The organism is Propioniciclava sp. LT432, from assembly GCF_059515965.1.
Genome location: NZ_JCAKNE010000032.1, coordinates 1 through 49386 on the forward strand (window position 1 = coordinate 1; position 49386 = coordinate 49386).

The 49386-nt window shown below is 66.7% G+C and carries 35 protein-coding genes; 12 read left to right on the forward strand and 23 right to left on the reverse strand.

The window, feature by feature from the left end; genetic code table 11:
• Window positions 1–91: 91 nt before the first annotated feature.
• Genes AC5YDV_RS16440 through AC5YDV_RS16450 form a run of 3 tightly spaced genes read right to left on the reverse strand, consistent with a single transcriptional unit; the run spans window position 92 to window position 3288 of the window.
• Window positions 92–1081, reverse strand: coding sequence for a tyrosine-type recombinase/integrase (locus tag AC5YDV_RS16440; protein WP_496184455.1), 990 nt, complete (start codon window positions 1079–1081; stop codon window positions 92–94).
• Window positions 1082–1087: 6 nt separating this feature from the next.
• On the reverse strand, window positions 1088–2041 hold the full coding sequence (locus tag AC5YDV_RS16445) for a tyrosine-type recombinase/integrase (RefSeq protein WP_496184456.1): 954 nt from the start codon (window positions 2039–2041) through the stop codon (window positions 1088–1090).
• Window positions 2038–3288, reverse strand: a complete 1251-nt coding sequence (locus tag AC5YDV_RS16450; protein WP_496184457.1) for a tyrosine-type recombinase/integrase — start codon at window positions 3286–3288, stop codon at window positions 2038–2040. The genes AC5YDV_RS16445 and AC5YDV_RS16450 overlap by 4 nt, the downstream gene beginning before the upstream one ends.
• 635 nt (window positions 3289–3923) lie before the next feature.
• Here AC5YDV_RS16450 and AC5YDV_RS16455 point away from each other — a divergent pair.
• The gene (locus AC5YDV_RS16455; protein WP_496184642.1) at window positions 3924–4154 is read left to right on the forward strand and encodes a FitA-like ribbon-helix-helix domain-containing protein; all 231 of its coding nucleotides are present in this window, start codon (window positions 3924–3926) and stop codon (window positions 4152–4154) included.
• Window positions 4141–4542 (forward strand): type II toxin-antitoxin system VapC family toxin, encoded by a 402-nt coding sequence (locus AC5YDV_RS16460; RefSeq protein ID WP_496184641.1) that lies wholly within the window; start codon window positions 4141–4143, stop codon window positions 4540–4542. The genes AC5YDV_RS16455 and AC5YDV_RS16460 overlap by 14 nt, the downstream gene beginning before the upstream one ends.
• A 1390-nt stretch (window positions 4543–5932) precedes the next feature.
• Here the strand turns inward: AC5YDV_RS16460 and AC5YDV_RS16465 are convergent.
• Together AC5YDV_RS16465 and AC5YDV_RS16470 are read right to left on the reverse strand one after the other, a co-directional pair.
• Entirely contained in the window at window positions 5933–7000 is a 1068-nt protein-coding gene (locus tag AC5YDV_RS16465; RefSeq protein WP_496184640.1) for an ArdC-like ssDNA-binding domain-containing protein, read from the reverse strand.
• Window positions 7000–7152 carry a hypothetical protein gene (locus AC5YDV_RS16470; RefSeq protein ID WP_496184639.1) on the reverse strand — a complete coding sequence of 51 codons (153 nt, stop codon included), beginning with the start codon at window positions 7150–7152 and terminating at the stop codon, window positions 7000–7002. The genes AC5YDV_RS16465 and AC5YDV_RS16470 overlap by 1 nt, the downstream gene beginning before the upstream one ends.
• A 719-nt stretch (window positions 7153–7871) precedes the next feature.
• Between AC5YDV_RS16470 and AC5YDV_RS16475 the strand changes: the two genes are divergently transcribed.
• A complete protein-coding gene (locus AC5YDV_RS16475; RefSeq protein WP_496192533.1) occupies window positions 7872–8150 on the forward strand; it encodes a DUF5663 domain-containing protein in 279 nt (92 codons plus the stop codon).
• 61 nt (window positions 8151–8211) lie between these two features.
• Here the strand turns inward: AC5YDV_RS16475 and AC5YDV_RS16480 are convergent, their stop codons facing one another.
• The 5 genes from AC5YDV_RS16480 to AC5YDV_RS16500 form a co-directional block, all read right to left on the reverse strand.
• Complete coding sequence (locus AC5YDV_RS16480) at window positions 8212–10191, reverse strand: hypothetical protein (protein ID WP_496184637.1); 1980 nt, start codon at window positions 10189–10191, stop codon at window positions 8212–8214.
• A gap of 570 nt (window positions 10192–10761) precedes the next feature.
• A complete protein-coding gene (locus AC5YDV_RS16485) occupies window positions 10762–12591 on the reverse strand; it encodes an RNA polymerase sigma factor (protein WP_496184636.1) in 1830 nt (609 codons plus the stop codon).
• A gap of 6 nt (window positions 12592–12597) precedes the next feature.
• Window positions 12598–12939, reverse strand: coding sequence for a hypothetical protein (locus tag AC5YDV_RS16490; RefSeq protein WP_496184635.1), 342 nt, complete (start codon window positions 12937–12939; stop codon window positions 12598–12600).
• On the reverse strand, window positions 12936–13850 hold the full coding sequence (locus AC5YDV_RS16495) for a hypothetical protein (protein ID WP_496184634.1): 915 nt from the start codon (window positions 13848–13850) through the stop codon (window positions 12936–12938). Before AC5YDV_RS16495 ends, AC5YDV_RS16490 begins: the two co-directional genes overlap by 4 nt.
• 34 nt (window positions 13851–13884) lie before the next feature.
• Entirely contained in the window at window positions 13885–14223 is a 339-nt protein-coding gene (locus tag AC5YDV_RS16500; protein ID WP_496184633.1) for a hypothetical protein, read from the reverse strand.
• 430 nt (window positions 14224–14653) lie between these two features.
• Between AC5YDV_RS16500 and mobF the strand changes: the two genes are divergently transcribed.
• The 4 genes from mobF (at window position 14654) to AC5YDV_RS16520 (ending at window position 21935) form a co-directional block, all read left to right on the forward strand.
• Entirely contained in the window at window positions 14654–20317 is a 5664-nt protein-coding gene (gene mobF, locus AC5YDV_RS16505) for a MobF family relaxase (RefSeq protein WP_496184632.1), read from the forward strand.
• 98 nt (window positions 20318–20415) lie between these two features.
• Window positions 20416–20733 (forward strand): GntR family transcriptional regulator, encoded by a 318-nt coding sequence (locus AC5YDV_RS16510; RefSeq protein ID WP_496184631.1) that lies wholly within the window; start codon window positions 20416–20418, stop codon window positions 20731–20733.
• The gene (locus AC5YDV_RS16515; protein WP_496184630.1) at window positions 20726–21136 is read left to right on the forward strand and encodes a hypothetical protein; all 411 of its coding nucleotides are present in this window, start codon (window positions 20726–20728) and stop codon (window positions 21134–21136) included. The genes AC5YDV_RS16510 and AC5YDV_RS16515 overlap by 8 nt, the downstream gene beginning before the upstream one ends.
• A gap of 154 nt (window positions 21137–21290) precedes the next feature.
• Window positions 21291–21935, forward strand: a complete 645-nt coding sequence (locus AC5YDV_RS16520; protein WP_496184629.1) for a prepilin peptidase — start codon at window positions 21291–21293, stop codon at window positions 21933–21935.
• 20 nt (window positions 21936–21955) lie between these two features.
• Here the strand turns inward: AC5YDV_RS16520 and AC5YDV_RS16525 are convergent, their stop codons facing one another.
• From AC5YDV_RS16525 to AC5YDV_RS16550, 6 genes are all read right to left on the reverse strand, one after another.
• On the reverse strand, window positions 21956–25048 hold the full coding sequence (locus AC5YDV_RS16525) for a Z1 domain-containing protein (protein ID WP_496184628.1): 3093 nt from the start codon (window positions 25046–25048) through the stop codon (window positions 21956–21958).
• Between the two features lies 1 nt (window position 25049).
• Window positions 25050–26033 carry a PD-(D/E)XK motif protein gene (locus tag AC5YDV_RS16530; protein WP_496184627.1) on the reverse strand — a complete coding sequence of 328 codons (984 nt, stop codon included), beginning with the start codon at window positions 26031–26033 and terminating at the stop codon, window positions 25050–25052.
• A gap of 5 nt (window positions 26034–26038) precedes the next feature.
• Window positions 26039–27553: an ATP-binding protein gene (locus AC5YDV_RS16535; protein WP_496184626.1), complete on the reverse strand. Its 1515-nt coding sequence runs from the start codon at window positions 27551–27553 to the stop codon at window positions 26039–26041.
• Entirely contained in the window at window positions 27553–30948 is a 3396-nt protein-coding gene (locus tag AC5YDV_RS16540) for a DUF499 family protein (RefSeq protein ID WP_496184625.1), read from the reverse strand. The genes AC5YDV_RS16535 and AC5YDV_RS16540 overlap by 1 nt, the downstream gene beginning before the upstream one ends.
• The gene (locus tag AC5YDV_RS16545) at window positions 30948–33788 is read right to left on the reverse strand and encodes a DUF1156 domain-containing protein (RefSeq protein ID WP_496184624.1); all 2841 of its coding nucleotides are present in this window, start codon (window positions 33786–33788) and stop codon (window positions 30948–30950) included. The genes AC5YDV_RS16540 and AC5YDV_RS16545 overlap by 1 nt, the downstream gene beginning before the upstream one ends.
• A 145-nt stretch (window positions 33789–33933) precedes the next feature.
• Entirely contained in the window at window positions 33934–34374 is a 441-nt protein-coding gene (locus tag AC5YDV_RS16550) for a very short patch repair endonuclease (RefSeq protein ID WP_496192532.1), read from the reverse strand.
• A 120-nt stretch (window positions 34375–34494) separates the two neighbouring features.
• On the opposite strand from AC5YDV_RS16550, the gene AC5YDV_RS16555 reads away from it, so the two are divergent.
• Window positions 34495–35646, forward strand: a complete 1152-nt coding sequence (locus AC5YDV_RS16555; protein ID WP_496184622.1) for a DNA cytosine methyltransferase — start codon at window positions 34495–34497, stop codon at window positions 35644–35646.
• 178 nt (window positions 35647–35824) lie between these two features.
• Here AC5YDV_RS16555 and AC5YDV_RS16560 read toward each other — a convergent pair whose 3' ends face one another.
• From AC5YDV_RS16560 to AC5YDV_RS16570, 3 genes are read right to left on the reverse strand one after another with little or no spacing between them, the layout of a single operon-like run.
• The gene (locus tag AC5YDV_RS16560; RefSeq protein ID WP_496184621.1) at window positions 35825–36472 is read right to left on the reverse strand and encodes a hypothetical protein; all 648 of its coding nucleotides are present in this window, start codon (window positions 36470–36472) and stop codon (window positions 35825–35827) included.
• Window positions 36462–37928, reverse strand: a complete 1467-nt coding sequence (locus AC5YDV_RS16565) for a type IV secretory system conjugative DNA transfer family protein (RefSeq protein ID WP_496184620.1) — start codon at window positions 37926–37928, stop codon at window positions 36462–36464. The genes AC5YDV_RS16560 and AC5YDV_RS16565 overlap by 11 nt, the downstream gene beginning before the upstream one ends.
• Complete coding sequence (locus AC5YDV_RS16570) at window positions 37925–38383, reverse strand: hypothetical protein (protein ID WP_496184619.1); 459 nt, start codon at window positions 38381–38383, stop codon at window positions 37925–37927. Before AC5YDV_RS16570 ends, AC5YDV_RS16565 begins: the two co-directional genes overlap by 4 nt.
• A 291-nt stretch (window positions 38384–38674) precedes the next feature.
• Here AC5YDV_RS16570 and AC5YDV_RS16575 point away from each other — a divergent pair, with 291 nt between their 5' ends.
• Genes AC5YDV_RS16575 through AC5YDV_RS16585 form a run of 3 tightly spaced genes read left to right on the forward strand, consistent with a single transcriptional unit; the run spans window position 38675 to window position 41572 of the window.
• Entirely contained in the window at window positions 38675–39760 is a 1086-nt protein-coding gene (locus AC5YDV_RS16575; RefSeq protein ID WP_496184618.1) for a DUF262 domain-containing protein, read from the forward strand.
• Window positions 39747–40496, forward strand: coding sequence for an MAE_28990/MAE_18760 family HEPN-like nuclease (locus tag AC5YDV_RS16580; RefSeq protein WP_496184617.1), 750 nt, complete (start codon window positions 39747–39749; stop codon window positions 40494–40496). The genes AC5YDV_RS16575 and AC5YDV_RS16580 overlap by 14 nt, the downstream gene beginning before the upstream one ends.
• The gene (locus AC5YDV_RS16585) at window positions 40493–41572 is read left to right on the forward strand and encodes a DNA cytosine methyltransferase (RefSeq protein ID WP_496184616.1); all 1080 of its coding nucleotides are present in this window, start codon (window positions 40493–40495) and stop codon (window positions 41570–41572) included. Before AC5YDV_RS16580 ends, AC5YDV_RS16585 begins: the two co-directional genes overlap by 4 nt.
• Window positions 41573–41689: 117 nt before the next feature.
• On the opposite strand, the gene AC5YDV_RS16590 is transcribed toward AC5YDV_RS16585, so the two are convergent.
• From AC5YDV_RS16590 to AC5YDV_RS16605, 4 genes are all read right to left on the reverse strand, one after another.
• Entirely contained in the window at window positions 41690–42760 is a 1071-nt protein-coding gene (locus tag AC5YDV_RS16590) for a C40 family peptidase (RefSeq protein WP_496184615.1), read from the reverse strand.
• Between the two features lie 33 nt (window positions 42761–42793).
• On the reverse strand, window positions 42794–44302 hold the full coding sequence (locus tag AC5YDV_RS16595) for a putative type IV secretion/conjugal transfer ATPase (RefSeq protein ID WP_496184614.1): 1509 nt from the start codon (window positions 44300–44302) through the stop codon (window positions 42794–42796).
• The gene (locus AC5YDV_RS16600; RefSeq protein WP_496184613.1) at window positions 44299–45807 is read right to left on the reverse strand and encodes an SCO6880 family protein; all 1509 of its coding nucleotides are present in this window, start codon (window positions 45805–45807) and stop codon (window positions 44299–44301) included. The genes AC5YDV_RS16595 and AC5YDV_RS16600 overlap by 4 nt, the downstream gene beginning before the upstream one ends.
• 550 nt (window positions 45808–46357) lie before the next feature.
• Window positions 46358–47731: a hypothetical protein gene (locus AC5YDV_RS16605; RefSeq protein ID WP_496184612.1), complete on the reverse strand. Its 1374-nt coding sequence runs from the start codon at window positions 47729–47731 to the stop codon at window positions 46358–46360.
• 296 nt (window positions 47732–48027) lie between these two features.
• Here AC5YDV_RS16605 and AC5YDV_RS16610 point away from each other — a divergent pair.
• Window positions 48028–49386, forward strand: a 1359-nt coding sequence (locus AC5YDV_RS16610; protein ID WP_496184895.1) for an IS1380 family transposase, incomplete at its 3' end; no start/stop codon positions are given.

Consider the following 49386-nt stretch of genomic DNA (forward strand, 5'->3'; position numbering starts at 1 on the left):
TTGATGCTTTATGCCGACGTCTGGGTTATGCCGACCTTGGTGGCGTGTGACCTTGTGAATCCCGGTTTGTCCGGGGCGGTTGTCGGCATAATCAGAGGGTTTCGAGCCACGCGAGGATGTCGGCTCGCGGGGTGTACATGCCCGGGGTGACGTGGGGTGGTCTGGTCTTGTCGAGGGCGTCCTCCTTGAGTCGGGTGTCGGCGTGGAGGTACACGTCGGTGGTGGAGGTCTGCTCGTGGCCGAGCCACAAGGCGATGACGATGATGTCGACGCCGGCGTGGAGGAGGTTCATGGCGGTGGTGTGCCGCAGGGTGTGGACCGTGATGTGTTTGCCGGCCATGCTCGGGCAGGACGTGGTGGCGGTGTGTACGTGGGCGGCGAGTCGGTGTTCGATCGCGTCACGGGATAGCGGGGTGCCGTGGGGGCCGGGGAACAGGGCGGTCCCGGGCCGGGTGCTCCGCTCTTGAAGGTAGGCGCGCAGTTGGTCGCCGATCGTCGCGCTGAGCGGGGTGGATCGGTGTTTGCGGCCCTTGCCTTCGCATTCGACGTACGGGCTGGTCCCGGTGTGGATGCTGCTGGTGGTCAGGGTGATCAGTTCACTGATCCGCAGCCCGGTGCTGATCGCCAACGCCAGCATCATCTGGTCACGTCGGCCGGTCCAGGTCGTGGTGTCCGGCGCGGCGAGCAGGGCTTCGGTTTCGGCCTCGGTCAGGTAGCTGAGTAGGGGTTTCGTGGTCTTGGCGGGTGGGATGGCGAGGATCTGACGGATGGAATCGGCGTGTTCTGGGTGGTCGGGCAGCGTGTGGGCGAGGAGGACGCGGATCGCGCTGAGCCGGGCGTTCCTGGTCGCTGCGGTGTTGGAACGGTGGGTGGTGAGGTGGTCGAGAAAGCCGGTGACGGTGCCGCGGTCGAGGTCTTCGAGCCGGAGCTGGTCGGCGCTGGTCCCGGTCGTGACGCTCAGGTGCTTGATCAGGAGGCGCCAGGTGTCGCGGTAGGACGCGATGGTGTTCGCGGCCAGGCCGCGCTGGGTGTGGACGTAGTCGGTGAAGAACGCCTGCAGGACGGTGGCGAGGTAGGTCATCGTGAGTCACTCCGTCGTGTTCGTGGTGTCGACGCGGTGGGCGGCCAGGGCCAGCAGTTCCGGGACGGCCTGGACGTACCAGTACGTGTGGGACGGATCGGAGTGGCCCAGCCAGAGGGCCAGCAGACCGAGCGTCGCAGCCGGGTTACCGGCATCAGTGGTGTAGGCGCGGATCATCTGCCGGGTCGCGAAGGTGTGCCGCAGGTCTACCAAGCAGGGGGCGTGCCCTTCCCAAGTGATGCCGGTCGCGGCCCGGATCCGCTGGAAGTGGTCCTCCACGGTCGCCCGCTGGTAGGCCTTGCCCCGGGTGGTGACGAACAGGGTTCCCTCCAGCGGAGGTGTCGCGGCTTGGCGGTGCGGGCTGGCCAGGTAGCCGGCCAGGGCGTCGAGGGTGGTGGGGTGCAGCGGGATGAGCCGGTCGGGACCGTGCTTGTTGGCCCGGATCAGCAGGGTGGCGTCCTCGACGTTGATGTCGCCGAGGCGGAGTCGCACGACTTCGCCCGGCCTCATCCCGGTCACGGCCAGTAGGGCGATGACGGCGGCCATCGTGGCCTGCACCAACGGATGGGTGAACGCGTGCGGGCAGGCATCGATCAGTGCGTCGACCTCGCCCTGGGTGTAGATGTGGGGCCGGCGCCGGTCCCTGGTGGTAGGCAGCACGTTGGCTGGCGGCACCTGGACGTCCAGGCCGATCGCATGGCAGTAGCGGGCCAGGCCGCGGACCGCGCTGAGGCGTTGGCACTGGTAGGAGTTCTTCAACGAGCCGTCCCCTTGCGCCCAACTCAACGCCTGCGCCACGCTAAAGGACGTACCCGCGTGGCCATGGGCCTGCAGCCATTCGAGGAAACGTCGGGCGTGGCGTTCTTCCTCGACGAGCCGGAATCCCAGCGCCCGCCGCTGGGTGAGGTACACCTCCAGTACCGTCCACAGGCCAACATCGACCGAAGGGGTGGTGGTCATGGCAGGCTGCCCCAGGAGGGCGCCAGCGGACGCAGCGGTGTCATGTCGGCGCGGGCGTAGGTCATCGCCGAGGCCGGGTCGGCGTGGCCGAGGAGTTCTTGGACCTGCCGGAGGGTTCCGCCCCCGGTCAGGACTTGGCTGGCGACTGTGTGTCGAAGACGGTGGGCGTACACGCCGTCCAGGCCGGCACGTCGGCCGTACCTGAGGACGACATCCCCCACGCCGGCCCGATGCAGCGCCGTCAACGGCGGCAGGCAGCGGAGGAACACCGCCCGTTCACCGCGATCGGCGCGACGGACCCGGAGGTAGTCCACCAGCGCCTCGCCCACGTCGACGGGCATCGGAAGGACCAGAACCCGGCCGCCCTTACCAACCACCCGCAACGAGGGTTCGCGCCAGTTGAGGTCGTCCAGCCTCAGCCCGGCGACCTCACCGACACGCACGCCTAGGCGGGCCAGCATGACGATGATCGCCCAGTCCCGCTTGCCCGCCACAGTGTCCCGATCGACGGCATTCTTCAACGCGGCGACTTGGCTGTCGGTAAGGCCTTTCGGCAGGCCGGCCCGGATACGACGCGGCGACAGGACCCCGTCAACGATCCCGTCCCGTATCCACCCGTTGGCTGCGGCCCAGGTGAGCAGACCACGGAGCAGAGCCGCCCTGCTCTGCGCGGTGGAGGAGGAGTAGCCGGCCACCACACGCACCAGGAACTCGTTGACCATGACGACGTCAACACGTTCCCAGTGGAGGTCCCCGTCCTCGTCTTCGACCAGCGGCAGGAAGCGTTCCCCGATCTGGCGGGCCTTGTAGAGCCAACTGGCACCCTGTCCCTCTTCGACCTCCAGGAACCGCAACCACGCGGCAAGACAGGCTTCTGCCGGTCGCAGCGGCGCCGTGTCGACAGGCGACGGTTTGAGGCGTCCGGTTTCCTGCAGGAACCTAACGACGGCCGAGACGTTCTCGTTGGCGGATCGATGCTCCGGGTGGCGTTCGTTGTCCCCTGAGACAAGGCCGAACACGCACGCAGCGTCAACGTCCGCAAGCTCAACACCAGCAGCGGCCAGCCATGCACCGAGCCGAGCCGCCGCCCGCACCAGGTTGCGCTGTGTCGTCGGTGCGTACCCCTCCGTGACCAGCCAGTCGATCAACTCGGCCATCACCGCGGCGAGCGGACCAGCATCACGACGAGGCCAGATCCTCATCTGCCCACCAGCAGCCGCAGGCCCCTCACGTACCAGATCACCCATGACCCGTCCTCCTCCCATCAGGAGAAGGTTGGACCTACAGGATTATGCCGACAACCGCCCCGGACAAACCGGGATTCACAAGGCCACACGCCACGAAGGTCGGCATAACCCAGACGTCGGCATAAGCACTCAATGGCCTGATCGAACTAGCCCGCCGCGTCGCACGAGGGTTCCGCGACCCCGACAACTACCGCCTCAGAATGCTCCTCATCGGCGGCGGACTCCGACTATGACCCCACGCTCAGGTCCGAAGAGCCCCCAAAACCCGAACGCGGTCCTCCTCGAAGCCGAACCCGGCGCCGCGGCGTCCGGTCTCGCGCTGCATCGCGGCCTCCTGCCAAGAATCAGACAAGTCCGTCACACCGCCCATAACGGCGTCCGAGCTCAGCCGGTGGACGCCGCCAGACACCACGGCTCAACGCGACGTCCGTGTCCGCTCCTCGTCGCCCCCGCCCCGAGTCGGACCACCGCAGGCGACACGAACGACGCCGATACGACAGGGCTCCCAGTTGAGCCACGTGCTCATGGTCGTGGCATCGCACTCAAGCAGCCCAGAGTCGGTCGTCAGCCTTCGTGGATGTCAGGGTCCAGCAGGTGCGCTTCCATTTTCGCGCTTGTGGCGCCATAATGGCTCCATGCCGAACATCCAGATCAAGGACGTGCCCGAGGACACTCATGCAGTCCTCCGGCAGCGGGCGAGCGCGGCGCACCAGTCGTTGCAGGAGTACCTGCGGTCCAGACTGATCGCCGAGGCGGCCCAACCAACCGTGGATGAGGTGCTCGCCCGTGCGGGCGGTCGGGCCGGCGGATCGTTGTCGCTGGCTGACGCGGTGAGCGCGTTGCGGTTCGACCGTGCTCGTCATTGACGCCAGCGTCCTGGCCGTCGCCCTGCTGGACGACGCCCCCGACGGTGACGCGACACGGAATCGGCTGCACGGGGAACAACTCGCCGCCCCGGCGTTGATCGATCTCGAGGTGGCCTCGGTGTGGCGCGGACTGGCCCGCGGCGGGCACCTGGACCCCCGTCGAGTCGGGTTCGCCCTGGAAGACCTGCGAGAACTCCCGATGAAACGCGTGGCCCATGCGCCGCTGCTGGCCCGCTGTTGGGAACTGCGGGACAACCTAACGATCTACGACGCCGCCTATGTCGCGCTCGCCGAAGCCCTGCAGGCTACCCTGCTCACCGGGGATCGCCGCCTCGCCAGATCCACCGGCCCACAGTGCGCCATCGAGGTCATCAAGACCACCTCCTGACACGCCGAACGCCCACACGGTCTGGCCAGGCGACGGGCGTGAGATCACGGACATGCGGATGAGCGAGCAAGCGGAGCAGGGCCTAAGTGGAGGCGAAACGGACCACGCGGACAGGTGCGCCTCGAAGACACCGGGACACCGGGACACCGGGGCTAGGATCTCTCCGTCCGCCGAAAATGGTAGCCGGACGTCCTCGCCTTGCGGACTGGATCCGTGACCACGCGCCGCTGGCGTTCAGCGAGCGGGGCCTGGCCGAACCGTCCGTATCGCTGCGGGACATGCTCGCCGGGACCCGCCCTGCGATCACCGGGACCTCCCCCATCGACCTGCCCGGCTACACCGACGAGATCCTCCGCTCAGGGTCCCCGGGATCCGCGACCTACCCGAACGGGCCCGCCAGGTCCAACTCGACAGCTCAGAACGATTGTGGGAGCCGCCGGCGTAACGGTCCTCTCATCGTTCGTACTCTTCCCATGCAACGCGGTTCCGCCGAGCCGAACAAGCTCACGTTGGTGGTAGTACTGCCAGTACCCCCCAGACTCGTCGCAAGTCCGCCCAGTCGGATCGAGGCGTCGGGCGTCCCCAACGAGGCCAGCGACGCGTAGAGCCAGGTATGCCCCTCGCCGGCGCTGACCTCCCCGGCCAGCCCCATGCCGCCACCACCAGCGGCCGGCCGACTCCACCTGAATTCCTGGATGTCGTCCACACGAAACCCGCACGCCGCCGGACAACCCTCGTCGGGGTCACGTGCAATACGGCCGGCTGGGCCATTCCGTGGGGAACACGTGGGGAATGCGTGGGGAACACGACTCACGCGTGGGGAACGAACGCGCCGGCCGAGGCGCCGCCGCTCACCTCAGCAACGCATTCCCCCTTGCCAGCACCACGTCACAACATCGGGACATGAGAAAGGCGGGAGGTTTTCGCCACCCGCCTTTTCCCTATATAACCCCTAGTCAGGGGTGTTTTCTGTGCGCGAGAGAGGAGTTGAAGCTCTCTGCTATCCAGCGATAATGGCCCCCTGACAAGGAATTTTGATGGGCCTCAGCCATGCCGTCACCTTGCCGTGGGGAATACGTGGGGAATCGCTTCGAACCCGAGATCCGCGCGGATCTCGCGTCCATCGCTGCCCTTTAGCATAGGCGGACCCCACCCCAGGATCACTGGCGAGACGGTGGTTAAGGACGCGCGCGGGCACAGGCTGACGGGCTTCATCGGCGGCGGCCGCGAAGTCCGGCTCGTCCCCCCTGCAAGTCCGAACCGACCCCTCGCAGCAGTAAGGGGACGCCGAGGGCACCATCGCCCTTGAGGTCGGGCAGGGGTCGCGTCGATGACGGAGAGCTGTCGCGGTGGCTTGGCGCAGCGAGTTCGTCGATCGCGATCGTCATGGTCAGCGGGCCAGTGAGGGGACGAGCGCCGGCGCTTGCACGGTCAGCGGGTCCGGGAGGGTGACCTCGCCTCCAGAGACTGCCTCCCAGCGCGTGGGGTCCGTCTGAAGTCGGATGTCACTTTCCAGGGCATCGAGCGCGCTATCGGTGATGGTCGGAGCCGGCTGGGTGGTCTGCAGAATGAGGTCTGCAGCGCCGATGACACGCTGGCCCGTGCTGCGGAGGATTTCGGCGAGGTCACGCTGCTCGGTCGCCGCGTTGAGGGCCCAGCCGGCGACGTAGTTGAAGGTGTACTGGCTGGAGTCGAGGCCGTGGGCACTCGTGACCATGTACGCGACCGATTCGGCTTCCACTTCGACGATCCCGCGGCAGTCGCGGCTGCCCTGGTCCAGGTGGAGGAGCACGTGCCCGGTTTCGTGGGCCAGGGTCTTGACGGCCTGGGCGTCATCGACGTCGTCACGGACCATGACGAGCCGCTGGCCGAAGTCTGTGTACCCGTTCGGGCCGCCGAGGTCCGCACCGCGACGTACGTCGAATCCTCGTTCCTCAAGGAGGCCCTGGAGGCGGTCCCACAGCCCGGCTGGGGCGTGCCCGGTGAGGAGGGCAGCCGCGCCGATCTTGGGGTCGGGCAAGGGCGGTCCGTCGGTCTGACGGACGTCGAACACCGTGACGGGCTTGGTCGCGACCACCTGGGTCCGGTTCACGACGCGTCCGTGCTCGTCGCGCACCGGTTGGCCGGCGTCGTCGAGGCGGGGCTCGCGGCGCGTGATCGGCGCGAGGACCTTGATGCCCGTCTCGCCGCGGCGCACTTGGCGGCCCATGGCCTTGAACGCCTGGTAGCCGGCGACCTGAGTGGCCCTCGGGTCCTGAAGCATGATCAGAAGTGAGTTCCCGAAGGAGTAGCGGTGGAACTGGCTGGAGAACTTCAGCCAGGCCTGCCAGGCCTGCGGGTCGTTGAGGGCGAGGATGCCATCGCTCAGCTGGGTGTGGAGCTTGTCCAGCGTCGCCTGCCGAGCCTCTGCAGCCGCCGTCCGTAATGCCTCGCTGGCGGGTCTGCGGTGCCCGGCCATCAGCCGCGGCCTTCCCGCAAGACAGCAACGTGGTCGAAGATCTCCTCGACCACGACGGCCGCTGCGCCTGCGTCTGAAAGCCGCCTGGCCTGCATGAGGATGTCCTCGACGATGAGCGGGACGTCTGGGAGCGGGAGTTCTGGTTGGCTCATGGCCGGGATCCCGTGATCGGGAAGTCCTGCATCTGTCCGCCCTCTTGATAGCCGCGACGGATTCGCGATGACTCGCTCGCCGCCGACCTTGGGCGCACGACGTCACGGGCCGACTCGCCCTTCAAGATCGACGACCTGGACGACATTGCCATGGCGGCCGAGTCCGCCGCGCTGGCGTGCACTCGCGTCCTCGATGGACACCACCCACGCTCTTTACGCTGTTCGTGGGTGGCGGCGGTCGCACCGGTCGCATCGGCCGGCGGGGCTCCCGCGCTGGCAACCTCGGGCTGCAGCAACCCTGTGCGCCCCTGTCGAACGGCTTGCCCGCGTCGTCGCGGACACTCGTCAACAGGCTCTTGGGTCCGCAGCCTCGCTAGTTTGGTGAACCAGCGGGGTTCCACGTTCATGTTAGCCTCCAATTGACGACTCGACTCGACCTCACTCCACATAACGGGTCGTGGCCATCTTCGGTGGACACGACCATCCGGGTGACCCGCGTCGACGCCGACCGCCAGTCGGCGAACATGGGAGCGCTGGCTCGATTGGCCTGGCATGTTGGCTTGGGGCATTCATCACGAAGATGGGTCCGAGGCACACTCTGTCCGAGCCCGGGGCAACCTCTATCGGCCCCGCGCCACGCGCATGCCTACAGCCGCTACTCCACCAGCTGCAAACACCGCTATAATCGCGCTGTGACGAGCATAGAAATCACCGAGCAGATGCTTAGGGAGATTGGCATTCAGTGCAACCAGAGGCGCATGAACGAACTGCTCGTCATGTTCAATAATGAGCTATCCGAGCGAATCACCCTAGAGGTTTTCGGTGCCCTTTCGCTGGAGCAAGCAGATGAGCTCGCTCAGATGACTCGCGAAGGGGCACCCGGAGGCGCGATGGCGGAGTGGATGGCCGCGCACGTGCCTGACCTAGACGCTATCGTCCAAGACGAATTCGGCATCTTGATGGGTGACATTGCCGAAAACGTTCAGGCCTATTGGTAAAACAGCTAACTGTTGATGAATAGGCCCCGAAGTGAGAGCTTGACAACGGCTGCTATTTGTATCAGTCGCGCATGCGGAGGGCTCCCGTGAGCCCCGCCAGGAACACTGCCGTCAACAGCCACCCCGCTGCCCTGAATGAAGTCAGCAGGCCAACCAGCCATCCTGTGGTAGGAGCCCATGAATCGGCCGTGACCGCAGAGGCAGGGGTTATCGTCGTCAACGCGTATAGAAGCGGAATGAACTGAGGCTGTGTCGGCGGAAGCAACGCGGGGGCAGTTGTTCCGTTCACGTGCAACGTCGCACCACTCACCGAAACAGTTGCGTTCTCGATGGTCGTTGGGGCAAAGTCGGCAGCAAAAGTTGAGCCGAGTATAGACGTTGCGCTCACGAGTGCGATTATCCACAGCAACGTAATCATCGGATAGTACCCAAAACCCATGACTGCGCGATATGGCATATGGCCGATGCGCGAAGCCAAGGGTCGGTGTCGCACGCTTCGCTTCGATGCTTCATACCTAAGCCGGCGCCCGATATGCGGCTGACCAGCCCTGTCGAATGCCCCTGCGAGTTCAAACCACGGTTGCGCCACAAAGACGCCGGAGGTGTCAAGCCATCGCACGAGGCCGCGATAGTCGGTGAAGAACAGTCCCTCTATCTGACCCACAGACCAGCCATTCAACCGGACGGGCGCTCCATCAAATGGTAGGGCACTCACACGCCCTTCGACCAAGAAATGGCCAATACTTGAGGACTCGAAGGACACCGATCCGATTACGCGGCCCCCATCTAGGAAGAGGCTCCCGACCCTGGCATGCCGGATCTCTACAGCTGCCGAGTGCGTTCCAACAACCCTGATTTCAGTCAGTTCGAGTTGCCCAGAGATTTCGATTCCGTTAGCGTGCAGGGTTCCCTCCGCCCGCAGTGACCCCAAGAGTAAGTTGGACGCTTGGACATCCTCCAACGTCAACGCACGTCCTCCCGGGTTCGATATCGAGGAACCAGAAAGATCAAGGTCGCCCGAGACCGTTGCCCGGACAGCGTGCACCTCTCCGACCACTTCAAGATTCTGCGCGTTAAGGGTTCCGATTTCCGCCCCGTCCATGGAGATCGCGCCGGCTTTGTTGACGAAATGGCTGTCACTGAGGTCCACCTGACCAGCTATCACCCCCTCGAGCATACGAAATTCGCCGGTACAGGTTGCCTTCCCGACATAGAGCCCGCCGCCGATGTGAGACCTATCCAAAGCAACACTGACACCCCCGCTGTTCTCCAACTCAGCCCTATTGAGTTGAACCTGGCCATCGACGCGAGCATTCACCACCCGCACTTCCCCTACGATGACCATCTCGTTCCCCACGAGGCTGCCACGTATATATGCTCCATCCAGATGGAGCGCACTCCCACTCGGACTGCCAGTGATGCGGGACTGGTGGAACCGGACCTGACCGCCGACCTTCAGGCCAGCTGCGCTAATGCTGCCGGTACAGACGATGCGCGGAGCAAGTAGGGGCCCATGGATGTCCGTTCCCGTCATTTCTAGGGCTGTTCCTGCGGGATTGCTGAGTAAGGCTCCACCAATAAGGAAGCTCCCAGCCACGCTTAGACGCGAGCAGGCCATCATCCCAAATACCTGGATTCTGGTTGCGCAGAACTCGCCATCAATCTGTGCATCTACGAGGTCGAGCGCCACTCCATCTGGCTCCCGGAACGTCGTGCCGCTCAGATCGAGATCTGGTATTCGCGCTCCCCTGAATGTCGCAGCATGCATCTTGCTAGACCGAATCGACAATCTACATGGAAGTTGTGCGTACGCGAGGTCAAGTACGCCTTCGATCTCACCGCCCTCCAACTGCAATCCACGCGGATCGGCTTTCAGGCCATCGAGTAGCAACGCCTTCCTTATTGCCTCTGCGGGCAACGGGCCGACGGGACTCTGCCCAGGGGAGGCTCCGCCCGCAGCCTGCGGGGCGCCGAGTGCAATCGGCTGTCCTGACCGAGCTGCGTCGACGAGTCGCTCCACCCAGCTGTCTATCGTCACCATTCCAATATCCAATCAGATGGGAGCTCTCACCTGCCGAGCTTCCTAGCGGCACCATGCCTCTTCGGGCGCCTGGGGTCGCTGCTGACGTGATTGTTGCCGGTTCGTGTCACATGGGCGGCGTGTCGCTGGCTGTTGCGGGCCCGCTTCCAGGCCGAGTGCACCCTCGGCCTGTGGACCAAGTGGGGTCGAGGGTGGCAAGTTCTGCATCCGGGTGACCGCGGCGAAGGTCAGGCCAGGAGCCGAGGCGGTAACCCGCACTTGTACCGACCTGCGATTCTGGGCGAGAAGCCAGCATTTCTCAACCAGCGGCGACGCTCAATTGAAGTTGGTGCTCGCTCTCGCAGGAAGCGTTCCCCTGGAGTCCGATCAGAGGCTCTTCGCAATGTCGCCTATCCCCTCCCTGTCATGAGCGGGAGACGCGCTGCTGCTCGGTCGACCACGTCGCGGGGTCGACTGGGGGCCAGCAATGCACTGGTACTTGCTGCCACAGGCAGTATTCAGCAACTCCGGGCCCCTCCTTTGGCCCGTGGTGGCGCAACCCTGATGAACGGTGCGCACGGACGGCACGGCTCACCACTCGTGACTTCGGCGCGTATCCATGTCGATCGACACTGAAGGGTCCTTTGCGAATAGGCGCTGCGCGCGCTCCAGCACCGGATCGGTCCCCGTGTCGAAGGGCACCCAGAGGCGGTCATCTGCGTGCGAGGCGAGGTCATACCTGATGTGCTCACGCGCTTCCTTGATGCGTCGGTGGGCGGTGCTCTCGGAGTAGCCGAGGTCCTCGGCGATCTCCCTGAGCGGGTGTCCTTGCATCGACGCCCTCAGCGGCTCTCTCAGTGACGGGGGCAGTTGCCCGAGAGCCTGCGTGATTGACGCGACGGCGTGCCGATCTTCAACGACGTCGCCCGGGTCGGGCGTGCTGCTCGCAGGGTCTCTCTCACCGAGGGCCACCGTGATCGGTCGAGGACCGACGGTGCGCTTGTGGACCACGCCAGCGTCGTCGACCCCTCGCCAGCGGGTGTGCTTGATCGTCATCCAGGCGTAGCTGGCCCAACCTTCGGGGCTGGTTCGCTGGGGGTCGAATCGGTGGGCGGCGCCCATGAGTTCGACGAACATCTGACCGCGGGTGTCCGCGGCGTTTGGCGTTCGTCTGGTCTGGGCGTAGACCATCGGGATGACCGAGCCGACCAAGTCGGTCACGGCCTGCCGCCCCTCGGCGACCAGCTGCGGCCAGCGCGACGCGTCGACCCCCCGGAGGATCTCGGGCGGGTTCAACGGATCGCTGGTCGCAGCGGCGACGCCAAGGTCACGGGCCTGGCAGAGCGCCAGGATGGATGGGCCGTCCAGGACCGTCCCGGGGCTGATCGTCGGGTCCATGGGTGCGATCCGGGCCGACGCTCGGGGTTCCCGCACGGCTTCGGCTTTGGGCTCCACCGGCGCGGACGGCGTCGGGGCTTCCGGCACGTGGAAGTCGCGGAGCATCGGGGGGTTGGTCAGGTACTCCAGTGAGAGTCGGCTGATCCTCGCAGCAGCGGGCTGGGCCGACGGTTCGCCGACGAGGTTGGCGACCAGAACCGCCTGGCCGAGACCCGAGCGCAGCAGCACGTCCAGACGGACGTGGGAAGGCTCGGTGAGCTCCGGGCGTCCAGTGAGTTGCCGCACGGCGGTGCCGACTTGGAGCATGACCGCTTGGTCGACGCGGGTAGCGCCGAGCCGTCGGCCGTCGATCTGACTCAGCGTGGTCTGATGGGCTCGGGCGAGCTCGCGGATGTTGCCGAGGAGGGCATCAGCGTACGGCCCGGGCAGCGCCCCGGCGTTCCTGGCATCGTCCACCAGGGCGTGGGTGTCGCGCAGGATCGCCAGGTGCCCGAGCGCCACGCTGCGGCGCACGATCGGGGCGTTCTGGACGGGCTGCACGGCTGCGAGCGCGTCCTGCCAGGCCGCCAGGCCGACGCCGGCTGCAGAGCGGCTGGTCGGGGCGTGGATCGCGCCGTCGAGTGCCGTCTCACCGGCCAGCAGCCATGTCTTCGCGCGGTCGTCCGGCGTCCGGACGCGTACCCAGTGCACGAGTTCGTAGGCGACGTGGTTGAGCGTCGCCGCGTCGCGCTGCCGGTCGAGGTCGGTGCGCGACGCGATGTCCTGGCCGACGTCGGCGAGCGCCGCGCTCACAGCGCCCAGCGACGGAGCCAGGATCGGTTTCACGTCAGCAGTTCGCGCTGCGCCAGTCGTTACGGTGGCCAGCAGTGCGAGGGGGTCGGCTGTGGAGAGCGGGCCGAGCGCTCGGCGGATCGCCACCAGACTGGACACGGTCTGGGTCCACTCGGCCATCAGATCGAGGGTGAGGGGCGGCTCGACGTCCCACTCGAGCCGGGCGAGTTCCCGCCGGACGGCCTGCCACATGGGCCGTTACCCTCGCCGTCCGACAGTGCTGTCCAACTCCTTGCGGACGTCGGCCAACAGCACCCGCAGCCGGGCCAAGTCGGGCAGGTTTGCGGCGAGGGCCAGGTCCCAGGTATGAACCTCGAGCAAAGCGTTCTGGACGCACTCGAGCGCCGTCAGTCGTGTCAGTCCCGGGACATCCACGGGCTGGCTCGACGGATGAGCCGCCGCCATCAACAACGAGATCCCCATCGCCTCGTGGATCATCGCGGCCAGGTCGTCCCAGCGGTCAGCGGTCAGCATCGTCGCCTGCCCCAGCAGGAGGTCGACCTTGGCGATCGACACGGTGGGCATCGGCACTCCGGTCATGATCGTGATCCCTTCCTTCCAGTTGTCCTCGGATCATGGGCGCGCCCACCAGTGCCTTCGCCCGTACAAGTCACCAGCCGTGCGGGCGAGCGCCACTGTCCACAGGGCTCAAGGCCACGCCGCCGCGCAGAGGTGCAGGATCGGCGTCCGGCGTGGGTCGCGGTGGGCCGGACGGGCAGCACAACCGGATGCCGCGTCGCCGGCGGGGCGTCCTTGCCCGATCGCCGTTCGAGGTCCGCGAGCGCCTGCGACACCAGGCGCTCATAGCGGGCGCGCGTCCACGGCAACAGGTACGTCAGTCCGATCACCACGACGATCCCCACAGTGGCTGCGTGCTGGCCGGCGACGACGGTTTGCCCGACCGCAATGCCGACGACAACCAAGCGCATCCGCCAAGCGAACCCAATCAGCGGCAGCCGGGTCATGCCGTGGGCGAACCCGGCGGCAGAAGCGGCGAGCAGCTGCCACGGCCAGGTGAACCACTGGTAGGCGACGTCGAACCGTCCCGCCGACACCAGCTGACGCTGCCGCGCACGGGTGAGCAGCGCGGGTAGGTCAGTCCGTCCGATCCAGGTCGCCGGCACGATGAGGTGGCGGGATCCGGCCTGCCCGATGCCGGCGATCCGTCGACCGGCGACCAGGACGCGGACGCGCGGGTCGCCGGGCATCGTGAGTGGGGTCGAGGGGTGCCGCGCCCACCACATGAGGCGGACGATCACCTGTTCGGCGACGACCCCGGCGGCCGTCCCGACGACAACTACAGCCAGTACGCCCCACGCCGCGATACCGGGCAGGGCTTCGATGACCAGCAGCCACACCATCGCGGCGATCACCACCCGCGGCAGCTTCATGAGCACGCCCGCCCCGCGGAGCTGGCCGGTTCGGAACGGGTAGTCCGTTGACGTCGTCATGATGGTCCTCCTCGACCTCCCGATACTCCGGAAGCTACCGGTCACCACTGACGGTTTCCCTCGCCGTCAGCCCGCCCTCCGGAGTGGTCGGCTGGGCGGCGAGCTTCACCAGCCGTGCGGCTTCCTTGTCGACGAGGTCGCACCATTGGGCTGCCTGCGCCAGGCTCAGGCCACTGGACGCCAACTCCTTGAGGGCCGCGCCCGCCCGTCGTTCGGCGTCCGCGGTCACTGCGTCGCGTTCGGCCAGCGCAGTCATGACGGTGGCCGACAGCTCCTCCTGCTTCTTGACCAGGTCCGCCCGCTGCTGCCGCAACCGGGCGACCCGTTCCGCGGCGCTCTTGCGTGCCTGCTGCCGGATCTCGTTCATCGCCATCGCTCTCGCCCCTCCCGCGCCGTCGGCCGGCTCTTTCTCGCTCACCCTCCTAACGGAAGGCCGTCGAGCCTCGTGGACACCGAGCGACCCCCAGCGAGGAGCCGGCACCGGGATGACTCGAAGCACCCGAACCTCGCAATCACGCTCGACGCCGTCGACCCTCCGAACCGGTCCCTCAGGACTGCCGCCGAGCCGCCGTCTCCAACCGAGCGCGCCACAGCGTCCGATCACCATCCCCGCAGCCACTCGCCGACGACGACAAGCCCGTCCGACCCCCCTCGTAACCCCTCAACTTCGAGACCGTCACACCTGTTGCATCCAAGGTTTGCGCTAGTCAAGTGCCAATCGCACCAGCTGTGACACGAGCCGGGACGAAGGGGTCAGCGGGCGCTGTCCGCCGAGGCGTCGACGCCCCCGTTAGGCGGGCGTGATGAGTCTGCACAAGCTGACCGCCGGGGACGGGTACGATTACCTGACCCGGCAGGTGGCCGCGATGGACTCCACCGAGAAGGGCCACACTGGGCTGGCGTCCTACTACACGAAGAAGGGCGAGACCCCCGGCGTGTGGGTCGGCTCCGGGATGACCGGCATCGAGGGCCTGGACCCCGGCGACCCGGTCACCGCCGAGCAGATGCGGTTCCTGTTCGGATCGGGTCACCACCCCCTCGCGCGACAGCGCGGCGAGGCCCTCCCGCCGGACGCCACCGCCGCCCAGGCCCGGGACGCGATCCGGCTCGGCCAGCCGTTCAAGGTCTACGCCCACGACATGCCCGAGTTCCGGGTCGAGGTCGCCAAACGCTTCGCCGCGTACAACGCCCAGGTCGGCGCGCCGCACGATGCGCCGGTCCCCGCACAGGTGCGTGCTGCGATCCGCACTCAGGTCGGACGCGAGACGTTCCGGGTCACGTTCGGACGTGACCCCGTCGACGCCCGCGAACTCGCCGGGCTGATCGCCACGGCGTCCCGCCCGCAGACCACCGCCGTCGCCGGCTACGACCTCACCTTCTCCCCGGTCAAGAGCGTCTCGACCCTGTGGGCGCTCGCCGAACCCTCCACCGCGGCCACCATCGAACGCGCCCACCTCGCCGCGATCGGCGACGCGCTGCGGTTCATCGAGACCCATGCCCTACACACGCGCACCGGCCACAACGGCGTCCGCCAGGTCGACGTGACCGGGCTGGTCGCCGCCCGGTTCACCCACCGCGACAGCCGCGCCGGCGACCCCGACCTGCACAGCCACGTCCCCGTCGCAAACAAGGTCCAGACCCTCGACGGCCGCTGGCTCTCCATCGACGGGCGTCTGCTGTTCAAGGCCATCGTCGCCGCCTCCGAGGTCTACAACACCGCCCTGGAACGCCGCCTCTCCGAAGCCCTACCGGTCCGGTTCGCCGAACGGCCCTCCACCGACCCCGGCAAACGCCCGGTCCGCGAGCTCGTCGGCGTCGACCCGGTGTTGAACGCGCGCTGGTCGCAGCGTCGGGCGTCCATCGAGCACCGCCAGACCGAACTGGCGGCCGCATTCCAGCGCGAGCACCACCGGCCCCCGACCATGGTTGAGGCCCGCGCGCTGGCGCAGCAGGCCAACCTCGAGACCCGGCAGGCCAAGCACGAACCCCGCACCCTCGCCGAACAACGCGCCACCTGGCGCGCAGAAGCCGAAGCCGTGCTGGGTGGCACCGACGGCGTCCGCTCGATGCTCAGCGCGACCCTCACCGCCCGGACGCTGCGGCGTCCGGTCTTCGTCACCCGCAGCTGGGTGCGCACCCAGTCCGCTCAGATCGTCGCGACCATGGAAGGCTCGCGCTCCACGTGGCAGGACTGGCACGTCCGCGCCGAAGCACTCCGGATCGTCCGGGCCGCCGACGTGCCCCGCCGTCGCGTCGACGAGGTCGTCGCCCGGCTCACCCACGAGGCCCTCACCCGCCACTCCGTCGCCCTGCAGGCACCCGTCGACGGCATTACCGAACCCGCCGCGCTGCGCCGCACCGACGGCGACAGCGTCTACACCGTTGCCCGCTCCACCTGGCACACCTCCCGCCGGATCGTCGCCGCCGAGCGCCGCCTCGTCGACGCAGCCGGACGCCGCGGCGGCCACCAAGTGCCCACCCCGGCCGTCGAGGTCGCCCTCATCGAGGCGGTCGCGAACCGCACCCCGCTCAACCCGGGCCAGGTCGCGCTCGTCCGCGAGATGGCCACCAGCGGAGCCCGCCTCCAGCTCGCCATCGCGCCCGCCGGCTCCGGCAAGACCACGGCGATGCGGGCCCTGGCCACCGCTTGGCGAAACGGCGGCGGCACCGTCGTCGGGCTCGCCCCGTCAGCCGCAGCAGCCGCGCAACTGGGAGCCCAGATCGACACCCACGCCGACACGATGGCCCTCCTCACCCACGCCCTCAACCACCGGCGACCGCTCCCGGCGTGGGCCGAACGCATCGGGCCGACGAGCCTGGTCATCATCGACGAGGCCGGCATGGCCGACACCCTCTCCCTTGATCAGGTCGTCGAGTTCGTCCTCGACCGCGGCGGATCGGTGCGCCTCATCGGCGACGACCAGCAACTCGCCGCGATCGGCGCCGGCGGCGTCCTCCGCGACATCCAAGCCACCCACGGCGCGGTCCAGCTCAACGAGCTCGTCCGGTTCGCGGACCCCGCCGAAGGCGCCGCCAGCCTCGCCCTCCGCGCCGGCGACCCCGAAGCGCTCGGCTTCTACCTCGACAACCACCGCGTCCACGTCGGCGACCTCGCCACCTGCGCCGACCAGGTCTTCGACTCCTGGCTCACCGCCCGCCACACCGGCGCCGACGCCCTCATGGTCGCCCCCACCCGCGCCCTGGTGGCCGAACTCAACGCTCGCGCCCAGGCCCACCTCCACGACGGCAATCACTCCACGCGCACCGTGGCCCTCGCTGACGGCAGCCACGCCAGCGTGGGTGACGTCATCATCACCCGGCAGAACGACCGCCGGCTGCACACCACGGGCACCGACTGGGTCCGCAACGGCGACCGCTGGACTATCACTGCAATCGCCACCAACGGCGACCTCCGCGCGATCCACCAGACCAACCGGCAGACAGTGATCCTGCCCGCCGCCTACGTCAACGAGTCCGTCGAACTCGGCTACGCGTGCACCATCCACGGCGCCCAGGGCGTCACCGCCGACGTCCTGCACGGCATCGCCACCGGCGCCGAAACGCGCCAGCAGCTGTACACGATGCTGACCCGCGGCCGGTACGCCAACCACGTCCACCTCGAAGTCGTCGGCGACGGCGACGCCCACTCCCTCATCCGGCCCGAGGCGATCATCCCGCCGACCGCCACCGACCTCCTCGAACGCATCCTCGCCCGCGACGAGGACAACACCTCCGCCACCACGACCGCACGCACCCTTGCCGACCCGGCCAACCGACTCGCGGACGCCGTCGCCCGCTACAGCGACGCCCTCGGCTACGCCGCCGAACAGACCGCAGGCGCCGACCTCGTCCAGCGCCTCGAACAGGCCTCCGACGACCTCGTCGACGGACTCGCCGACGCCCCCGCGTGGCCCACCCTTCGGGCCCACCTGCTGTTGATCGCCGCATCCGGAACCGACCCCGTCCGGGCGCTCACCGAGGCGGTGCAGGCCCGCGAACTGGGCAGCGCCGCCGACCCGGCCGCGGCCCTCGACTGGCGCCTGGAACCCATCACCGGACGCGACACCCAGCCCGCACCCCTGCCCTGGCTGCCCGGCCTGCCCGTCACCCTCGCCCGGCACAACGACTGGGGCGACTACCTGCAACGCCGCCACCAACTCGTCGTCAACCTCGCCGACCAGGTGCGCAACCAGGCGCTGGCGTCCACCCAGCTCCCGGCGTGGGCGCCGGCGGGCAGTTTCCGTCCGGACGCTGCCACCGTCGCCGACCTCACCGTGTGGCGCGCCGCGCACCGGACTCCCCCCACCGACACGCGACCCACCGGCGAACGGCAATACGCAGCTGTGGAAGCCCGCTGGCAGGCCCGCCTCGACCGGCGCATCATCGACCACCTCGCCCCCGCCGTCGCCGAATGGACGCCGCTGCTCCACCAGCTGGCGCCCGCAGCCGACCGGGACCCCTACCTCCCCGTGCTGGCGCATCGGCTTGCGCAAGTCTCCGGCGTCGGTCTGGACGCCCACCGGCTCCTCCAGGCCGCCACCAACGACGGCCAGCTGCCCGACGACCACGCGGCGTCAGCCCTGTGGTGGCGGATCTGCCGGCACCTCACCCCCGCCGTCGCCACCCAGCTCGCCGACCAGCACAACACCGTCACCACCAGCTGGATGGCGGATCTCGAGCAGAACGTCGGCCCCGAACGATCCGACGCTCTGCAGTCCTCCCCGTGGTGGCCGGCGCTCGTCGTCTCGGTCGAGCAGGCGCTCGCCCGCGGCTGGCAGCTCACCGACCTGATCAGCACGCCCGAGGGTGCAGTCGACATCGACGACTGCCAGGGCCTCGTGTGGCGAACCAGCGTCCTACTCGACCCCCTCCCCGATCTCGACGACGTGCCCCCCGACCCCGCCGATGCCGCCCCGGACGAGCACTGGACCGCGCACGCCGATCGAGATCACGCAGTGGGCGCGACAACGGAGGACAACCAGATCGACGAGGTCGAACCGAACCTGGCCTTCACGTTCGAAGCCATCGAACGCCGGGTGATGACGCCGCCTGAGATCTCTTCCGCGGACTTGAACGCGCAACTCGACCGCGCCGACGCCTGGCGCGCCAGCACCCACACCCCCGAGCGCCTTGCGGCCGTCAACGAGCTCGCGCTGGAGTTCTACCAAGACCTCTACCGCGGCTCGTGGGCCCAGACCTACCTGGCCGAGCGCTTCGGCTCCGACATCGCCGACGACCAGGACGTCCGCCCGGGCTATGCCCCCGTCGGCTGGACCAGCTTGGTCACTCACCTCCACCGCCAGGGAGTCACCGACGACGAGTTGCTGGCCGCCGGGCTTGTGGTCACCGCCTCGACCGGACGCCTCATCGACCGGTTCCGCGACCGGGCCGTGTTCCCCATCGTCCACGACCAGAATGTCGTCGGGTTCGTCGGACGCCGCCACCCCCACGCGACCGACGTCGATCACGCCGGCCCGAAGTACCTCAACACCGCCGAGACGCTGCTGTTCCACAAGCGAGCCCAGCTGTTCGTCGCCGGAGCACGCCATCTGGACGCCGGCGGCATCCCCGTCGTCGTCGAGGGACCCGCCGACGCTATTGCCGTCACGCTCGCCAGCGAGGGCCGCTACGTCGGCGTCGCGCCGCTCGGCACCCACCTGACCAGCGAACAAGCCACCCAACTCCGCGGCTACGGCGTCGACCCGATCATCGCCACGGACGCCGACGTGGCTGGCCAGGTCGCCGCCCAGCGCGACTATTGGATCCTCACCCCGCACCTCCTCCAACCGCGCTGTGCCGCCCTGCCTGACGGCTCCGATCCTGCCGAACTCGTGGCCACCGGCAGCTCCCCGCACCTGGTCGATGCCCTCGACCAGGCTCGACCGCTGGCCGATGTCCTCATCGACGAGCGCCTTGCGAACCTGCCCCCCGTCGAAGCGGCCCTCGCCGCGGCGCCCGTCATCGCCGCCCAGCCCGTCGACGCCTGGGAGCGCGCCGTCCACACCGTGGCAGAGAGGATCAACGTCGACGTCGACGTCATCCGCTCCAGCGTCGCGGCGTTCATCCGGGCCTGGAACAACGACCAAGCCCGCGTCGCCGACCAGCAACTCGGACTCACCACACAGGTCCGGGACCGGCTCACGGCAGCCGCGAACGCCCATCGTTGGGAGACCCTCGCCAGCCGAATCGACCCCCGCCTCGTGGCGGACCCCCACTGGCGCACACTCGCCTCAACGCTGCACGACGCGCATTCCCGCCGCGTGGACGTGCCCGACGCAATCACCGTCACCCTCGAGGAGGGCCCCCTCAACCCGGACGCACCCGCCGCCGACCTCGCCCGTCGGATCGCGCGCATCTCCTACCCCGAACCGTTCAGTCAAGGCCCGGCCGATCAGCTCTCGGGACCTCTGGAGGACCCCCAAGTCAACAACAGCCCGAACCGCGACCGGAGTCCCATCACCCGGTGACCTGGTCTCGAGCTCAAGGGCAGACGGTCCCACGGGGAACGAGTTGCTTAGTCTGCAAGACCTCTCAGACCTCTTGACGTGTGTGATAAGCTAGAGACGTGGAAACGGTCAGGTATCGCGCCATCGCAGACGAGTTGCGTGCGCGCATCGACACGGGCGTGTATCAGGTGGGATCGAAACTTCCATCGATCGCGGCGCTGATGAACGAGTTCGACGTCAAAGGGCTCAACACCATCCGCGACGCCCAGCAGATGCTCGTCAACGAGGGCCTTTTGCGATCGGAGCAGGGCGTAGGGGTGTGGGTCATCGCCAAGACAGCCGAGCCCACGACGACCCTGCAGATCCTCGATGACCTACGCCACGCTCAGTCCGCACTTGGACGAGCCATCGCTCACCTGGAGGCGAACCATGCCTGACACTTCTGGCGCCCGCCACGGACTGCGCCTTGTCGAGGACGTGGTCGAGGTGTGCCTCGACTCGGCAGAGGAGAACATGGTCAGCGCAATGTCACTGCGGGCCAGCGCCCTCTTGGACGCCCGATGGAACGGCTGGGCACGTCCGCTGGCAACCGCGTCCGCGATGAGGGACTTCCTGAACCGTTGGCGATTGAATGACCCGAACGGCACGTGGGGCGACGCGACCGAAGAGGAAGGGCGGTTGGTCTACTCGAGCTTGGACAGCGACGAGCCGGACCTCTTCCCCCGGGCGGGCATGACGCCCTCAGGGGAACCGCTCTACGATCTCACCGGTTGGATGTGGGTCCCGATCAAGAGCGCCGAGTCGGGCGCCCCACCCGCGAGCGGATCGTCGCTCGCATGACGACAGGCCGACCCGGTGGTCACAAGCTCGGCGGACCGCGCGTCGGCACAGCGCTGGCGGCGCGAGGTTGCGGCCTCGCGACCGTCAAAACCGCGCACTGGGCTCAGCCGAACAGACCTCCGCGAGCATGGCGCCAACAGCTCGGCAGCCTGCGATGACGGACAACGACTTGCTCCTCATCACCTCCCTCACTGCGGTGGGGGTGCTGATCGGCTGCGTCGTCCGGTGGCGGCTCTCGGCCCTCGCCTACCGGCACGAGGACGAGGCCGGCCAATCCCATCCCGGCCCCCGCTGGTGGATCCCCGTGGCGACAGCGGCGGCCAGCGGACTCCTCGCCTGGCGCTTCGGTGTTGACCGTTGGCCACTGCTCTTGCCCACCCTGCCCCTCGCCTGGTTCGGCCCTTGGCTGTCCGCAATCGACCTCGATGTCCGCAGACTGCCGAACCGGCTGCTCGGCGTCCACGCTGCCCTCGTCGCTGCGGGAGTGGGCGCCGCTGCGATCATCACCAACGGCGCTGGGATCGCGATCCAGGCCGGACTTGGCGGTGCCGTTGCGTTTGCCGTGTTCTGGGTCCTCGACCGGCTCCGCCCCGGTGGCTTCGGCTGGGGAGATGGCAAGTACATCGCGATCCTCGGTGCCGCAACCGGCGCCGTCAGCCTGACCGTCGCGTGGTGGGGGTTCCTGATCGCGTGCGCCGCCGCAGTCGCAGCGACTCCCCTTCGTCGCCGGCGAACTGACTTCCCCTTCGGCCCCTGGCTCGCCGGTGGCGCGATTGCTGCGCCAATCTTGTTCGGATGACCCTCTGGGCGCACCCTGGATCAGCCGGCGGCGTCGGCGTCCACGATGGGATCCTCAGGACGGTCCGGGCGGCGCACCGTGAAGGCGATTCGACCGGCCGGCGCCGAGGCAAGCGGGAGCGCGTAGGAGAACAGAGTCGCGATGTCTTTCGGGTTCGTCGGATCAGGCAACATCTTGGGGTCAGTGACGCCCTTGGCGTCGTGGAACCGTGCCGACGTACTGTCACCCGCGAAGGTCAGCAGGAACGCCCCACGCGTCGGCACCTTCAGCGCCTTGACGTGCGCATATTCCGGCAGATCGAGGGCGGAGGCGACATAGCCGTCCGTGTCGATCGTGTCGGCGTCGATCCCGCCGGAGATGGCCAGCAGGGCGTCGCGCTGACGGGTCGAGGAGCCGGAGAACTGCCAGGGGCGGTCTGAGCGCCGGTAACGGCGCATGAGCTTCAGATTGCGGCCTTCGACTATTCGCGTTGGCAGCGAGTCGATCTCAGGAACGATGACCGCCCAGTCCTTGAGAGTTCCCTCGGCGATGGCCTTGTGCATGAATGCGATGTAGGGAGCAACCTTGAAGTTGTTCGCCCACCTGAACTGGCTGATGACGTCGATGAGGCCGTCGGCGTCCACGACCCCGTAACGAGCGCGCCAAGGCTTGGGGGCGCCCGCTTCGTTGATGTAGAAGAAGTCGCCGACGGTGGTGGCCGCATCGAGCAGCGTCTGTACAGCACTGAAGTGCTTCTTGTTCACGGCGTCGTCGTGCTCGCCCTGCTGGTTGAAGTCGACGACCTTCCCACCCTCACCCTGCTCGGTCAGCTCCGCGTTATACATCTTGTTGGTGCTGGTCGGCTTGAGGTAGGGAAGGCTCTGGTAGACGAGCGGTGGCACGTCCATCGGGCGGACGCGGGGGCGTCCGTCCTCCTCGAAGCCTTGGAACTTCCTCAACTCGTCGCGGAAATCCTCTTCGTCGCGGACGATGGCCTCGAACGACTTGTAGAGGTCAATGACTTCGTTCCTGGGCGCCGGCACGTTGCGACCGATGTAGAGCCGGACGAGGTCGCGGTAGCGCGGACGGTAGCCGAACCAGCGGCCCATCTGCATGAGGGTGTCGGCGGCGATGGTTCGGCGCGTGTAGTACGAGATCGTCAGGCCTTCAACGGTGAATCCGCGGGAGAGCTTGGCGCCGCCGACGAGGATCTTCCACACGTCGCCGGCCTGGAAGTTGATGTCGGCCTGGAGATAGTCCTTCTCGGCCACGCCGTTGACGATGACGACGGGGTTGACGCCCTGCTGGATCTTGTCGACTGCGTGCCCGATGTGATCCCGCAGAGCGTGGAAGTTGACGACGGTCGGAGCCTCTGGGGCTCGGGCCTCGGACACCGGACGGAAGTCGTGGGTCCACAGGTCGTTCAGTCGCTTGAGCCCTGCCGGCAGGTCGTAACCTGCCGAGTTCCAGACTCGCCGTATGTCTGCGGCAAGGGCCTCATGCTCTGCGGTCTTCACAGACTCATGCACGAGCATCGTGTGGTGGCGGAAGAGCTTCGGATTGCCGAGCGTCGCCGCGCGGAGCAGCTTGAGGGCGCCGGACAGGACGTAGGCGTCGAGCGCGGCAAGCATCTCCTTGTCCCGACCTGCAAAGTCGTCCGGCGCCGCGACGAGAGACCGGACGAATGCCTTCTCGTTGGAGTTCGCGACTGTCAGTTCGACAGGCCCGTCGTTGTCATCCTCGTCCTCGGCCGAGCGATCGAGGTCGTGGAAATCGCGACCGCCCATGTAGTCGTCGGGCGGGTCGAGGCTGACGATGAAGTCCTTGGGGAAGATGTCCTGGGCGTCCTCCGGGTCGACGAACACGTTCGCGAAGGGGGTCGCGGTATATCCGACGTACTGGGCGCGCTTGAGTTCGTCGAGCAACTGGGCGATGAGGCGGTTGATCGCGGTGCGTTCCTTCGCCTCTGCGGCGTCTTTCTTCGGACGTGTGGTGTTGATCGATGCCTGGTCTGCCTCGTCGTCGATGATCAGTGCCGGGATCTCCCCCAGATCGGTCTTCGTCGACTGCAGGTCCCGCACGAGCTTCTTCAGCACAGCGGAGTTCTTCTTGACGACGGCGATGCGAATGTCGGGCGTGTGGATGTTCTGCTCGTGGTAAAGCGGCCGCGCCGGATCGACGAGGTGATCGGTTTGCCGGAAGTCGAGGTACCCGAGGCCGGCCTTGAGGAGCTTGTAGTCGTCCTTGGAGCCGGTCAAGCGACGGATGCCAGGGAACCCGAGCTCCTTCGGATCCTTCCCGTAGGAGACGAACCTGCCCTCCTGCCAGTCGACGTCGCCATCTCCGATGTAGTCGACCGTCGCGATGAGCTCATGGTTGTCTCGGGCAACCCCGCCGAGGATGTTCTCCTCTCCGATGAGCTCCATGTCCAGACGGCGCTGCGTCTGTCCGCGCAGCAGCTCGATCGTGCCGGTGAGGACGATGACGAGCTTGTAGCCGGCGTCGATCGCCTTGGCGATCACACCCGTGAAGTTGGCGGTCTTCCCGGACTGGACATGGCCGACGACCAGGCCTTTGGACTGGTACGGGTCGCTCCTCGTGGGGTTGGCCAGGCGCTTGACCACTTCATCGGTAGTGCGGTCGAGCTCGCCGACGGCGTTGGCGCTCCAGCCCTTCCCTTCGAGGACGCCGCGGTAACCGTCCCAATAGAAGGTTCTCTTGGCGACCGCGTCGCTCGTGTACCAAGGGTCCCAGTCGGCAGGCTTGCCCGAAATCACCACGGCACCGGTCATGTTGACTGGAAAGGCGTGGTCGATCCCTTCGTGTGACTCGGGGGAGAACCCGAGGGCGTTCAGGATCGCCTTGCGGCGGTCGGTGGTGTTCGGTGCAGAGTCCGTCGACCAGGACGGGTCGTTCGCGGAGTCCCACTTGGTGAGCTGGATGTGAAACTCGTATCGGGCGGGCTCGTTCACGTCCGCCGAGGTGAGCTTCGCGACAAGGTCCGACTCAGTGAACTCGGCCGTGACACCGGCGTCCTCGAGCTCGAACTGGACTCGCTTGAGCATGGGCTTGGGGCTGGCCTTGCTCATGCTTCGCACAGCGGCGACCACGGCCTCGGTATATGGATCGGTCACGTCAGGCTTCCTGGGCAGTGGGAACGGCGACGAAGGTGTCGAGCGGCTGGCCGGGCGAGCCGGCGGTCCGGCCGGACACGTTCACACGGTAGGTCACGTCACTGACAAGGTCGCTGTGGGGCACGACCGAGCGCAAGCGCTGCCGGGTGACCGCGGGGAAGTCGTCGTCCACGAGGTAGGCCGCAGGTGTCGTGCGGAGCACGTAAGCGGTGGGATACATCGCCGCGTCATCGTCATCCCAGCCTTCGGAGGAGAGGCGGCTGACGAACCGATCGCGTGTGCCGGTCAGGCGCTCGCGGATCTCGTGGATCAGGCCGGGAAGTCCGACACCGTCGGGGTTGCCGCCGGCGCGGGTGACTTGGACGGACACCAGCCACAGGGAGCGGCCCGGGCTGGGTTCCAGCTGGCCGGCACCGTGGATCACATGCGTCCGTGATTCGCCGAGGGTGGTCTTGACCTCAGCGTCGAACGCGGGGAACGCGTAGTCGTGCTCCTCCGCGAGAGGTCCGAGCCACCAATCGATGACGGTGTACTCGTCGAAGGTGTCGAGAAGCGAACGAAACAGCAGGAGTTCTCCGACCAGGCCGATCTGCTTCTCCTCGGAGATGCGCGGTTTGGCCGCCAAGAGCGCCTTCATGTTCGTCATCGCGGCGGACGTCGCCGCGGCGAACGTCGCACCACCACGCATCGCCTGGACCACGGAGATCACCAGCCCGTACGCCTCGGCGTACATGCCGCGCGCGTCCAGCGTGAAGCGCGCCCACTCCTGGCCGTTCCGAACGTCGACGCCAGTGGTGACACGACGCAGCGAAGCGGAGTCGAGCACCATGCCCTTGCGTGGCGTGAGCACCGAGATCTTCTGGCCGGGGCCGTCGATGGTGATGTCGACCTCGGGAGAGTCGTTGACGTGGTGGACGGTGACCGTCCCACTGCGGAAGTACTTCTCAAGGGTGTCCGGGCTCAGTTGGTCCGTCGGCGTCGTCATTACGGTCACTCTCCTTGGGGACGCGCTGATTGCGCCTTGATCGCGGCCAGGAGGATGGCCTGCCAAGCGGCGTCCTCCCGCTTCTTCTTCGCGCCGCTGCCGGTACCCACGAAGTGGTCTTCGAGCAGTAGCAACAGCAGGCTCTTGACGAGAGGGGCGTCGTCGATGTCCAGGCTCCGGTGCCCGACGACGGACTCACGGTACTTCGCATTGAGGACGAGGCAGTGGTCGTCGACGTCGATCCTGTAGACCTGCGGCTCGGGCAGGACACGCCACTTGACGTCGATCGGGAAGACGTCGTTCGGCTCGGTGTGTTCGCCGAACGCATCCTTCACGATGCCGGGGAGGCCGTCGCCGGGAAGCGGCGCCTCGATCGGGGTGGCCGACCGCTGTCTGGAGATCTTCGTCGCTTGCTTGACGTGCTCGCGGTAGGTGGCGAGTGTCGTGCCGTCGGCGCTGCGGGCGTGAACGAGTGCGCTGCGCAGCTCGTCGTCGAAGGTGGTGCCGACCTTTTCCGGGTTGATGGTGACGTGGTTCTCCAGCTCGACCGTGAGGTCGAGCTCGACGCGGGCGAACGCGAGGTCGACGCTCGGGGATGCCAGTCCGTTCCACCCGCCCGCCTGCAGGAGCCGGTCGTTGCGGTAGATGTACAGCCCTTGGGACTCGACCTCCGATCGGCCGCCCTGCACGAAACCCGGACCTCGGTCCCGGGGCGGCCACACGTGGAGGCGGGCAGTCCCCGCGGCGTCACCGGTTGCGACGGGGAGGTCCTTGGGGAACCCCGGGCGTGCGAGGCCTCGGTACCCGAAAGGATCGATCGCCGTGACGGTCCGTGCGGCGCCGGGGTAGTCCAGCCAGACGTCGTAGTTCTCGATCCTCAGCGACAACTGACCCCGCTCCAGGATGCGGTGAAGCACGAGCCCGAGGTGATCGACCAGCTTCTGGGTTGTCCGCTGGACCCACGCGGTCTGCTCGGTCTCGCTGGACGACGTCAAGAACGTCTGAACGTCCTGCCATTCGACGATGGTCCCGGTCTCCATGGGGAAGTCGACGTGGGCCTTGGCAAGGTGAGCGGCCGCGTCTGCGCTGGAGAACTCCTCCACGACGGGACCGGTGTCGATGGTCTCTCGGCGCAGTCGGCGACCCACGGGGGGTGAGCCGTACCGCTTGGACCACACCAGCAGGGTTCTGGCCTGGCTCAACGATGCTGCCTTGAGGCCGATGCCGAAATGCCCGAGGTCGCGGCCCTGATACTGCCGTCTCTTGGCGTAGGTCATCGCGTCGTCGATTCCGGCGGAGTCCATGCCCGAGGCATCGTCGATGACTTGCAGTCCGACAGGCCGTGCCCCCTCCATCAGGAACCGCACCAGCACGTGCGACGCGCCGAAGTCGATGCTGTTGTCCACGAGGTCGGCGACGGCGGACTCCAGCGTGTGGTGGCGCCCGATGGCCGACGTGATCGACGGGTCGGGAGGAACGACCCTGGACGCGATCGGCTGAGGTGCGGGGTCAGCACCCACTACAGGTCTCCGAATCGGCTGTTGGCCACCCCGAGCTCCTGGGAGTTCTGTTTGACGGCCCGCACCGTGTTGTCGTCGAAGCCGTCGGCCTTCTGCGCCTCCACGGTCAGGGTGATGTCCAGCACGTCCGGTTCTGCGCCGCGCAAGAGGACGAGGATCTCCTGGGCGATCGTCTGGAGGTCATCTGACATGTCCCGGGAGGGGTCGACCACGTGCCTCAGGGTGAAGGTTGCGTTGGCCACCACCTTGCGCGGAGCCGGCCCTGGGGGCATGACCGGTGGCAGAGTGGGGTCAGGGCCGGGCGTCTCGCTCGTTACTGGCGGCTCTACTCTCTCGTCATGCTCTCTCCTGCGCTGGGCGACCGCAAGGTCGGGGCGCACCACGAGCGTCTTGTCGTCGAAGGGCCCGAACTCGGTGTCCTCCAACGGAACTGCCAGTCCGAGGAAGTCGCCGGTGAGGGAGTCGAAGCCTGTCGCGAGGGCGAAGCCAGTGTCGAGGAACGCCACGTCGAAGAGCGATTCCTCCAAAGCCCGGATGAGCACCGACTTGTCCCGCAGTCGGTGAAGGTAGGGATAGCGCGTGTAGTAGGCCCACAGCTCCGTGAAACCGATGAATCCTCGCGTCCACCGCGCGCGCAGGAACTCCTCCACGTCGAGTCGGACGACCCGATCGGCGACGTACGAGTGCGCGATGTCGGACGAGGCGAGCTTCGCCCCGATGCGCTTGGTGAGGTTCTTCTCCTGTCCGTCGGCGCGGACCTGCCCGACGACGAAGGGAGCTTGCGGGTCGTCCTGCACAGCGTGCAGGCCCCAAATCCATGTGTGCGCGAGGCGATCGTCGACCGTGCGGTTCGCCGACTCGAGCATGGTCTGGGCCTGCGCTGCAGCCGACTGCGTCAGGTCGAGTCGCGTCGTCTCGTCGAAGATCGAACTCCAGGCAAGGTACGAGCGCACTGCGGACTCCAACGTGCCCCACTGCTTCTCGTCGGCGGCCACTGCGACGATGGTGTTGACGTTCGAGCGCGGGGCATTGCCGCGCTGCCGGAGCAGATCGTGGACCCACTTCGACGCGCTGGAGTCCTTGTCCTTGCCGTTGTGGACGAACTGAGGTGGCACGACCACCAAGCGAAGGTAGTCGGCCTCGTCCACGTCGGAGGACGTCTCGGGGTGCACGACGTCCGCGATGACGTCCGTCGAGCCCTTGAACACGCGCTTGAGTCGAACCGCGACCTCGCCATGCACCGCATCGAGCGACAACTGAGCTGCGCGTTCGGCGGCGAGTCGGTTCAGGGACGGCTGGGTGTCGTACCAGAACCGCCCGTCCTCGGAGTAGTAGTGGGAGGACTTCTCTTGAAGTCCGTCGAGTGCCGAACCGATGTTGCCCAGAACGTCCCCCGGCATGGCCATCCCGAGCGTGATGCTCTTGCGGTCCTTGCCCTTGAGTGCTGCTTCGAGCGTGGGTGTGGCCTCGGCGAAGATTGCGCGGGCCGTCCGGAGAGCGAGCGCGCGATCGCCCAACGCGGGCCTTTCCTGGTCCACGGTGCGGGCGACCGAGTTCTCTCCGTCGATCTCGGACTGGATGATCGCGTCCCAGGCGTTGTCGAGGTACTGCACGATCTCGCTGCGCACAGGCTGAGCGTCCAGCGGGATCGAACCGGCCATGATCAGCGGCGACGGGTCGTGGCGCTCGTAGAGCTGGTGAACCACGTGACTCATCAGACGCAGCACGCCACGCGTGCGCTGGAACTTCTCGAGGGTGGACCAGTCGGAGTAGAGCCGATCCAGCAGCTCGGGATGGATCGGGTAGGCCGCCTTGATCCGCGACTCGTACTCGGACTGCCCGACACCCGTGGGAAACTCCCTCGGGTGCATGCGGTAGTACTCGGTGAATCGCCGTGCCGCCGTGGCGATGGTCGCGATCGCCTTCGCGTCTGGCTCCTCGAACAGACGCTGGCGCACGATCTCGTAGGACTCGGCCCGCGTCGCCGGGCTCCATTGATAGGCGACGCGGCGGATGACGTAGTCCAGGCGGTGCAGGGCGTCTCGGCCACGCTGTCCACCAACCTCCAGATCACTGGCTTTCGCGGCCTCGCGCTCCTGATCGTCCTCGTCGGTCTTCACGGGCCGGCCCTCACTGGCCGGAACCGACACCAGCACCAGGGTTCCGGGCACATTCTCCGCGGCCAGGGTCAGGGACTGGGCGAACGTGAACTGTGTCTCGAACAGCCCGCCAGGCACGGGTCGCTTGGGGTCCGGCGCGTCGGGGAGCTGGCGGGCATAGGCGACCCACTCGTCGATCAGGACGACGGCCGGGCCGAACTTCGTGAACAGCTCGCGCATCAGGTTGCCGGGGTTGGTGCCGGTGCGGTCGGCGTCGGCGACGATCGCGTACCCCTCCGGACCGCCGAGCTGCCAGGCCAGCTCGCCCCACAGCGTGTGCACCACGGTGCCGTCCGGCTTGCGGGACGGCGTCGACGGCGGGATCTCGTTGCCCACGAGTGCGGCCTTGCGCACCGATCGGCCCAGGACGTCGGCGTGCTCGCCGGCCAGCAGGTCCTGCACGCTCTGCGGGAACTCGTGCAGCGGCCGACCCGAGAACAAGTGCCACACCGCGAGCATCGAGTGGGTCTTGCCGCCGCCGAACGTGGTCTGCAGGTTGATCACCGGGTTGGCGGACCCCGTGCCGGAGATCCGGTCGACGGCACGTCGCAGCAACTCCTTGAGACCGTCGGTGAGGTACGTGCGACGGAAGAACTCGACCGGATCCTGGTATTCCTTGGCCGCGTTCCCCTGCACTGCCACCGAATAGAGATCTGCCGCGAACTCGGCATTGCTGTACCGACCCGAAGCCACGTCCGGATGCGGCTTGAGCACCTCGCGCCACGCTGGCAGCTCGGCGTCCGCCGTGCCGGGCAGCGCAGTGGCTGCTCGCACTGCTTTTCGAGTCTGCTGCTCGAAGTTCCCCCGGAGGATGTCCTGCCGCGATGTGCGGACGGCGTCGGCCTCGCGGACTGCGCCGATCGCGCGCATGACCCGCTCGATGGTGTCCAGAGCACGGACGGCGTCATCCGGAGGGAAGGGCTTGAAGTGTGCGACGTCGTTGCGTACGTTGCGCAACTCTCCGACGAATCCTTGCTCACCACGGGACAGGTGGTCGTTGAAGATGTAGCCGAGCGAGCCGATCGGCTCGGTGATGATGCGGAACTGGTCCTGCGGATCGGTGCGGGAGTACTCCTTGCCGCGGATGCCCCTCTCGGCATCCTTGGCCGCCAAGAGGACCGTCCAGTCCTGACCCGCGGGCACGAGCTTCGCGGTGACCCCCTCGATGTACGGGTCGAGCACTTCCGACAGCGACTGCAGCGCAGTTCGCACCGCCTCGATGTTGCTGGTCGCCATCAGTCATCCCCCCCGAAGTCGAAACTACCTTGGACGGCCGCCCCTAGTCGCACGCGACCGGCGGCCTCGGTCAGATCCGACCACGAACCACCGAGCAGGTTGAACAACCGCGCGTCGTCAGGGCGCGACTTCTGCGTCATCTCGTACAGGCGGTACGCCAGCCGCTGTACGGATTCGACATCAACTTCCGCGCGAGAGCCTGCCGCGGCCATCAGTCTCCCGGCCGAATGGAGCCCACCGTCCTCGGCGGACAAGACCCTTGCCAACTGCAGGGTGACCTCCCAGACCGAGATGCGGTGGTCGGTGACTGGGTTCCACGACGCCGGCAATTCTTGCGGACGTACTAGCTGGACCACACCCTCGCCCTGCGTGAGCACGCCGGCGTCCGCGAGACCCCGCACCGACGTGTTGTACGCGCGTGCCAGGACGTCGGCCTCACCATATGGAGCCTTCGCCCAGCCGTACTGTTCATACCACTTCAGGCAGAACCGGGTGTCCGAGTCGAGGTCACCCTCCTGCTCGGCCAGCACCTCGTCGAGCATTTGGTTGATCAGCGCGAGGGCCGTCTTGACCGACATGTCGGAACCGTCGTTCTCGACCACCCGTTGGAAGCCGGAGAACACCGCCATGCCCGGACCGATCGTCGCCTGCGCTAGGTCCACGGGAGCAATGGCACCCTCACGCATCCGTTCCAGCGCGGCTGGTAGTTCGCGCCCGAGTGCAGCGATGAACCCGCGGCGGGTGGTCTGCCCCGCGGTCACATGCCGAGGGCGAAGGACGAGGAGGATCGACGAGGCGAGGGCGTTGGTCCCGGATGCGATCATCCGGTTGCTCATTTCGGTGCGCACTGGCCACGTCGCCGTGATCGCCCATCCCTCGCGGATCATCCCTTCGAGTATCGTGGCCCACCCGGTGCTGCTGATTCCTTCTTGCTCGAGCTCGGACTGCTTGAACGCGTAGAAGACCGTGATCGGGAAATCCTCCGAGGCCCCCTTGCGGGCTTGAGCAAACACATGCTCGAAGCCCGCCTCAAAGAACTTCTCGGCACCGGCCCGCCCTCCGTGACGGTGTGGGTTCGCGACAAGTTCTTCGGCCTTAGGCACGAGCATGGACGCAAACAGCGCCGGATGGACGTCCCTCAGGGAGCGACGAAGCCAGACGTAGAAATAGTCGGAGAGGTCGGAGTAGCCGATGTTGTCGTAGTACGGCGGATCGGTCGACACGACGACCCCCTCGTAGTCGCGCGTCGCAGCGTCCGCCTGGACGGCTGATCCACCAACCCCAGTGGGCAGCAGTCCTACAGCTCTCGCCAGGATGTCGAAGCTGTCCCGAATCCCGCCGCTGGTCGATGCAAAGAAGTTCCCCTCGGCAAAGTCCCAGGCCATAGGGATGGCTTGCCGAGCGAACACGCCTCGCACTTGTTCCTTCGACGGGCTGGCATCCCATGTGGTGATTGACGAGTGGCGATCGGTGACGCGGTCAATCCCAAGGGCGAGGTAGGTCGCAACCGCGTCAGCGTATGCGTCCGCGCTCGTACCGCCGTCGGCGAGGCGAGCACCTGTCTGGAGCCCCGTGGCGATCGCGTCACTCCGGACCTTTTCGCGTGTCTCGCCCACAAGGTCGCTGAATGTCGTCAACGCCACCAACTGACGATTCGTGAACGCGTCGGACCAGCGTGGCATCCCATACATCGGCAGTCGGTCAACGTCGTGGTTCGGTGTCGGGACGAGTTGGTCAGGAGTTCGGCTCGGGCGATCCACCAGGGACGCCCGCTCGTGGATAGCGTTCGGTGCCAGGTAGATCCGGCGCCGGTTCCCCTCTGCGACAACTGCAAGCAGTTGGACACCGAGGCCCACGGCCTGCGCCTGACCTCGGAGGTAACTCGCCGGGGTCGCCGACCCGCATGCGATACATGTTGCGGTACCGCCGGCGACCGACCCGTCCGTGCCTTTGGCAGGAGCCCTGGACATTTCATGTCCGATCGCAAATACGATTCGGCGTCCGCCGCGTGCGTTGGCGTCGTCGACGACCTTGGGAACGACGTACGACTCCTTGCTCTTCTTTTTGCCGAGCCACCATGAACGCACTAACGGCATCTCGATCCCGCAGGCCGGGTTGGGGCAGGTAACAGTCCGAGCCCAGATCCACGCGAGCGTTGTTGCTGACGATTCTCTGCCGGTCTTGTCGTCGACGACCGCTGCATCGGGGTAGAGGTGTCCAATCCGGTCTTTGGCCTGCTCGCACATCCACGCGCCGTATCGCCGCACGTCCTCGGCAAGTCCGGTGGTGCGTGGCCACGCGCCAAGCTGGGTCTCGGCGGAGCCTGGGAACACGGGCGGCCGCCCCGCGAACTTCGGCGGGATCTCGATCAGCGCCTTGTTGATCAAAACGGCCACGGGGTTGAGGTCCGATGCGTAAGCCTTCAGACCGAGCCGCTGGGCTTCGAGTGGGATCGTGCCGCCGCCGGCGAAGGGGTCAAGGATCGTGGGCGGGTTGCCGCCGGTGGACTTGAGGATCTCTTGGTTCGCTTCGCGCAGGAGGGACTCATCGTTGATGTTCTCCCACTTCACCAGGCGTCGAATGACCCCGTGCAAGCGCTCGCGCTCGGCCCTCTGCTGTTCTTCTGTCAGCCCGGGATTCGAGGACGGGTCGTCCACGAGCTGTGCGAAAAGCACGGCCCGCGCGGCAGCCAGTGGCCGGCGCGCCCACCACAGGTGCAGCGTCGAGGGGTGACCGTGTCGGATGGACTTCTCCCGCGCGGATTCCGCGTTGATGTCCTCCAACGGGATCGACACCTCGATCAGCTTCCTACGGATCGGGGCGTCGGGCGTCGTCGTCATTGATGTCACTCCAAGTGGATGGGTTGATCCGATGCTAGTGGTCAGGACCGTCAGGGACCTTGAGGCCCGGCGACGGGAACGCCTATCGCCGGCAAGACCCGCGCCACCATGCCACCTACCGGGAGCCGCCGCGGAGCGTAGCGATCTACTTGGGCGGAAGTGCGCTTGTCTCGGCGTCCGAGAGTTGGGCCAGCTCGGATCGGAGGATTTCACCAATGCGCCTGGCCGCCTGTTGCATGTCCTCGTGCTCCCAGACCCTGAGGACTGTCCATCCCATGGCGACCAGATGAGCATCGGTCTCACGATCCCGCTCGACGTTGCGCGCGAGTTTCGTCGTCCACCACGCGGCGTTGTTCGCGGGTGACGTCTTGTGTTCCGGGCACCCGTGCCAGAAGCAGCCGTCGACGAACACGGCGACCTTCGCTCGCGTGAACAGGACGTCCGCCCGTCGCCGCGGCATCCCAGGGAGGGGGTGGTCCACCCGGTACCTGAGCCCGAGGCTGTGGAGCTCGCGGCGCAGGAGCAGCTCGGGCTCGGTGTCCCGCCTGTGCTGCCGTGCCATCCGGGCGGAGGTGGTGGGCAGCACACCGACTAGCGGTCCGATCGGCGTGGCGCCGGCGCTCGGCGTGGCGTTGGTGGTAGGCGGACTGGGTTGGCTACCCTCAGGTTGTATGTCGCCCACCTCGCTATCATGCCGGGCACGCTGATGCCCCAGGCACTTGATCGGGCGATTCGTACCCTTGACTTGTTCGCCGGCGCCGGTGGCCTGACCACAGGTCTGAGCCTCGCCCCAGGCCTGGAAGTCGACGCGGTCTGTGCGGTCGAGTTCGATCAGTCCGCCGCCGCCACCTATACACTCAACCATGGCGGGCGCGTCGAAGACGGTCGGGTGGTCGGCGGATCGGTGTACGCGGGGAGCATCCAGGACTGGCTTCACGAGGTCGAGCCGGTCGAGGTGGATCTCGTCGTCGGGGGCCCGCCGTGTCAAGGGTTTTCCACCCTCGGCAAGCAGAATGTGGACGACGATCGCAACTTCCTGTGGCGCCGGTACGCCGAGGCGGTCAAGAGGTCGACGCCTCACTACTTCGTCCTCGAGAACGTGCCCGCGTTCCTCACCTCTCCGCAGTGGGATGTGTTCCAGGACGAGCTCGAGTCCGGGATGCTCGCGGACTACAAGATCGAGGTCGACATCCTCAACGCCGCTGACTATGGCGCTGTGCAAGCACGAAAGCGCGTCATCGTCATTGGGCACCACAAGGACCTTCCTGCTCCCGGCCTGCCGACGAAGACGCACGAACACCGGCACCGCACGCTCGACGAGATCTTCCCGGACATCCCGAACACCGTTGACCGCGTCGGCCTCCCGGAGGGCACGGTCACGTACGGCGACGCGGACCGTCCGGGCGCGTTCGCGACGCGTGAGCTGCACTTTGGACGCTTCTACACGGACCTGTCTCTCAAGAGATTCGCTTCGATTCCCGAGAAGGGAAACCGCTTCGACCTGCCGGACGAGTTGCTCGCCCCCTGTTGGCGCAAGCACCGAACCGGGACGGCCGACGTGATGGGACGCCTACATCTCGACAAGCCGTCGGTGACCATCCGCACCGAGTTCTTCAAGCCCGAGAAGGGTCGCTACCTGCACCCCACAGAGGACCGAGCCATCACTCACTACGAGGCGGCCCTGATCCAGGGATTCCCCGAGAACTACCAGTGGGTCGGCACGCGTGAAGAGATCGCTCGGCAGATCGGGAACGCCGTGCCGATCCCGCTCGGACAGGCCATCGGTCGTCAACTCCAGAAGGCGTTCAGCGGCAACCTTGAAGCTCCGGAAGGATCCGAGGCGTCGCGGGCTGCCTGATCGGCCTCAGATCTTGTCTTAGGAGGCATGCTCCAAGCGGTCCCGGGGTGGGCCTCCGGTCTTCACGTCAATCTTCGGTCACGACGCAGCGACCGAGCTCACCCCACGCTTGGCCTCCGGCTGCGATGAGCGCGGCCTAGAGGAAAGCGTCGCGAACGTCAGCAACTCGTCGCCGCCTCTACAGGACCTCGCCTGTGTCGGGGTCGATCACGTCACCGCCGTCGAGGAGAGTGAACTGGCGATGGGCGGGATCTACGTCGTCATCACGCAGGAGTGCCAGCAGATCCGTCTCGAACGCTGCCTGGCGTCGCCCGCACGCCGCTTCGCTGGTGTGCCTGCTCTGCCAACTCCGGGCGGGCCACGGCTGGTGGTCGTCGTCACAGGATTGCTTGAGGCGTTGCCGCATCCGGTCGATGAAGCCAGGCAAGACGTAGCGGTGCCAGTTCTCGAGGAGGTCGGAGTTCGGCGCGTGGCCCGCCCGTCGGCGCTGGTCGGCCACCACAGCCAGCTCGTGGACCAAGTGCGGGTGCAGCGGCCAGCAGTCGGGGATGCACGCCCCTCCCGACGCCTCCCACACGTACTCCGAGTTGATCCACTCCACGACCTGATCGAGCCACAGCCACAGCTCCCACCGCAGCCCCCGCTCCAGACAGGTCGTCGGATCCCACGGACGCGGCAGGTTGGCCGGGTTACCCAGCTTCCTCTTCCGTTCCTCGCTGCCGTTCTGGGCCTCCCACAGATCGTGATAGGCCTTCTGGACGCGGCTGCCTGGCGCTGGAAAGCCCAGCACCAGCGGCCCGGGCGAACTCGTCGGGTCACCAGCCATGGCGTTGCGCTTCCACCAGGGCGGCGGCGGTCCGCGCCTCCACGTCCCGGACGCCGGCGTGTCCCGCGGCGAGTTGCTCGCGAAGCGCTCGCTGCTGGGCGAGGAGTCGTTGGCCGTCGCGTCCCTCGATGCACCGGTGCAGACGGGCGATGATCGGTCTGGCGTTCTCGGCGATGACGAGTGCCTGCTTGTCGGGCAGCTGCCGGAGCTCCTCGGGACGCAGAATCGGGATCTCCTCGGAGTGGATCGTGCGTCCCCTTCCGCCGCCCATCTGCCATGACGAACGGGGCACGCGGACGCGACCCACCAAGTCCGAGACCTCCTGGTTGAAGGACACGTCCTTCGAGCCTCCGAACCACACCAGCACGTTGGTGAGTCCCACGAGAGCTCGCGCTTCCTGCTCGCCGAAGATCGCCGCCAACTGCCGGAATGTCTGGGCCGCGTAGATGAACGACAACCCGAGCGCACGCTCGTTCGCCATCCGTGTCCGCAGCGTCGGAAGCGGCGCGGTCGACGGCAACTCGTCCAGGCAGGCTAGCATCGGTGGGCATAGGCGTCCGTGGCTGCTGGCATGGGCCTGCTGGAGAGCTGTGTCCAGGACATGTTCGGCCACGGCGGTCATCAACGGGGACGCCGATGCGTACGGATCCTCACGACCGAGCAAGTAGACGGTCCCACGCTCACGGATGATGTCAGCGATGTTCGTGGCCGGACGCCGCACTGACGGCACACAGCGGCGCCGGATGTCGTCCTGGAAGAAGAGCGACATGGCTTGCTGAACCGTGGTGATCGTGTTGGCGCTGGTGCGCTCGTCACCGCGCAGCGCACCTTGCAGGAGACCCGCCCACAAGGGATCGGAGTGGGGGTGTCGCCGCAGGATCTCCTCCGGCTGGGAGGTCGACAACGGCTTGGCGACCCACCCCAAGAGGTCATCGAGGGTCTTGCCGGTGAGAGCTGCAGCGTGGAAGAACGCCATCAGCACCTTCGCGGCCTCGGCGGCGTAGAACCGAGCCGCAGCGTCCCCCGATCCGTGGCTCGCCCCGTGGATGGTCCCCGCCGTGAACGCCTTCGCACGTCGCTCGGACACCATGCGGTCGACACACCCGGCGATCGGGTCCCACACGAGTTCCGGCAGGCCCGGGACGAGCCCGAACGGGTCGAGAACGACGCACGGGCGTCCGTCCTTAGAGCGTTCGGGGAGGGACAGGAGCAGGTCGTCGGGCTTGGTGAGGGTGACGAGGGCAGCGCCGGGGGCGTTGATGAGGGCGGGCGTCAGCAGGTCCAGCGTCTTGCCGGACCCCTGCGGGCCGATGACGCCGGCGGTCCGGTCCCACGGGCACCACAGCGCACCCGACCTCGGCTGGTGGCCGACGCCGATCCGCCAGCCCACTTGTGCTGGGTCGAACCGACTCGGCCGGCCGCGACGGCCACCGTCGATGGCTGGGGTAGCCGTCATCGTGTCACGCCTCTCCGCGCTGGATAGAGGTCGGGTCGCACGACATGTCGCACCTTCCACAGCCGGTCCTCCCCGAGAAGTTCGTGCGCTTCGGCAACCGTCGCCATGCCGCGCATCCGTGCCGGCCCCCACCGATGCCAGGCCCACACACCCGTCACGGTGAGCAACGTGGTCGTGAGGAGGCCCGTCAGGCCGAGCCATGCCCACAGGACCCCCGGGCTGGCCACGGGGTGGACGCCGGACAGCCCGGCAGCGGCGTCACCTGCCAACAAGCCGGGGAGACTCGTGACGAGATCGCCCGCGGCGGGCCATCGCCACCCGGCGCCGGCGAACCAGTTGGCGGACGACCGGCCCGCCTGGCAGACGGCGACCCCAAGAACGACGATCGCGCAGACGACGGCCAAAGGGATCTCCCACGTCCATGGGTACTGGTCTTCCACGCGCTCCCGCTGCATGACGGCTCCTTCGGACACCCTCCATAGCGCCTGGGTGGATGCGTTCGTGGACACGTTCCGGGGCAGCGGCGGCCCCTGCTGCGCGCGCACGAGGAGTCCGGCGGGAGCCCGGCGCGCGGGAGGTGGACAGGCAGGAGACAGCCCGCAATGAGTCTGCCAGTGGCCCGAGCCACTGTGTCAGGCGAACGAGATCATCGCCAGCCTGTCGCCTCGATGACGTGGGCAACTCCCGGTAGCCTATGGTTTGGCCTACCTATCGGAGGTGACGCAGCGGCACGGAGGAGGTGTGCGATGGTGGCGCGTTCTAGTGAACGTCCGACTGCAGAGCAGATCGAACTCGCCGAAGCACAGATCGTTGAGCAGTCCAAACGAATCGATTTCTTCCTGACTGAGTATTCCGTTGAGCTGCTCGCGCAGAAGGTTCGCGACGGCGAGTACGTTGTTCCTGCCTATCAGCGGGAGTTCACCTGGGAGGATCGCCGCAAGTCGCGATTCATCGAGTCCTTGCTTATGGGCCTGCCGATTCCTTTCATCTTCTTCTGGGAGATGCCGGATGGTCGACTGGAAATCGTGGACGGGTCGCAGAGGCTCCGCACGCTGGAAGAGTTCATCTACAAAGGATTCCGGCTTGGGGAACTTGACCCTCTGACTCATCTGTCGGGCTTCTGCTTCGAGGACCTTCCCGAGTCAAGGCAACGCAAACTCAAGAACCGATCGGTTCGAGGCATCGTCCTGAATGAGCACGCTGACGAAGCGGCTCGACTCGACATGTTCGAACGCATCAACACCGGAAGCAAGATCGCCAACAACGCCGAGATTCGTAGAGGAGCCCTCGCGGGCCCATTTCTCGACATGGTCACCGAACTTGCCGACACTCCGCTCTTGACTAAACTTGCCCCTATGCCCGCTAAAGCCAAGAAGGAGCGCGGATACGAAGAGCTTGTCACCCGCCTCTTCGCCTACGCCGACGGATTGGAGGACTATCGAGACCGGCCGTCCGACTTCCTCTTCGCCTATTCAAAGAAGATGAATGCGGAGTTTGCCCTCGATCCTCAACTGGCGGACGCCTACCGTCGCCGGTTCACAACCGTCTTGGACTTCGTCTCAAAGAACTTCCCATTCGGATTCCGCAAAACAGAGAAAAGCACCGCAACCCCGCGGACGAGGTTCGAGTCAATTGCCATTGGCGTTGACCGCGCCCTGATGGAACAGCCCGACCTCGTTGACCGCTCTGCGGATGAGCTAGACGTTGCTTCCTGGATCGGGCTTCCCGAGTTCCAGAAGATCACAGGCTCCGACGGCGCGAATGCGATTGGCCGTTTGCGCGGACGCATCGACTTCGTCAAGAACAAGCTGGTAGCGCATGGCGACGACTGATCTTGCTCCATTCTTTGAGGAGAGGTACGCGGAAATCACGGCGTATCTGGTCTTCCTGCAGAACGTCGAGGATGCGGCACGCGACGGGACTCCGCGGCTACGCGGAACGAACGCCCCGATCACGACCGAGCAGAAGAAGATCCTGAACTCGAGTCTCTATCTACAGCTCTACAACCTGGTGGAGGCCACGGTGCTTCGATGCCTCGAAGCGGTAGTTGCGGCGGTGGAGACAGCTGAGCGTCGTCCAAGCGAGCTAAGCGTCGGACTCCGTACGGAATGGGTACGAGCCATCGCACGAACCCACAGCGATCTGGGGCCAGACAAGCGTCTACAAGCAGCTCTCGATTTGTGTGACCAATTGTTGCAGCAAATGCCTGTCAAGGGGTTCCAGATCGATCCCGGTGGAGGCGGCAATTGGGATGACTCCTCCATCGAGAAGATCTGTGAGCGAGTCGGCTGCGGCCTAACCCTCACCCCCGACGTCTTTCAGGCGGCGAAGCGTCACGTGCGTGACGAGATGGGCGCGCTCAAGCTCGTCAAGAACCGTCGCAACGGCCTCGCCCACGGCTCGTTGTCCTTCGTCGACTGTAGCGACGGCGTGACTGTGGTCGAGCTCAGGGGGCTTGCGAAGGCAATCGGTGACTACTTGAAGGAGGCCGTCGACTGTTTCGTGGACTTCATCGAAATGGAGATCGCCAAGACGGACGCGGGAAAAGTTGAGGTGATCGCTTCGTGAGGGAGGCTGAGAACCGACCGTCCATCCGCGCAATCGACCTGTTCTGTGGTGTCGGTGGGCTTACGCACGGCCTCGCCCAGGCCGGGATCGAGGTCGTCGCGGGGATCGATATCGACCCGGCGTGCAAGTATCCTTATGAGGCAAACAACAAAGCTCGATTCATTGAGGGCGATGTCGGCGAATTATCCTCGTCGGACGTAGAGGAGTTGATTGGCGGCGGGGACATTCGCATGATCGCTGGCTGCGCGCCCTGTCAGCCGTTTTCGACCTACAGCAGGTCTGGTCGAAGCAAGAAGCGCGTTGACGACTGGCAATTGGTTGAGGCGTTTGGGAATCTGGTTAGCCAAGTCCAACCGGACCTCGTGACGATGGAGAACGTGCCCCAACTGCTCGATCATCCCGTTTTTGAGAAGTTCCTGGAAAGCCTGGAAGGATACGCGGTCGAGTGGTCGGTCGTCCAGGCAGTTCGCGTGGGGATCCCGCAGACCCGGAAACGACTGGTCCTCATTGCCTCGAAACTAGGCGCGGATGGCCTCGTCCTTAAGCAGGATGAGCAGACAGTCAAGACGGTGCGCGAAGCGATTGGTGGTCTCCCCCACATTGAAGCCGGGGAATCGGACCCTGAGGATCCGCTGCACACCGCGTCACGCTTAAGCAGGACAAACCTTGCACGTATACGTCACTCGAAGCCGGGTGGCACATGGCGCGATTGGCCTGGCGAGCTTCAGGCAGCCTGTCATAGAAGGAGCACTGGCGCGACATATCCGAGCGTCTATGGGCGGATGGCCTGGGACCAGGCGAGCCCAACAATCACAACCCAGTGCTTCGGCTACGGAAATGGACGATTCGGACATCCGGAGCAGGATCGGGCGATCTCGTTGCGCGAAGCCGCGATTCTGCAGACGTTCCCGCCGAAGTACGAGTTCGTGCGACCAGGTGAGCCAGTGCGATTCAGCGTGCTGGGGAGGCTGATAGGCAATGCCGTGCCAGTGCGTTTGGCAGAGGTCGTTGGGCGGACGGTTGTAGCGCACGCTTCCCGCTTCGGGCGGCCCAAAGTACAGGCTGACGCCGGATAGAACCCGGCTCTCTTTTGGAGCCCCACTAATCTTCGCGCAGCCCGTGTCGCGGACCGGGACCCCCTTGGAGCGGATAACCAACCAAGGCGAGAGATCGAGAAGAGCCTTGACAGCGGCCTACGAGTCGACGAAGCGGACCACGCGCCAGGAGAGGCGACCGTAGTACCCGGTGGTGAGGCTATCGATGGATACGCCGCTGCCGTCGGAGTTCACCATGCGTCCATCACCCATGTAGATGCCGACGTGGAACACGCGGCCTCCGGGGCTGTGGGAGAAGCCGATCACGTCGCCCGCCCTCATCTGGGCGAAGTCCCGCGGGATCACTTGGCCGCCGGAGTTGTAGGTGATGTCGTGGGCAAGGTGCGGCAGACGGACGCCGATCTGGGCGTACGCGTACAAGACGAGTCCCGAGCAGTCGAACCCGGTGACGACGCGTCCGTCTTGGCCGCCGGGTGAGCAGCAGATCCCGGTCGAGGGTCCGCTGGGGGTACCGCCGCCCCAGCTGTAGCGGCTTCCGATCCAGCGGAGGGCGGCGTTGACGGCGTCCGTCGCCGGACCGGTCCCGGTCAAGGGCGTGCCCGTGGTGGCTGTGTCGTCGGTGACGCACGAGTTCTCGGCGACGTCGCCACCGCTGTAGGCGGCCGCGTAGTAGAGGACGTCGTTGACGTACCAGAGCGCATGGTTGTAGGCGAACAGCGCCTTCCGGACGCCCTCGGAACCTAACAGCGCACCCGAGGCGACCAAGTAGTTGGCCGCGGAGTGGACACTGTCCGCATCGTCCGTGATCACTGCCCGTCCGTCGCCGTTGCCATCGACCCCGTAGGCGGCGAACGTCGCCGGCATGAACTGCATGAGTCCGCGAGCGCCGGCGCTGGACGTAGTGTTGTTGCGGCCGTGGTTGGTCTCTTCCATCCCGACACCCGCGAGCAGCGTCCATGGCACCCCGTACCGGGTCGCCGCCGCCTCGTACAGCGCCAGCACGGCGGCGGGGATCTCGGTCGGCGGGTTGTGAAGGCTCGCCTGACGAGGGCTCCCGGGCTGCGGCAGACTCGCCGCGGACGCCGGCGGGGTGCAGCTGCCGGCCGCGACAGCCGGGTTGGCGAGCGTGGTGATGAACAGCACCAACGCGAGCGGGATGGTGAGCAGGGCCGCGAGCGAGAGTGCGAGGGCCCAAGCAAGAGTCTTCATCGTGAGCTCGTTTCGGTCATCCCTGGCGAACTTCTAGCGTGCGCCGTCGATGGCCTGGTTGGTATACGTGAACGCGGCGGCCGCGGGGTGCAGCACGGTCTGTACCTTGTAGATCTGCTTGCCCACGCACCACAGGGCGCGGCCCTTGCGTTGGGTGGCCCAGTCGGCCATCAAGTGTTCGGCGATGGGGCCGAGTTCGAGGAGATCGGCGAGCTCGCGGGCGACGCTGGGGTCCTGGCCGTGGAGGATCTTCAGGTCGGCCAGGTTCAGCAGTTCCTTGGCGATCGCGGTCGCGGCCGAGGTGGATTCGCCGACGGTGAGCATGTCGCCGGGCTTGTGGCCGACGACGAACTGGATCTCGCCGTCACGGCGCGAGAAGCGCATGTCGGCGTCCAGGCTCTTAACGGCTTCGAGGCCGAGTCGCATCTGTTTCCACATCTCGTCGCGGATGTTGATGCGCAGATCCCCGGGGGCCTTGATCTCGCGCATGGCGCGTCCCCACGAGGACAGGCAGGTCAACGCGATGCCCATCGCCTCGTCACCCAGGGGTTCGAGGCGCGACAGCGAGAACGACTGGATCGGCGCCGTCCAGTCCACGGCGATGGTGGTAGGAGCGTCGAACAGGCCGGCCAGTGCCCCGGTGACCAGTTGGCCGAGGGCGTCGCGCAGCAGGCGGGTCTCGTCGAGGAACTGCCGGGTCGACGCATACCGGCACTCGGTTACCAACTGCTCGGTGGGGTTGGCGAGCAGCTGCCACAGGGCGGGGATGGTGGTCACGCGCAGGGTGTGCTGCCCGTCGATGTAGCCGGTCAGCTGGGCGAGGGCGGACTCTACGACGCGGGCGTCGGTGGGCCCGAACGGGACGCGCTGCTCGCCCACGAACTGGGAGCCGACCAGCCCGCGGATCAGGGTGAGCCAGCGTCGGAAGATGATCCCGGCGCGCCGTTGGGCTTCAACCCGGTCGAGGGTGTCCCATCCGTCGCCGAGCGGACCGAAATCGAGGGGGTTGATCCGGGCGCTCATGCCCGGTCCGACAGCGAAGGGCTGGACGCCGAACGCGCGGCACAGCGGTTCGTACTCGTCCTTCGGGTCGCCGAGGACGAACACCTTGTAGCCGAAGTCCATCATCAGGGTGGCGAAGTTCTTGGTGTTGGTGGACTTGCCGCCGCCTGGCTTGCCGAAGGTGATCACGTTGGGGTTGGTCACGGGGACGGTGTCGTCGAGCACCCAGCCGAGCGGGTCGGCGTAGAAGCTGCCCCCGGAGAGTTCGTCGATGCCGATCTGAGCGCCGGTGGGCGGCAGGGGCGGGTTCGCGATGAACGGCCACCACGCCGCTGCCTGGTCGCTGGTCATCCGGTACTGGGCGACGGGCGTCCGCGCGGGGTTCCAACCTCGACCCGGACGCCGCAGGCCGCGGCGCGGCGACGGATGGAACAGGTAGGGCTCCTTGCCGGGACGTTCGGGTTCGGGTTTGGTGGGCAGGTCGTGTCCGAAGTCGGCCAGAAGTTGGGCGGTGGAGCGCCCGCGGGGCGGCGTCCTCATTCGTCGGCCTTCCTTGTGAGTCCGAGGCCGAGGGGCAGGGTGGCGGCGGCGAAGCCCGCGTCCTGGGCGAGGTCGAGGCGCAGAGGTGCGAAGCCGGCGCGCCGGATGGAAGCGTCGAGGCGGCGTCCGAACTCGGCGACTCGCATGGTCTTGGCGACGGTGACGCACGCGACGGCGTAGGGGCGGGTGAGGGCGTGGCCGGAGGCGAGTTTCGCGTCGAGGCGGTGGGCGCGGGTGACGTTGGCGCGGTCGCGTGAGCGTTGCCGGATCTGGAGCCGGCCGCGGAGGCCTTCGCCCATGTCGGCGGCCCATTCGCCGGAGGCGGTCTGTCGGTCGGCGCGGCTGAACGGCAGGATCGGGAACACCACCGTGTAGCTGCGCCGCTCTCCCGGTTCGCTGGGGGTCAGCACCGGAGCCAGGGCGCCCAGGCAGGCGCCCCGGTCGGGGAGCTTGATGGTGGAGCTGATCGAGTTCCAGGCGTCGTGGGAGTAGTGCCGCATCGTCGTGTCGGCGCCGGAGGGGCCGGCCATCGCCCACGGCACTTCGGTGCACACGGCAGGGTCGGTCTGGTGGGCGGCGAGGGCATCGATGATCCCGGCGCGGTCGGCGGGGGCGAAGCCGGTGCGGACCGCGAGCGCCAACTGGGGCGAGGTGAGCCAGGTCACGTCGGTCATGCCCATGCCGCCGCGCAGCATCGCGGCGATCTCGTCAGCCAGGGCGTACAGGACGCGGGTGCGTCCCTCCAGACCGCCGCCGAACTCGCGGGCCTGCTTCGCGATCCGCGCCTCTGGGACCACGAACGTGACGAAAGCCTCGGTGCGCACCGCGGCGCGGGTCAAAGCGGTGGCGAGTTCGTCGTTCATCCGCCGGGCCAGTTCGGGGCCGTCGGGACGCCGATGCGCCGCGATCCACTGCTGCCGTTCGGCGCCGTCATCGGGGACGGTGCGAACCAGGAACACCACGTCGCTGATCAGGGACGCTCTGGCGGCCACGTCGAGTAGTTCGGTCAGGCCGCGTCCGTACTGGTCGCGGCGTTCGCCCTCGGCCATGCCGACACCGGGGTGGCGGATCGCGGCGGTCATCGCCCAGGTGCGCAGGCCGTGGTCCTGGATGATCGCGTAGCGGGTCTGCGCCGGACCCTTCGGAGAGCCGTCGTGGACCTCGATGCCGGTCATCACCCCGGGGAGGTCCGCGTTCTCGAGGGCCTCCGCCTTCCCGGTGGCGGCCTTGCTGCGCCACGACGTCCAGCCGAACGCCTTCCCGACGGCGAAGCTGAGGCTGGCGAGTAGCCAGCCCGTGGCCGACCGGCCGCGGACGGGGACGACGACCAGCACCGTCACCACGGCAGCGAGCGCGGCGAGTTCGGCCGCGAGCATCCAGCGTTGCTGGTTGGCGGCCACGAACACGGGGATGACCGCGAGGGTCAAGGCCGCCAGCCGGGGGCCGGTCAACCCGAAGAAGAAGCCGACCCGGTCCGGACCGTAGTCGTCGTACACCGCTGCCATGGCGTCACCCAGTCACTGAGAATGTGAACCGGGCAACCGACGGTGGCACGAGCCAATTCAAATGCGCTGGCACCGCAGCGCGTGCCTCATCGAAGTCCGAGGTGGGTCGGGTCCAGTCCTCCATGCCTGCCTCCTATGGAGTCGCGGTGAGCCTCGTGGTCACGCACCTGCATAACGGGAGGCAGGAAGGCCTCGCGGACAGTCATACGGAGTCGCGTAAGCACCTGGAGCGCAGTTTCGAACGTCTGCGCTTCCGTGGCGATCTCGATAAGCGCGACAGGGGGATGGCATGGCGGTTGCTGCCCTGCAAGTCGATGGAGGAGTCGAGATCCCACGCATCTCAAGGGGGTCGGGAACCCGGCCATCACCGCTCTTCAGATCAGAACAGAACCGAATACACACCCATGGAAGCCCCGCAAGGGAATGGGCAAGTGCAGTTCCCCGTCGCAACTCCAGCTCTTCAGAATCGGGGCACCAGCCAACCCGATGGGGCCGCACATCGATTTGACGAACGCCCACACTGGTCACACCGCCCCGATACCCGATCTCGTCAGAGCTGCTCGATCAGGAACAGCCGTGTCACCCCTACGCCAGTCGTGAAACGGTCGATGTCGTAACCATCGGGCTTGACATACCACACCTGAGAGAACTTCAGTGCGGTGCTGGCCGCCGCAAAGGCGACGGCGTCGAGCTTGGAGCCGGTCAACCCCACCTCGAAATTCGAGTTCGCCAATGCGTAGAACTCCTCGAAGCAATCCTTTGCAGCAGACAGGACCTCATTTGGAATACCGCCCGCAATCTGGTGAATCCGGCACGAGTGGAAGTCCCGTGCCGCGACATGAGCCGCCAACCGAGCCAGCTGCGAACGGGGGGTATCACCCGAAGGCACAAGGATCTCGACGTGATCGTAGTCCCGCTCCTCGAGTAGCGAGAACAGCCGCTCATGCTTGGCAGCCCCAGACGCGAGCAGAACTCGCCTCCGGCCGTCATCCACCTCGTTGGGGTGGAGTGCCACGAAGTGGTAAGGCTGCTGCTCGCCGGTCAAAATGTCCTGGCACGCCTGAAGTCGCGAGTAATCATCATCCGCGGCGCCCGCTAACCGTGCAGCGACATCCTCATTCAGAGGGTAATAACGCTCAGCTTCGGTGTACAGAACCAGAACCCGACCATCGCGGTTGAGGAGCTCGCGAATAGCTCGATAGATCCACGTCTTCGACAGTCCAGTTGTATCTACGACCCCCACCCCATCCCTTGGGGCCGGCAGTAGTCTAAACGCGTCATCATTGCCCAATGAGGCGATACGAGTACCCGAAGCACTCAGAAGTTCTGAGACCTTAGGTCCCCAGCCATCCAAGGGATAAGTTACCATGAGCGTCTGCTCAGGTGTAAACGCATCGAGTAGGCGTTGAGTCGAAACCAAGGTTCGCTCCTCGAACCCCCGTGCCGTGATCAGTGTGTGTGGCTTCAAGAACCCAAGCTGCTGTAAGCCCAATTCCTCTATAGCAGGGAACGGGATGGCCGAGAGCAGGGCGGGTCGGTCCGCCTCTGCCTCAGAGAGCTCATCCGCCTTGGGTACTTCGTCTTCGAGATCGTCGAACAAGGTTGGCACTGGCAAAGCATCAATTCCGTCGGCAGGTGCCAAAGGGCCGGACCGAAGGTCTGGGTGGCCTCCGATCCCCTCGATCAGATCTTCTTCAAACTCCGCCTGATCGGCGGCAAGGTTGCGCATCAGAAGGTCGCCGGAATCTTCGGGATGGTTGAGCCACTCGACGAGCGTGTCTCCTGAGAGCTCGAAGCGGTCGCGCTGCGAAAGGCCTATGGCACTGGCAAGTCCCAGCAATTTCCTGTAGGTGAGGGTGTATTGAGCAACAGGGTCTGAGTCGCGTGTCTTTGTGCGCGGCGCGTCGGGCCCGCTCGTGAGCACGAAGACTCCAGCATCCATAAGTTCCCGGAGCTGCAGAAGCTGAGCGTCCGTATCCCCTGACGTGACCCTAACGTAGACGCTGGCATAGTCGCGGAGCCGTTGTTCGTCCCGCCGAGCGGACTGGATGAGAAGTGCGTGTGCCGCCTTAGCCTCGATCGTTCATGGCGGAGTGAGCGACGCGTGCGGTAGATAGGCCGGAGTGCCTTCTGGCTACGGGATACTTGGACTTGCGACTGTTCAAGACCCCTGAAGCGGAAGGCACTCCGTAGGTGAAGCGTACTTCGTGGTCCACCGGTATGTCCGTGACCGGCGATGGTGGCGCGGTGATCGCCCACGCCGGCAGCATCGGGCTCAGGATGCTGGCCGAGAACACCGGCCTGACCGGCGCCCTATCGACGGCGATGGCCCGGCGTTCGTTCGTCCCCTCGGTGCACGACCGTGGCCAGGTGCTGACCGATGTGGCGGTGCTGCTCGCCGACGGCGGGGAAGCGATCTCCGACATCGATGTGCTGCGGCACCAATCCCAGGTCCTGGGGCCGGTCGCGTCTGCTCCGACGGTGTGGCGGGCGTTGGACGAGGTCACCGACGCCAGGCGGAGGAAGATCGCCACGGCCCGGGCCCGTGTCCGGCGCCACGTCTGGGCCCAGCGGACAGCGGCTGGTGGGGTTCCGGCGTCTCGGGTCGCCGGGACCGATCTCGGCAGCACGGTGGTGTTGGATGTCGATGCCACGATCGTGGTGACCCACTCGGAGAAGGAACTCGCGTCGCCGACGTTCAAACGAACCTTCGGGTATCACCCGATCGGCGTGTGGTGCGACAACACGGGCGAGTTCCTCGCCGCCGCGCTGCGGACAGGTCGGGCAGGATCGAACACCGCCGTCGATCACATTCAGGTCTTGGGCGAGGCGATCACCCAGATCCCGATGCCGTATCGCCGCCATCTGTTGATCCGCTGCGACGGGGCCGGAGCCTCGCACCTGCTGCTGGACTGGCTCCATGCGCAAGGCCAAGTCAGAGGCAGGACGCTGCATTACAGCGTCGGGTTCACGATCGGGGAGAACATCCGCCACGCCATCTCGCAGTTGCCGGCCGGGTTGTGGTCCCCGGCGCTCACCGCTGAGGGTGAGGTCCGAGACGGCGGGGACGTCGCCGAGGTCACCGGCCTGCTGGACCTGACCCGGTGGCCGGCCGGGATGCGGGTGATCCTGCGCCGCGAACGCCCCCACCCCGGGGCTCAACTGTCGCTGTTCGAAGCCCACGACGGCTGGCGCTACCAAGCGTTCGCCACCAACACCGCCGAGGGGCAGTTGCAGTTTCTCGAGGCCCGTCACCGGGCGCATGCCCGGGTCGAGGACCGGATCCGACACGCCAAAGACTCCGGCCTGGGCCGGTTCCCGTCACGCGAGTTCAGCATCAACCAGACCTGGCTACTCCTGACCATGATCGCCGCCGACCTGGTCGCCTGGCTCAAAATGCTGGCCCTCGACGGTGACCTCGCCAAGGCCGAACCGAAAGCACTCAGGTATCGGCTGCTGCACGTCCCGGCCCGGCTCGTCTACGGCGCCCGACGGCGACGACTGCGCCTACCCAAGACCTGGCCCTGGGTCGAGCACCTCGTGGCCGCGTTCGCCCGGATCGCCGCGATCCCACCACCA

Coding starts and splice junctions, on each gene's coding strand:
- AC5YDV_RS16440 (WP_496184455.1), bottom strand. CDS start 1,081: ATGACCTACCTCGCCACCGTCCTGCAGGCGTTCTTCACCGACTACGTC.
- AC5YDV_RS16445 (WP_496184456.1), bottom strand. CDS start 2,041: ATGACCACCACCCCTTCGGTCGATGTTGGCCTGTGGACGGTACTGGAG.
- AC5YDV_RS16450 (WP_496184457.1), bottom strand. CDS start 3,288: ATGGGTGATCTGGTACGTGAGGGGCCTGCGGCTGCTGGTGGGCAGATG.
- AC5YDV_RS16455 (WP_496184642.1), top strand. CDS start 3,924: ATGCCGAACATCCAGATCAAGGACGTGCCCGAGGACACTCATGCAGTC.
- AC5YDV_RS16465 (WP_496184640.1), bottom strand. CDS start 7,000: ATGGCCGGGCACCGCAGACCCGCCAGCGAGGCATTACGGACGGCGGCT.
- AC5YDV_RS16470 (WP_496184639.1), bottom strand. CDS start 7,152: ATGAGCCAACCAGAACTCCCGCTCCCAGACGTCCCGCTCATCGTCGAG.
- AC5YDV_RS16475 (WP_496192533.1), top strand. CDS start 7,872: ATGCTTAGGGAGATTGGCATTCAGTGCAACCAGAGGCGCATGAACGAA.
- AC5YDV_RS16480 (WP_496184637.1), bottom strand. CDS start 10,191: ATGGTGACGATAGACAGCTGGGTGGAGCGACTCGTCGACGCAGCTCGG.
- AC5YDV_RS16485 (WP_496184636.1), bottom strand. CDS start 12,591: ATGTGGCAGGCCGTCCGGCGGGAACTCGCCCGGCTCGAGTGGGACGTC.
- AC5YDV_RS16490 (WP_496184635.1), bottom strand. CDS start 12,939: ATGACCGGAGTGCCGATGCCCACCGTGTCGATCGCCAAGGTCGACCTC.
- AC5YDV_RS16495 (WP_496184634.1), bottom strand. CDS start 13,850: ATGACGACGTCAACGGACTACCCGTTCCGAACCGGCCAGCTCCGCGGG.
- AC5YDV_RS16500 (WP_496184633.1), bottom strand. CDS start 14,223: ATGGCGATGAACGAGATCCGGCAGCAGGCACGCAAGAGCGCCGCGGAA.
- mobF (WP_496184632.1), top strand. CDS start 14,654: ATGAGTCTGCACAAGCTGACCGCCGGGGACGGGTACGATTACCTGACC.
- AC5YDV_RS16515 (WP_496184630.1), top strand. CDS start 20,726: ATGCCTGACACTTCTGGCGCCCGCCACGGACTGCGCCTTGTCGAGGAC.
- AC5YDV_RS16520 (WP_496184629.1), top strand. CDS start 21,291: ATGACGGACAACGACTTGCTCCTCATCACCTCCCTCACTGCGGTGGGG.
- AC5YDV_RS16530 (WP_496184627.1), bottom strand. CDS start 26,033: ATGACGACGCCGACGGACCAACTGAGCCCGGACACCCTTGAGAAGTAC.
- AC5YDV_RS16540 (WP_496184625.1), bottom strand. CDS start 30,948: ATGGCGACCAGCAACATCGAGGCGGTGCGAACTGCGCTGCAGTCGCTG.
- AC5YDV_RS16545 (WP_496184624.1), bottom strand. CDS start 33,788: ATGACGACGACGCCCGACGCCCCGATCCGTAGGAAGCTGATCGAGGTG.
- AC5YDV_RS16555 (WP_496184622.1), top strand. CDS start 34,495: ATGCCCCAGGCACTTGATCGGGCGATTCGTACCCTTGACTTGTTCGCC.
- AC5YDV_RS16560 (WP_496184621.1), bottom strand. CDS start 36,472: ATGGCTGGTGACCCGACGAGTTCGCCCGGGCCGCTGGTGCTGGGCTTT.
- AC5YDV_RS16565 (WP_496184620.1), bottom strand. CDS start 37,928: ATGACGGCTACCCCAGCCATCGACGGTGGCCGTCGCGGCCGGCCGAGT.
- AC5YDV_RS16570 (WP_496184619.1), bottom strand. CDS start 38,383: ATGCAGCGGGAGCGCGTGGAAGACCAGTACCCATGGACGTGGGAGATC.
- AC5YDV_RS16575 (WP_496184618.1), top strand. CDS start 38,675: ATGGTGGCGCGTTCTAGTGAACGTCCGACTGCAGAGCAGATCGAACTC.
- AC5YDV_RS16580 (WP_496184617.1), top strand. CDS start 39,747: ATGGCGACGACTGATCTTGCTCCATTCTTTGAGGAGAGGTACGCGGAA.
- AC5YDV_RS16590 (WP_496184615.1), bottom strand. CDS start 42,760: ATGAAGACTCTTGCTTGGGCCCTCGCACTCTCGCTCGCGGCCCTGCTC.
- AC5YDV_RS16595 (WP_496184614.1), bottom strand. CDS start 44,302: ATGAGGACGCCGCCCCGCGGGCGCTCCACCGCCCAACTTCTGGCCGAC.
- AC5YDV_RS16600 (WP_496184613.1), bottom strand. CDS start 45,807: ATGGCAGCGGTGTACGACGACTACGGTCCGGACCGGGTCGGCTTCTTC.